Genomic DNA, 54,812 nt, shown 5'->3' with positions numbered 1-54,812 from the left:
CGCTCGATCTCGTACTCCTTGGAGTAGCCGTAGCCGCCGTGGATGCGGAAGGAGGCCTCGACGACCTCGTGGGCGTACTCGGAGGCGACCATCTTGGCCATGCCGGCCTCGACGTCCATCCGCTGGCCGCTGTCCTTCATCCGGGCGGCCTTGACCATCATCGTGTGGGCGACCTCGACCTTGGTCGCCATCTCGGCGATGCGGAACAGGATCGCCTGGTGGGCGGCGATCGGCTTGCCGAAGGTCTGGCGCTGCTGGGCGTAGGCGACACCGAGCTCGAAGCCCCGCCAGGCCAGGCCGCAGGCGCGGGCGGCGACGTTGACGCGGCCGACCTCGACGCCGTCCATCATCTGGTAGAAGCCCTTGCCGGGCTCGCCGCCGAGGACCTGGTCGGCGCGGACCACGTGGCCCTCGAGGACCATCTCGGTGGTCTCGACGCCCTTGTAGCCCATCTTGTCGATCTTGCCCGGGATGGTGAGGCCCGGAGCGGTCTCGCCGAACCCGGCCTCCTTCTCGATGAGGAAGGTCGTCATGTTCTTGTAGACCGACTCGGCGCCCTCGTCGGTCTTGCACAAGGTGGCGACCAGCCGCGACTCCGCGCCGTTGGTCAGCCACATCTTCGACCCGGTGATCGCATACGAGCCGTCCTCCTGCTTGACCGCCTTGGTCGAGACGGCCGACACGTCGGAGCCGAGGCCGGGCTCGGACATCGAGAACGCACCGCGCATCTCGCCGGTGGCCATCTGGGGCAGGTACTTCTGCTTCTGCTCCTCGGTGCCGTGCTGCATCACCATGTAGGCCACGATGAAGTGGGTGTTGATGACGCCGGAGACGCTCATCCAGCCGCGGGCGATCTCCTCCACGCACAGGGCGTAGGTGAGCAGCGACTCGCCGAGGCCGCCGTACTCCTCGGGGATCATCAGGCCGAAGACGCCGAGCTCCTTGAGGCCCTCGACGATCTCGGTCGGGTAGGTGTCGGAGTGCTCGAGCTCCTGGGCGACGGGGATGATCTGCTCGTCGACGAACACCCGGACGGCCTTGAGGATCTCGGTCTGGTCCTCGGTCAGGCCGTCGGTCTCACACAGGCGCGGCATCGGTTCCTCTTTCGCTCCGGCGGGCTGGTCAATCCATCCGACTCTACCGGCGAGTAGCCGGTGCGGTCGCCACGGGATCCGATGCGAGACGTCAGTCGCGCCGTCGCCGCGGCGCGCGAGCGGCGTAGTTGGCCAGCGCTGTGATGGACGCCTCAGCGACGGCGGCTTCGTCGTACGACGGAAGAGGGCTGGCGCTGTCGTCATCCGGGACCAGCGCGGCGAGATCGCCGTGGACCGGGTAGCCCCGCTCACGGATGGTGGCCACGGTGCGCTGCGCGAGGTCCTGCACCCAGCCGAGGTGCTCGGGCGGGAGGGTCAGCTTCGGGCTGGCGCTGCGGGCGAGGACGCCGTTCGCGAAGGGGTAGCGGACCGCCTCTGTGTAGTCGCGCTTGTAGTCGGGAAGGCGGTCGCCCAGCGCGGCGTTGACGCGGCGGAACACCTCGGACTCGACGACGCCGAACGACGCGTTGACCGATCCCCGCGGCCGGGTGACGGACGCGGCGTCGAACCCGACGACCTCGCCCATCAGGTTGAAGACCCCCTCCGGGTCCTGGGAGTACGACGGCACGACGATCACGTGCATGCGAGACGGGTCGACCGCCCGGCCCCAGCGGTCGAGGATGTCGACCGGGTCCTGCCGGCGCCAGAACTGGTCGGCCCACGCGCCGCGCCGCTCGCGCACGTCGTCGAGAAAGGTGAGGTAGCTGTCGGCCAGGCGGTGCTTGAGGAACTGCTGGTAGTCCGAGGGAAGCTGCTGGGCCCAGTCGCGGACGGTCAGCACGACGTGGAGGTCGACGCCGGCCTCGTCCGCCAGTGCCGCGACGGCGTCGACGTCCTCGGGCCGGACCTCGGCCAGGTCCTCGTTGCTGACCAGCAGCACGTCGCCGGGGGTGTCCCGGATCGTGCCGGGCACGTTCCGCAGCGCCTTGGCGCGGTGCTCCCCGGCGAAACCGGCGACCGGCCGCCAGCCCAGCGGGCGCAGCAGCCCGGCGATGTGGGCGGGACGCCCGACGTACGGCAGCCCGACGCCGTCGGCCGCCAGCGCGTCCACCGACATCCACAGCCCCGCCTGCAGCGACGAGGTGCCAGTCTTGCTGCAGCCCACGTGCAGCCAGAGTGGGCGGCGTCCGGTGGCGTCCGGTTGGTCGGTCACGGCCGCTAGCGTGCCAGACTCTCGGCGGCAGAAGAGTGGACGGAGGGGAGTCGGGATGTCCGAGCGGCCGGAGGTCGCCGTGATCACCATGGCGCGCGACGAGGGCGACCTGCTCCCGTTGTGGGTGTCGCACTACGCGCGCCACGTCGGCATGGACAACCTGGTCGTGCTCGACGACAACTCGGTCGACGGTTCGACGGACGACCTCGGCTGCACCGTGCACCGGGTGCCGCCGCTCAAGGGCGGGCTCGACTTCGAGCCGGTCCGGATGCGCCTGATGAACGGACTGGCCGGCGGGCTGCTCGCGGTCTACGACTACGTGGTGTTCGTCGACGTCGACGAGTTCCTGGTCACCGACCCGGCCGTCTACCCGACCCTGCCCGACCTGCTCGAGGACCGCGGGCGCCCCGAGGCCCTGGGGGCGATGGGGCTCAACGTGGTCCACGTCCCGAGCGCGGAGCCGGAGCCGCTGGACCTCGGCCGGCCGCTGCTGGAGCAGCGCCGGTTCGCCAAGTTCACGCCGCTCATGTGCAAGCCCTCCGTGAAGCGGATCAACGCCGGATGGGCCGTCTCGTCGCACGGCCTGAAGGCGCCGTACACCATCGATCCCGAGCTCTTCATGCTCCACCTCAAGTTCGCCGACCGGGACCGCCTCGCCGAGGTCGCCCGGCTGCGCAACGAGGTCAGCAAGACCGACGGTCGGGCAGAGGAGGCCAGCTGGGGCAAGGCGGCCGACGAGGTGCTCGCCGTCTTCGACGAGGTGGTGGCCGACGTCGACGCGGCCGCCGTCCCGGAGTTCGACCCCGCGGCCGCCGACCTCGACCAGATGGTGATCTTCCTCAACGGCCGGCACCGCACGCCGAAGCAGGGCCAGATCGCCGCACTGCGGAAGCAGCCGCTCGTGCGGATCCCGCAACGCCTGGTCGGCACCCTCTGAGCCCACCCCCTGTGGAAGGATCGATCCGTGGAGTACGTCTTCGTCGTGACCTACGGACGGTCCGGCTCGACCCTGGTGCAGGGCATGCTCAATGCGATGCCGAGGACGCTCGTCCGGGGTGAGAACGGGCTTTACGTCCAGCACCTGTTCCGGGCGTGGCAGGCCGCCGACGACATCCGGCAGAAGCGGAAGGGACCGTCCGCGGGCCGTCCGACCAACGCCTTCTTCGGCATCAACTCACTGACTCGGGGGCGGTTCGTCCGCAACGCACGCCGCCTGCTCGTCGGCGGCATCCTCGGTCGGCAGGACGAGAAGGACGTCGACCGGATCGGCTTCAAGGAGGTCGACTGGCACCAGATCACGCCCGAGGAGACCGAGCCCTTCTTCGCGTGGCTGGAGGACGTGTGTCCCGGCGCGAAGTACATCCTCAACACCCGCGACGTCGAGCAGGTCCTCGGATCCGGCTTCTGGCAGCGGCAGGACGCCGACACGGCGATGGCCGCGATCAAGCGGGTGATCGAGATCCAGGACCACCTCCGCGCGACCCGTCCCGACCGGGTGCACGAGACCCGCTACGAGGTCATCACCGGCGAGGACCGGGCGGCGTCGGACGCGGCGCTCACCGCCCTGGCGGAGTTCGTCGTCGGCCGGTGCGACCCGCCCCTGCTGGAGACCCTCCGCGGCACCCTCGCGGTCGGCCACGGGCCGAACCCGTTCGGCAAGAGCCGCCGCGACAAGAAGGGCGCTTAATCGCTGGCCGTCCCTTGGGGTGCGTGTCAGGGTTGACTGACCCCCCGATGCGACGCGAGGAGACCAGCATGGCTGAGCAGGACCCCAACGAGGACCTCAAGGCGAAGATGCGGGCCGCGCTCGACCGCAAGAACAACCGTGAGAAGGGCGTCCACGCCGACGGTCCGGTCCCGGAGAAGGCACACGGCTCGGAGGTCGTCGGCGGCGCCCCGAAGATGCACCGTCGCAAGGCCGGCGGCGGAGGTTCGTAGCTCACCCGGCAGAATGGCCGCCCGTGAGCGCGACTGTCTCCAAGACCAACCCGGGCAACTTCTTCGAGGACTTCACCGTCGGCCAGGTGATCGAGCACGCGACGCCGCGCACGGTCACCGAGGGTGATCGGGCGCTGTACGGCGCTCTCTACCCGACCAGGTTCGCGGTCCCGTCGTCCGCGGCGTTCGCGGCGTCGGTCGGGCTCGACCCGCACCCGGTCGAGGACCTGATCGCGTTCCACATCGCCTTCGGCAAGACCGTCCCCGACATCTCGCTCAACGCCGTGGCGAACCTCGGCTACGCCGAGCTGCGCTTCCACCGCCCGGTGCTCCCGGGCGACACCCTGTCGACGAGGTCCGAGGTCATCGGCCTCAAGCAGAACTCCAACGGCAGGTCCGGTGTCGTCTACGTCCGCTCGACCGCGTCCAACCAGCGCGACGAGGTCGCACTCGACTGGTGCCGGTGGGTGATGGTCCACAAGCGCGACGTGGATGCGGCGGCTCCCGAGACCGTGCTGCCCGACCTCAAGAAGGCGCTGGCGGCCGAGGACCTGGTCGTGCCGGACGGGCTCGACTTCTCGTCGTACGACTTCACTGCCGCGGGCGAGCCGCACCGCTTCGACGACTACGCGGTCGGCGAGAAGATCGACCACGTCGACGGCGTCACGTTCAGCGACGCCGAGCACATGATGGCGACCCGCCTGTGGCAGAACACCGCGAAGGTGCACTTCAACACCGAGGCGCGCCCCGACGGCAACCGGCTGATCTACGGCGGCCACGTGATCTCGATGGCGCGGGCGCTGTCGTTCAACGGCCTCGCCAACGCCCAGCTGATCGCCGCGATCAACGGCGGCTCGCACGTCGCCCCGGCGTTCGCGGGGGACACGGTCTACGCCTGGTCGGAGGTCCTCGACAAGGCCGAACTCTCGGGGCTCTCGGGGGCCGGCGACAGCATCGGCGCCCTGCGGCTGCGGCTGGTCGCGACCAAGGGCCGTGACGAGTCGATGACGCTGCGCAACGACGACCCTTCGACAAGCTCAGGGACCGGGGGCTATCAGGACGGCGTGCTGCTCGACCTCGACTACTGGGCGCTCATCCCTCGTTGATCCGGACGTTGCGGACGATGTAGGTGATCTCGTCGTCCGTGGCCATCTCGACCTTGTCGACGGCGACGCGGCTGGGCCACTCCTGGCCTTCCGGCCAGTCGACCTCGACGTCCGCTGCGTCGGTGTCGTTGGCCTGCGCGATCACGTCGTTGATGGTGATCCAGAGGTACTCCGGCGCCTCGCTGCCCTTCTTCAGGCCCTGGCCGCCCCTCGCGATGACCGCGGACGTCACCTCACCGTCCTCGACGGTGACCTCGACCGGGTTGGTGAGGGGGCAGAAGCAGATCTGCTCGAGGATGTAGGTGTAGCTCTCGGCGTCGAGCTCGGGGTAGGTGCCGACCGTCGGCTCGTCGGTCGGGTCGCTGGACTCGGTGGTGGCCGGAGGAGCGGAGGCCGGGTCCTCGGCCGTGGCGCCGTCGTCGTCGCCGCCGCTGCAGCCGGCGAGGGTGGTGAGCGAAAGGGCCGCGACGGCAGCGCTGAGCAGGATCTTCATGGTGGTACGACGGTAGCGGCGGACGTCCGGTTCCTGCGGGCAGCGCGCCTGGCAGGCTGTGCCCCATGACGGCTGAGCCCGACCCCGCGGAGCCGACCGAGCTGTGGCTGGTCCGGCACGGCGCGACGGAGTGGAGCAGTGCCGGGCGGCACACGTCCGTCACCGACCTGCCGCTGCTCCCCGACGGCGAGGAGACGGCGGTCGCCCTGGGCTCCCGTCTGGCCGGCGTGGACTTCCGGCTGGTCCTGACCAGCCCGCGCAGACGGGCCCGCCACACCGCCGAGCTGGCCGGCTTCTCCGACGCTGAGGTGACCGACGACCTCGTCGAGTGGGGGTACGGCGACTACGAGGGCCTGACCACGCTCCAGATCCGCGAGTCCGTCCCGGGGTGGACGATCTGGAGCCACCCCTCGCCGAACGGCGAGACCGGCGCGGACGTGGCGGCGCGGCTCGACCGGGTGGTGGCGCGGGTCCGCGCGACCGGCGGTCGCGCGCTCGCCTTCGCCCACGGCCACTCGCTGCGGGTGCTGGCCGCCCGGTGGCTCGGCCTCCCGCCCGAGGACGGCCGGCTGCTGCGGCTCGACACCGCGACCCTGTCGGTGCTCGGCTACGAGCGCGAGACACCGGTCGTGCTGCGCTGGAACGCTTGACGATCGCGCCGTCGCGCAGCACGGTGTGACGCATGTCCCTGCGCGTCGGCTGTCCTCACTGCCCGGCGCCGGTGGGGGAGACCGGCAAGGGGGGCTGGTCCTGCCCCGAGCACGGCGAGATCGTGCCGCTCTGGCGCCCGGACACGGCGTCGTACGAAGAGTTCGTGGGCCACCTGGGCCGCGCCGGTGCCTTCCCGACCTACCTGCCGTGGCCGCTCGGCCCGGGTTGGAGCGTGACCGACTTCGCAGTCGCCGGCGAGCAGGAGCGGGAGGCCCGGGCGACGATGACCTGCGTCTCCGGCACGAGTGCGCTCGACGGGCCGGTCGACGTACTCGTGATCAGTGAGGAGCCCGGCACCGGGCTCGGCGCGCGGATCGCGGGGCTCGGGCGGACCGGACGCGTCGACCCGGGCGAGGAGGTCGGCGAAGGACCGCCGACGATCAAGGTGCGGATCGGCAGCTTCCCCGTCGGCCTGTGGCCGGTGTCGGTGAGCGCGTCCGACGGTGAGTGGGACCGTTCCGTGGTGGTCGGGGAGGCCGAGGGCCGCTGGCTGTGGATCGTCCTGCGTCCGGCGTCGGCGATCCTGCTGCTGCGCGACGACTGGATCCTGCGTGACGTCTCCGAGACCGGCCCGCAGCTGGTCGCGCTGCCGTTCGGCGGCCCTGCGCCGCCCTGGTGACCACTAACCTGCACTGGTGCGGATCGACCTCCATACCCACTCCCGGGTCAGCGACGGCACCCAGACGCCGGCGGACCTGGTCCGCGCGGCCGCTGCGGCCGGCCTGGACGTCGTCGGGCTCACGGACCACGACATCACCGCGGGCTGGGACGAGGCGGCGGCGACGGCCGAGGAGGAAGGGATCGCGCTCGTGCGGGGGATCGAGGTGAGCACCCGGTTCCGCGGTTCGGGCGTGCACCTGCTCGCCTACCTGCCCGACCCGGCCGACCCGACGCTGGTCGACGAGCTGGCGCGGATCCTGGAGGGCAGGGACGACCGGATCCCGGCGATGCTCGCCCGGTTGCGTGCGCTCGGGTTCGCCGGTGCCACGGAGGAGGCGCTGGCGGAGGTGACGGTGAACGCCGGTGCCACCGGCCGGCCGCACGTCGCCGACCTCCTCGTGCGACTCGGTGTCGTGGCCGACCGGGACCAGGCGTTCGACCGGTACCTCGCCCAGGGCAGGCCGGCGTACGTCGATCGCTACGCCGCCGACCTCGTGCGGATGATCGACCTCGTCACCGCGGCCGGCGGGGTGCCGGTCGTCGCCCACCCGTGGGGTCGCGGGAGCGCGGACGTGCTGGACGAGGCAGCGTTCGCGCTGCTCGCCGAGGCGGGGCTGTTCGGGATCGAGGTCGACCACCTCGACCACGACGCAGAGCAGCGTGTCCGGCTGCGCGGGATCGCCGACACGCTCGGCCTGGTCGTCACCGGCTCCAGCGACCACCACGGCACCGGCAAGGTCGACCACGACCTCGGCGTCGAGACGACGGCGCCGGACCAGCTGGAGCGGATCCTCGCCCGGGCCGCCGAGCTCGGCTCCCCGACGACCCTGGTGGGTGCGGCATGAGCGTCATCGACGGGGTGCTCCTGGTCGAGGTCTTCGTGACGCTCTTCGTGATCATGGACCCGGTCGGCACGGTGCCGATCTTCCTGACGCTCACCAGCGGGCGCAGCCCGGCGACGTCGAAGCGCTACGCCTGGCAGGCGGTGGGCGTCTCGTTCCTGGTGATCACGGCCTTCGCGTTCTTCGGGCAGCAGATCCTCAACTACCTGCACATCTCGCTGCCCGCCCTGCAGTGCGCCGGCGGGCTCCTGCTGCTGCTGGTCGCCCTCGAGCTCCTCACCGGCAACGAGAGCGAGCCGAAGGCCAACCAGGACGCCAACGTCGCGCTCGTGCCCCTCGGTACACCGCTCCTGGCCGGCCCCGGTGCGATCGTCGCGACGATGCTCTTCGTCGAGGAGATCGACAGCGGGCCCGAGCTCACCGCCGTCGCGCTCGGCATCATCGGCGTCCACGTCTCCCTGTGGATCGCGATGCGCTACTCACTGCCGATCCTCAAGGTGATCCGCGAGGGCGGTGTCCTGCTCGTGACCCGGATCGCCGGCCTCCTCCTGTCGGCGATCGCGGTCCAGCTGGTCGCTGACGCCGTCCGCGCATTCATCGCCGGCGAGGGTTGATTCGGGGGTCGTGGTGCCTTGAGTCGGGAGCTGTGGTGGCCGGTCGCCCACCACAACTCCCGACTCGACCCACCACAGGTCCCGATTCGACCTACTTGCGGCCCCAGGACTGGTAGCGCTGCAGGATCGTCCGGGGGACCAGGCGGGTGGCGGTGACGATCGCCTTGTAGCGCTTGCTGGGGATGGACATCGGTCGGCGCTTGTCGAAGTCGGCGAGGGCGTCGCGGACCAGCCGGTCCGGCTCGAGCCACAGGATCCGGGGTGCGGTGGAGTCACGGTCGACGCCGAGGCGCTGGTGGAACTCGGTCTTCACGAATCCCGGGCACAGCGCCATCACGGTGACGCCGCGGTCGGCGTACTCGCTGTGCGCCCAGGCGCTGAAGCTGTTGACCCACGCCTTCGCGGCGCTGTAGGTGCCGCGGGGGAGGAAGGCGGCGACGCTCGAGACGTTGATGACGCCGCCGCCGACACCGCCGCGCTCGACCATGCCCCCCAGGGCGGCATGGCTCAGCCGCAGCACGGCCCGGACGAGCACGTCCTGCTGCCGCTGCTCGGTCTCGACGTCGTTGTCGAGGAAGCTGCCCTTCAGCCCGAACCCCGCGTTGTTGACGAGCAGGTCCACCGGCCGCTCGGCGTCGGCGAGCCGGACCTCGACCGTGCGGAGCTGGTCCGGGTCGGTGAGGTCGGCGGGGAGGACCTCGGTCGCGACGCCGTACGACGCCCGCAGGTCGGCCGCGACCTCCTCGAGCCGTGCGGTGTCCCGGGCGACAAGGACCAGGTCGTCGCCGCGAGCGGCCAGCTGGCGGGCGAACTCCAGGCCGATGCCCGCTGTTGCTCCGGTGACAAGAGAGGTCGACATGCGGAAAGTGAAACAGGTCGGTAGCACAACGGCACGGCGGTGTCCGGCATGATGTCCCTCGATGAGCACAAGGGCCCCCCACCCCACCGTCCTCGCTGTCGCCAACCAGAAGGGTGGCGTCGCGAAGACCACGAGCGTCGCCTCGATCGGCGCCGCGCTCGCCGAGCTCGGTCAGTCGGTGCTCCTCGTCGACCTCGATCCGCAGGCGTGCCTGACGTTCTCGCTCGGCATCGACCCCGAGGACCTCGAGATCTCGGTCCACCACGTGCTCACCAAGGGCATCGGCGCGGCCGAGGTGATCCTCGAGACCGACGACGGCGTCGATCTGCTGCCGGCCACGATCGAGCTGGCGCGGGCCGAGGCCGACCTGCTGACCCGCACCGGGCGCGAGCACGTCATCCGCGGCGTCATCGAGGATCTCACGGCCTCCGACGGCAAGGCCTACGACTGGATCCTGCTCGACTGCCCGCCGTCCCTCGGTGTGCTCACCGTCGCGGCGCTCACCGCGGCCGACGGGGTCCTGGTGCCGCTCCAGTGCGAGACGCTCTCGCACCGCGGCGTCGGCCAGCTGCTCGACACCGTCCACGACGTACGCCGGTTCACCAACCGCGACCTCGTCGTGTGGGGCGTGCTCCCGACGTTGTACGACGGACGCACCAACCACGCGCGGGCCGTCCTCGACACGATCTCCGATACCTACGACCTCGAGGTCGTCGAGCCGCCGATCCCGAAGACGATCAAGTTCGCCGAGGCCCCGGCCGCCGGCCGCTCCATCCTCGCGACCAGCCGCAGCAGCAAGGGCGCGCAGGCCTACCGTGAGGTCGCGGGCAACCTGATGGCACGGGCGGCCCGCTGACCGTGAAGCACGCACGTCAGCCAGGACGGCACCGGGTCCAGCACGGCCGGCGCCGAGCGGAGCCCCCGGGCAAGAGGCGTGCCGCCGTACGCCCGCGTTACGGCCGGATCGCGGTCATGACCGCGTCGGCGACCGTCACCGGCATCGCCGTGCTCGGCGGGTTCGGGCTGCTGCCGTCCGGTCCGGAGGACGCAAGTGCCGCCGCCGGCGGGATCGCGCCGGCGGCCGCCGAGGACAAGGCCGAGGACAAGAACGCCCGGCAGGGCGAGCAGCGTGCGCAGGTGCGGTCGGCGCCGGCCCCGTCGCAGGACCGGACGGTTCTCCGGTCGACGCCCGGCTCGGAGGCCGGTCGCCGTACGACACCACCGGCGACGACCGAGCCCTCGACGCCCGCCCTGCCGCCGGACTCCGGCACCGGACGCCGCGTCGTGTTCAGCGAGAGCGCCCAGCGGGTGTGGCTGGTGGCGGAGTCGGGCGAGGTCGAGCGGACCTACCTCGCGTCGGGCAGCGCCTACGACAACCTCGAGCCCGGCACCTACGCGGTCTACTCCCGGTCGCGCTACGCGGTCGGCGTCGACAACTCCGGGACGATGGAGTACTTCGCCAGGTTCACCCAGGGCGACGAGGGCGGCGCGATCGGCTTCCACACCATCCCCGTCGACGACGGTGAGCCGGTGCAGACGGTCGCCGACCTCGGCACGCCGCTCTCCCACGGCTGCATCCGGCAGCGCACCGCGGACGCCGTGGCGCTGTGGAACTTCGCGCCGATCGGCACGACGGTCGTCGTCACGCCCTGACCGGTCCGCCGGTGGCAGAAAATCGGTAGTGACGGGTCCGGTTCGGTGTCATCCTTCCGGTTTGTGATCGCACGATGAGCTGGGCGGACCGCCTGCGCGCGCTGCGGATGGACCTCACCCCGTGGCGCGCGTCGCGCGACTTCCGGCTGCTGCTCGTCGCCGGCACGGTCTTCTACTTCGGGGCGATGGTCAGCTACGTCGCGATCCCGTTCCAGATCTACACGCTGACGGGGTCCAACTTCGCCGTCGGCGCGATCGGCCTCGTCGAGCTGGTGCCGCTCGTCGTCTTCGGCCTGTACGGCGGCGCGCTGGCCGACCACGTCGACCGGCGCAGGCTCCTGGTCGGCCTCGGCATCGCACAGGCCGTCCTGACCGCGGTGCTCGCCGTCAACGCGTTCCGCGACGACCCGAGCGTGGTGCTGATCTTCGTGGTCGCCGCCTTCCTGGTGAGCACGTCGGCCATGCAGCGGCCGTCCCGGGAGGCGCTGATGCCCCGGACGGTCGCGCACGACCAGCTACCGGCGGCGAACGCGCTCTTCAGCTTCGGGATGCAGATCGGCGTGCTGGGCGGGCCGATGCTCGGTGGCCTGCTCGTCGCCTACGTCGGCATCGGCTGGTGCTTCGTCGTGGACGTGGTGGGGCTCCTGGTGGCGACGGTCCTCTACCGGCTGATGCGCCACTACCCGCACCGCGCCGAGACGACGCCGCCGAGCCTCGCGGGCATCCGCGAGGGCATGCGCTACGCGTTCGGGCGCCGGGACCTGCTCGGCACCTACCTGGTCGACATCGCCGCCATGCTGATGGCGTTGCCGGTAGTCCTCTTCCCGGCGCTGGCCCAGGAGGTGTTCGAGCGCCCCGAGCTGCTCGGGCTCCTCTACGCCGCCGAGACTGTCGGCGCCGTCGTCGCGACCCTGCTGTCGGGCTGGACCACCCGGATCCACCACCACGGCCGCGCGATCGTGATGGCCGCGGCGGCGTACGGAGGCTTCGTCGCCCTCGCCGGCCTCATGCCGTCCTTCGGGCTGGTCGTCGCCATGCTCGCGCTCTCGGGCGCCGCTGACATGATCTCGGGCATCTTCCGCAGCACGGTCTGGAGCCAGACCATCCCCGAGACGATGCGGGGCAGGCTCGCCGGCATCGAGATGCTGTCGTACTCCCTCGGGCCGCTGGGCGGCCAGGTCCGCGCCGGGATCACGGCCGACCTGTGGTCGGTGCGCGGCGCCATCACGAGCGGCGGCGCGGCGTGCGTCGGGGGCGTCGCGATCACGGCGCTGTGGCTGCGCGACTTCTGGTCGTACGACGCCCGCACCGACGAGCACGCCGTTGCCGAGCGCGCGGCCCGGGCCGCCGTCGGTGAGTCCTGACCATGGATGCCGCCCGGTGGACCGACCCGGTCTTCCTGGAGCCTGCCCGGTCCTGGATCGACGAGCAGCTGGCCGGGCTCGGGCTCGCCGTCACCGGCGAGGTCGAGCAGCCGCACGTCACGCGGTGGTCGACCGTGCTGAAGGTGCCGACCGCCACCGGTCCGGTCTGGTTCAAGGCCAACGACGGCTCGATGCGCCACGAGGCCGGCGTCACCGCCCTCCTGTCCGCCCGGCACCCAGCCAGCGTGCCGCCGCTGCTGGCGGCCGACATCGAGCGCGGCTGGATGCTCATGGCCGACGCCGGCCGCCGGCTGCGCGAGGTGCTGCCCGAGGAGGGCTCGCTCGACCGGTGGCTCGGCGTGCTCCGCACGGTCGCGGAGATCCAGCTGGCCTGTGAGGACGCGGTCGACGAGCTGCTGGAGCTCGGTGTGCCCGACCGCCGGCTCGCGACCCTGCCGGCCGCCTACGAGCGGCTCGCGCACGAGCTGGACCTCGAGCAGCGGTTCCGCGCGGCAACGCCGTACGTCCAGGACCTGTGCGAGCGGCTCGCCGGGTTCGGCATCCGCGAGACCCTCCAGCACGACGACCTCCACGACGCCCAGGTCTACGTGAAGGACGGCGTCGACCTGGTCATGGACTGGGGTGACGCCTGCATCTCCCACCCGTTCTTCACGCTGTCCGTGACGCTCGAGGGCATGATCGCCTGGGGTCTCGACGACGTCGAGGGCTCGGTCGACACCGCGCCGTTCCGCGACGCCTACCTGGCGCCGTACGCCGCGGCCTATCCGCGACTGACCCGTGCCGACCTCCTCGCCGCGGTCGACGCGGCGCTGAGGCTCGGCTGGGCCTGCCGCTTCGTCAACGGCCTGGTGCCGGGCGAGGACCCCGGTCCGCGGCTGCGGATGTTCCTGGACGGCCGCGCCTAGCCCGGGTCAGGCCTCGGTGGTCGCCGGAGCCTGCGTCGCGGAACCACCGGAACCGCCCTGGCCGCCGGAGCCGCTCGAACGGCGGCGGCGACGACGGTTGCGGTTGCCGGCCGGACGGTCGCTGCTGCCGGCAGCCTCGGACCCCGTGGCTGCGTTCTCGCCGGCGGGTCCACCCTCAGCGGGGCGGCCGCCGCGGGTGCGGGTGCGGCTGCGGTCGCGGTTCTGGGTCCGCGGGGGCCGGTCGCGCTCCTCACGCGGCTTCCGCTCGACGGGCGCGGGCGGGACGATGCGGCCCTTGGTGCCCGGCGGGATGCCCTGGTCGTGGAAGAGGTGCTCGGACGTCGAGTAGGTCTCGACCGGCTCGTCGAACGGCAGGTCCAGCGCCTTGTTGATCATCTTCCAGCGGTGGACGTCGGTCGCGTCGACCAGCGTGATCGCGATGCCCGACGCGCCGGCGCGGCCGGTGCGGCCGATCCGGTGGACGTAGGTCTTGTCGTCCTCGGGGCAGGTGTAGTTGACGACGTGGCTGACGCCCGAGACGTCGATGCCGCGGGCGGCGACGTCGGTCGCGACGAGGACCTTGATCTTGTCCTCGCGGAACTTGGTGAGCGCCTTCTCGCGCGCCACCTGCGCCATGTCGCCGTGCAGGGGGCTGGCCTTGAACCCGCGCTCGGCGAGGTCCTCGGCGATGCGCTGTGCCTGACGCTTGGTACGCGTGAAGACGATCATCTTGTCGGCGTCCACGGCCTGCAGGATGCGCCCGATGATCTCCGGCTTGTCGAGGTCGTGGGCCTGGTAGATGAACTGCGCGGTGGCCGGCACGGTCGCGTTCTCGTACGACGACTCGGCCCGGATGTTCATCGGGTGCCGCATGTGGGTGCGGGCCAGCGCCACGATCGCGGCCGGCATGGTCGCGGAGAAGAGCATCGTCTGCCGGGTCTCCGGCGTCATCTTGAGCAGCCGCTCCACGTCGGGCAGGAAGCCGAGGTCGAGCATCTCGTCGGCCTCGTCCAGCACGAGCGCGTGCACGTGGGAGAGGTCGAGCGCCTTGCGGTTGGCCAGGTCGAGCAGTCGACCCGGGGTGCCGATGACGATGTCGACACCGCGCTCCAGCGCCTCGAGCTGCGGCTCGTAGCCGACGCCGCCGTAGATGGTCAGCACACGCATGCCGCGGTCGCGGGACGCGACCTCGATGTCGCCGGACACCTGGAGCGCCAGCTCACGGGTCGGCGCGACGATCAGCGCCTGCGGCTTGCCCTGCGGGATCTCGACGTAGTCGGGGTCGGTCGGGGCGACGCTGCGCTGGATGACGGGGATGCCGAACGCCAGCGTCTTGCCGGTGCCGGTGCGGGCCTGGCCGATCAGGTCGGTGCCGAGGAGCGCGACGGAGAGGGTCATCTCCTGGATCGCGAAGGGGGTGACGATGCCGGCCCGCTCGAGCGAGTCGCAGATCTGGGGGAGGACGCCGAGGTCGCGGAACGTGGGCGTGGTCGTCTCAGGGGTGATTTCGGTGGTCAGTGGTCTGTCGCTTTCGTGAGTGAGTTCAGCCGGGGCCGATTTCATGTCGGATGCGGCTGATTCACACTCAGCCGCGCACATACGTGGGCATCACAGGTGCTGGTGCCCGGGCGGGCCGCCCGTGGTCGGGCAGCGACTCGCTGGTCACATGGTATCGGTACCCTGCCCGCATGGCTGAATCCGACGCTGGGTCCTACGCGGTGGCCCCCGACGAGCTCCCTGTTGCGCTCACCGATCCGGCGTACCGCCAGGCCGTCGTCGAGCTGCTCGCCGTCATCGCGTACGGCGAGCTCTCCGCGTTCGAGCGGCTGTCCGAGGACGCCAAGCTGGCGCCCTCGCTGGAGGACAAGCTGGCGCTCGCGCAGATGGCCGGCGCGGAGCTGGCCAAGGTCCAGCCGCTGGTCGACCGGATCACCCAGCTCGGCGGCGACCCGTTCGCGGCGATGGCAGAGCTCCACCAGGCGGTCGACGCGTTCCACGCCCACACCGCGCCGTCCGACTGGTACGAAGGCCTCGTCAAGGCCTACGTCGGCGACAGCCTGGTGCGTGACTTCTACCGCGAGATCGCGGCCTACCTCGACGCCGACACCCGCGACCTGGTCGTCTCCTCCACCGTCGAGGGACAGCACGCTGCGTTCGCGGTCGACCGGATCCGGCAGGCGATCGTCGCCGAGCCGCGGCTCGGCGGCCGGCTCGCCCTGTGGGGCCGCCGGATCATGGGCGAGGCGCTGACCCAGGCCCAGAGCGTCGCGGCGGAGCGGGACGCGCTGACCGCGCTGCTCGTCGGCGGCGTCGACCGGCCGGGCCTCGACCTGGCCGCGCTCGGCCGGATGTTCACCCGCCTGACGGAGCGCCACTCGGAGCGGATGGCAGAGCTGGGCCTGGAGGCCTAGGCAGGTCCGCCCGCTCGGGCGGCGCCCACCCCGGCGGCCCGAAGAGGTAGCCGAGCCGCTCCCGCCAGCTCCGCGCCGCGCGGACGTTGCGGACGATCTGGCCGTAGTCGCCGTACTGCAGCTTGATCACGTTGTAGGTGCCGACCGGCTTCGTGAGGCCGTACGTCGGGCGCTGCCGCTCGGGCTGGAAGCTGCCGAACAGCCGGTCCCACACGATGAGGATCCCGGCGTAGTTCTTGTCGAGGTACTCCGGGTCGGACCCGTGGTGCACCCGGTGGTGGGACGGTGTGTTGAACACCCACTCGACCGGCCGCGGCAGCCGGTCGATCAGCTCGGTGTGCACGAAGAACTGGTAGATCAGGTTGATCCCGAACGCGACGTAGAGCGACCACGGGGCGAAGCCGAGCAGGGGGAGCGGGACCCAGAAGAGCAGCTCGAACCACGGGTTCCACTTCTGGCGCAGGGCGGTGCCGAAGTTCATGTACTCGCTCGAGTGGTGCGCCTGGTGCGCCGCCCAGCCGATGTTGACCCGGTGCACGAACCGGTGCTGCCAGTAGTAGAAGAAGTCGAGCGTCAGGATCACCGCCGGCCAGTACCACCAGGCGTCGGTGTCGAGGTGCACCGGCGCGACGTGCTCGTAGAGCGCCAGGTAGCCGAAGAACCCCATGACCTTCAGCAGGGTCAGCGAGCCGATCGAGCCGAGCCCCATCAGCAGGCTCGCGCGGGCGTCCGGGGCGTGGTAGCCGGTCGGCGGCCTGTTGCCGAGCGTGGTGTTGTCGTCGTGGTCGAGCCACTTCAGGGCCGCCAGCTCGATGGCGATGCTGAGCAGGAAGAACGGGATCGCGTAGGTCACCGGGTTCTTCCACGGGTCGAGCAGGTCCTGCACCCGTGCATGGTAGGCGGCTCGCCCGGTGGGTGGTGCCCGAACCGGAGCGTGGCCACGGCTAGGCTCAGTCGACGTACGGACCGGACTATCCAGGAGCAGCTACAAGTGGCAGCCATCGAAGCCGTCGGCGCCCGCGAGATCCTCGACTCGCGCGGCAACCCCACTGTCGAGGTGGAGGTGCTCCTCGACGACGGGTCCTTCGCCCGCGCGGCCGTCCCCAGCGGTGCGTCGACCGGCGCCTTCGAGGCGGTGGAGCTCCGCGACGGTGGTGACCGCTACCTCGGCAAGGGCGTGCAGAACGCCGTCGAGGCCGTCATCCAGACCCTCGGCCCCGCGATCGAGGGCCTCGACGCGGCCGACCAGCGGCTGATCGACCAGACCATGCTCGAGGTCGACGCCACGCCCAACAAGGCGAAGGTCGGCGCCAACGCGATCCTCGGCGTCTCGCTCGCGGTCGCCCGCGCCGCGGCCGACTCCGCGGACCTCCCGCTCTACCGCTACGTCGGCGGACCCAACGCCCACCTGCTGCCGGTGCCGATGATGAACATCCTCAACGGCGGTGCCCACGCGGACACCAACGTCGACATCCAGGAGTTCATGATCGCGCCGATCGGTGCCGCGACCTTCCGCGACGCCCTCCGCACGGGCGCCGAGGTCTACCACGCGCTCAAGTCGGTGCTGAAGAGCCGCAGCCTCGCGACCGGTGTGGGCGACGAGGGCGGCTTCGCGCCCGACCTCGAGTCCAACCGTGCCGCCCTCGACCTGATCGCCGAGGCGGTCGACAAGGCCGGCTACGAGCTGGGCAAGGACATCGTGCTCGCGCTCGACGTCGCGGCCTCGGAGTTCTTCGACGACGGCACCTACACCTTCGAGGGTGCGAAGAAGTCGGCCGACGAGATGATCGCCTACTACAGCGAGCTCGTGGCGGCCTACCCGATCGTCAGCATCGAGGACCCGCTCGACGAGGACGACTGGGACGGCTGGAAGGCCATCACCGACGCCCTCGGCACCAAGACCCAGCTCGTCGGCGACGACCTGTTCGTCACCAACGTCGAGCGCCTGCAGCGCGGCATCACCGGCGGCCAGGCCAACGCGCTGCTGGTCAAGGTCAACCAGATCGGCTCGCTCACCGAGACCCTCGACTCCGTCGACCTGGCCCACCGCAGCGGCTTCCGCTGCATGATGAGCCACCGGTCCGGCGAGACCGAGGACACCACGATCGCCGACCTCGCGGTCGCGACGAACTGCGGCCAGATCAAAACCGGCGCGCCGGCGCGGTCCGAGCGGGTGGCGAAGTACAACCAGCTGCTCCGGATCGAGGACGAGCTCGGCGACGCGGCGCGCTACGCCGGCGCGGCCGCCTTCCCGCGGTTCCAGGGCTGACCAGCACCCGACACGACGCACCGAAGGGGGTACGGATGGCTGCCACACCCGGCGACCGTCGTACCCCTGCCAGGCGACCGGGCCGCCCGAGTCGCTCCGGCCCGGCCGCGGCCCGGCGCCCGGAGCGCAAGCGTGCCGAGCGGGAGCGGGTCGCGACCGTCGCCCGGGTGCGCGCGGAGGAGCGGCACCGCTCGCGGCTGACCGGCCGGGCGGCCATCCTCGTGCTCGTGCTCGCGGTGCTGGCGGTGTCCTACGCCTCGTCGCTGCGGGCCTACCTGCAGCAGCGCGACAAGCTCGACTCCCTCGAAGCCGTGATCGCCGAGAAGGAGGCGTCGATCCGCGAGCTCGAGCGGGAGGCGGAGCGCGGCAAGGACCCCGCGTTCCTCACCCAGGAGGCGCGCAAGTTCGGTTACGTCTGGCCCGGCGAGACGCCGTTCTCCGTTATCGACGAGAACGGCGAGCCGCTGACCGAGGCCGAGCTCGACGACCCCTCCTCGGTGGGGGAGGAGCAGGAGGCGGCGGCGTGGTACGACGGCGTCTGGCAGTCCGTGAAGCTGGCGGGCCACCCGCCGACGAAGATCCCGCCGCAGCCCGAGAAGCGGATCGTGGGGACCGAGGACGAGTGAGCGGCACGTGAGTGACGAGGCCGTGATCGCTGCACAGCTCGGCCGGCCGCCGCGGGGCATCCACGCGGTCGGGCACCGCTGTCCCTGCGGCAACCCCGACGTCGTGACGACGGAGCCGCGGCTGCCGAACGGGACGCCGTTCCCCACCACCTACTACCTGACCTGCCCCCGGGTGAATTCCCGGATCGGCACGCTCGAGGCGTCCGGCCTGATGCGCACGATGCAGGACCGGCTCGGCACCGACCCGGAGCTCGCGGAGGCCTACCGGCGGGCGCACGAGAGCTATCTCGCCGACCGTGCCGCCGTCGGCGAGGCGGCGGGCCTCGACGTGCCGGAGATCGAGGGCATCTCCGCCGGCGGCATGCCCGACCGCGTCAAGTGCCTCCACGTCCTGGCCGCGCACGCCCTCGCCGCCGGGCCCGGGGTCAACCCGCTCGGCGACGAGGTGCTGGAGGCCCTGGGCGACTGGTGGGCGTCCGGCCCGTGCGTCACGGAGGCCGCCCCCGGTGGTTGAGGCCTCGAGACCCGTCGCCGCGATCGACTGCGGGACGAACACGATCAAGCTGCTCATCGGCGACCTGCCCGACGTGGCGGTGCGGGAGAGCCGGATGGTGCGGCTCGGCCAGGCCGTCGACGCCACCGGCCGGCTCGCCCCGGAGGCGTTGGAGCGAGCGTTCGCCGCCATCGACGAGTACGCCGCCCTGATCGCCGAGCACGGTGCGGAGCGGATCCGGTTCTGCGCGACGTCGGCGACCCGGGACGCCGAGAACTCCGCCGAGTTCACCGCCGGCGTCCGGTCCCGGCTCGGGATCGAGCCGGAGGTGCTCTCGGGCGACGAGGAGGCGCGGCTCGCCTTCGACGGTGCCCTCCGCGGGACCGACCCGCTGCCCGAGCCGGTGCTGGTCATCGACATCGGCGGCGGGTCGACGGAGCTGATCCTGGGCGACCGGGCGACCGGCCCGCAGGCGTCGTACTCCATGGACATCGGGTCGGTGCGGCTGCACGAGCGCTGCCTCGGCGCAGACCCCGCGACCTCGGAGCAGGTCGCCACCTGCGTGGCCGCGATCGACGCGGCCCTCGACGCCTGCCCGGTCGACCCGGCGGACGCCGCGGCGGTCATCGGCATCGCCGGGACGATCACCACCGTCGCTGCCGGCGTGCTCGGTCTGACGGCCTACGACCGGACGCTGATCCACGGCCGGACGCTCGACGTCGACGCCGTGCACCGCAAGGTCGACGACCTGGTGCGTGCGACCCGGGCCGAGCGACTGGCGCTGGGCTACGTGCACCCCGGTCGCGCCGACGTCATCGACGCCGGGGCACTCATCCTGTCGCGGGTCCTCCGCCGGACCGCTCTGCCCACGATGACGGTCGCCGAGACCGACATCCTCGACGGCATCGCCTGGTCGCTCGCCTGATCGTGGAAATGTCTGCGGTGCGCTTCGTGCGCGCGTAGGTTCCGAGGATGACCGCCGTCGGAGGCATGTCGGAGCAGCAGGTGCTGGCCGTCGGGCGGTCCCTGCTCACCGAGCTCGCGCGGCTCCACGAGAGCGGGCGGGTCAGCGGAGCCGTCGGGCCGGGGACCGTCCTGGTCGACGACCAGGGCGTGGTGCACCTGGTCGAGGGACCGCCGGACCAGGCCTACGCGAGCCCGGAGGTGCTGACCGGACAGCCGGCGACCGAGCGGAGCGACCTCTACTCGGCGGGGGCGCTGCTCGCGCACCTGTTCCGGGGTCGCCCCACCCTGCCGCCGACGGCCGCCGATCTCGACCGCGGGATCGCCTGGCTTCTCGGTCCGGTGCTGGAGGTCGACCCCGCGGTGCGGCCCGGGTCGGCCGCTGCGATGGTCGGTGCGATCGACCAGCTCGCCGAGCAGCGGCACGGGCCCGACTGGCGTCGTGCTGCCGCGCTCGCCGGCCTCACGGGCGCGGCCGGCTCGGTGCCGGTGGTGGTGCTCGCGAGCGGTGGCAGTGCGGCGGCGACGGGCGTAGCGGGCGCTGCCGGTGCGGCAGGTGTGGCCAGCGCTGCCGGTGGTGTCGGCGGCGCGGGGTCCGCTGGCTCCGCCGTCGCGACCGGCGCTGCCGGCGGGGTCGGCGGCCAGGTCGCCGCAGGCGGAGGTGCCGCGGCGTCGCAGGCCGGGGCGGCAGGGGCCGGCCAGGGCGTGGTCTCGGCCGGCGGCGCCCAGGCGGCCGGCCACGGCGGCGCGCACGCGGTCGGCGGTGGGATCACGAAGAGCCTCGTCCTCAAGGTCGGCGCAGCCGTGACAGCCGGCAGCGTGGGCGTCGCCGGCGCTGCGGTCGCCTTCGTCGTGCTGACCGGAGGCGAGACGAGGAACGTCGACGTCCCGGCGACGGCGAACATCTACCTGATCGGCGCGGACGACGAGACCACCGCGCAGCTCACCGACCCGGGCACGGACCCGGAGGCGGTCGACGTCGAGGGCGCCGGGACGGTGTCGTTCCCCTCGGTCGAGGGGGAGGTCGGCGCGTGCGACGGCTGCGAGCTCGAGCCGCCGGACGGCGGCAACATCTCCTTCGCCTCGACGGGGATCACGGCCTTCAACGGCATCGCCGGGGTCGTCCACGCCGACCGGACGCTGTTCGTGGTCGGGGTCTTCGTGGGCGACGACCAGCCGACGCAGCCCGACACGGCAGTGGTGGACCTCACCGACGCCGACGAGGACCTCGAGCAGGAGCCCGACCTCGGAGAGCCGTTCTTCATCGGTGACGGCGAGACCGGGGAGGGCGAGCCGCAGGAGGTCGTCGTACCCGACGGTGCGACGACGCTCTACCTCGGCTTCGCCGACGCGTACGGGTTCGCCGGCTCGCCGGGGGCGTACGGCGACAACGACGGATCCGTGGACGTCGAGGTCGCCGTCGACTGAGGACTCGGGCTGGGATGATGGTCCGATGACCACCGCGCGCCTCTACGCCGTCACCGTCCTCGGGCACGACCGTCCCGGGATCATCGCCGGGACGACCGCCGGTCTCGCTGGCCTCGGGCTCAACATCGAGGACTCGACGATGACCCTGCTCCGCGGTCACTTCGCCATGATGCTGCTCTGCTCGACCGTCGGCTCCGGTGAGCCGGTGGAGGCCTCCGACATCGAGCGGGCGCTCGCGCCGCTGACGGCGGACGGCGACCTCGACGTGTCCGTGCGACCGGTGACCGACGAGCCGACACCGTCGTCGGCCGCGAGCTCGTGGGTGCTGACGGTGCACGGGGGAGACCGTCCCGGGATCGTGTCCGCCGTCGCGCAGGAGGTGGCGTCGTTCGGCGGCAACATCACCGACCTGACGACCCGGCTGTCGGGCGACCTCTACCTCCTGGTCGCGGAGCTGGACCTGCCCGCCGGTGCCGACGCGTCGGCCGTGGAGGCCGCCATCAAGGCCGCGGCGCAGCAGGTCGGGGTCACCGCCACGCTGCGCGCGGCGGAGTCCGACGACCTGTGAGCGAGAAGAGCGGCAGCGACCGACTGCGGAGCTGGACCGAGGCGGAGCTCGGCCTGCCGGGCCGGGTCCTCGAGGTCGTCCGGGCGCCGGACCCGGTGCTCGCGACGGCGGGGGAGCCGGTCGACCCGACATCGCCGGAGACGGTGCAGCTGGCGGCCGACCTGGTGGCGACGATGCGGGTGAGCCCGGGGTGTGTCGGGCTGGCCGCCCAGCAGGTGGGTGTCGCCGCGCAGGTCTTCTGCGTCGACGTCTCCGCCCACCCGAAGGCGCGCACCTGCCACGACACCTTCGTCCTCTGCAACGCCGAGGTGCTCGAGTCGAGCCGCAACGAGCGCGCCCGGGAGGGCTGCATGAGCGTTCCCGACTTCACCGGTGACGTGAAGCGGGCGTCCCGGCTGGTCGTTCGCGGCCGGCTGCCCGGCAGCGGCGAGGAGGTCACGGTCGCCACCGACGCGTTCGAGGCCCGCGCGCTGCAGCACGAGATCGACCACTGCCAGGGGCTCCTGTTCCTCGACCGGGTCGCCGGCGCGCACGCCGTGCACCCCCGGCAGACCTACCTGTAGCCCGGATCGACCCGTCAGCCCGCGGCGAACTCTCGCACCAGCCGCGCCGACTCCTCCGGACGCTCCCAGAAGAACAGGTGTCCCGCGCCGTCGAGCAGCTCCAGCCGGGCGCCCGGGATGAGCTCGGCGAGCCGCACCCCGCCGTCCGGTCGGATCACCCGGTCGAGGGTGCCGTGCAGCACCAGCGTTGGGATATCCAGGTCTCCGAGCCGGTCGACGGCGTCGTGCGCCGTCGCCGCGCTCATCTGCATCAGGATCACCGGCCCGGGGACCTTGACCGCGCCGGCCACGGTGGTGAAAGCCTCGAAGGCGCCGGGCTGCTCGGCGAACTCCGGTGAGACGTTGGCCGCGAACATCAGCCGCGCCGCGGTCATCAGGTCCCCGCTGGTCGCGGCGCTCGCGATGTCCCTTACGGCCTCGCCCCACACGGGTGCGCCATCGGGCAGCGCTCCGGGCCAGGTGCAGCCGAGGGTGAGCGTCCGGACCCGCTCCGGCGCGGTGAGCGCGACCTGCTGGGCGACCGTGCCGCCCATCGAGATGCCCATCACGTGGGCCGACTCCCAGCCGACGTGGTCCATCACGGCGAGCGCGTCGGTCGCCAGGTCGCCGATCGTGAAGTCCGCCTCCGCCCGCGCGCTGGAGCCGATCCCGCGGTGGTCGAACGCGACGACGTCGAACTGCTCGGCCAGTTCGGCGAGGAACGCCTCGGACCACATGCCGTGGTGACCGCCCACCCCCATCACCAGCAGCAGCGGCTCACCGGCGCCGCGTCGTACGTAGGCGAGGGCACCGCCTGGGGTGTCTGCGTGGTCGATGGTGTCCGTCGTCGTCACGGCGCTGACGCTACCGTCTGAGGACCCGGCCGCCCCCGTATCCCAACCGGCAGAGGAAAGCGCCTTAAAAGCGCTCAAGTCTGGGTTCGAATCCCAGCGGGGGCACATGAGCCATGACCACCACCACGACGCGACGCTCGACGACCTGCGAAAGGCGCTCACCCGGGAGTTCTGGGACGGGAAGTACGCCGCCAGCGATCGGGTCTGGAGCGGGAAGCCCAACCAGCGGCTGGTCGAGCAGACGTCCGACCTGACGCCCGGCCTCGCGCTCGACGTCGGGTGCGGCGAGGGTGCCGACGCGATCTGGCTCGCCGAGCAGGGCTGGGAGGTCACCGCGGTCGACGTCTCGCGGGTCGCGCTGGACCGCACCGCCCAGCACGCGATCGAGCGCGGGGTGGACAGCCGCGTCAGGGTGGGGGAGTACGACGTCCTGGCCGGTCACCCGCCCCGCCACCCGCGTCGTACCAAGGGCTTCGACCTGGTCTCGGTGCACTTCCTCCACGTGCCGCGCGAGGACTTCGACAGCGTCTACCGGCAGATCGCCGCAGCCGTCGCCCCGGGCGGCCGGCTGCTCGTGGTCGCGCACCACCCTGACGACGTCAGCAGCGGCGCCCGCCGCCCGCACGGCCCCGGCCTGCTGTTCCCGCCCGAGCAGCTGCTCTCCGCGCTCGGGGTGGAGGGCGGCTCGTCCGACGGCTGGGAGACCGAGGTCGCGGACGCCCCGGTCCGCGAGCAGCGGACGCCCGAGGGCACCGAGGTCCGCGTGCGCGACACCGTGGTCAGGCTCCTCCGCCGACCGTAGTCACCTTCCCGGCGTCCCCTCGTTGTCCTGGCATGGGTCGCCGTAGAACGTGTTCTATTGCGCTGCTCGTCGCTGCCCTCCTCGGAGCCGGCTTCGCGCAGGGCGCTGACGCCCGCGGACCGGGTCGGGTCCGCGCCGAGGTCGGGGTCCTCGCCCCGGTCTCGACGGAGGCCTCCTCCGATGTTCCGCAGCTGCGGCGGAAGGGGCGGTGGCTGGTCGACCGGCACGGCCGGGTCGTGATCGTGCACGGCTTCAACCTGGTCTGGAAGAAGGCGCCGTACGTCCCGCCGGCCACGGCGGCCGGGTTCACCGCGGCGGACGCGCGCTGGCTGAAGCGGTACGGCTTCAACGGCGTCCGGCTCGGCACGCTGTGGGCGGGGATCACGCCCGAGCGGGCCGGCGTCGGCGACCCGGCGTACCGCGCCCGCTGGCAGCGGGTGATGGACCTGCTGTCGCAGCGAGGGATCTGGATGCAGCTCGACGCGCACCAGGACATGTGGCACGAGACGTACGGCGGCGAGGGGGTGCCGGACTGGGCGGTGATTCGCCCCGCTCCCTACAACCTGGCCCCACCGGTGACCGCCCCGTTCCCGATGGGCTACTGGACGCCCGAGACGTCGACCGTCTTCGACGAGTTCTGGGCCGACAAGCACGGGCTGCTCGACGGCTGGGTGGCCGCGTGGGAGGTCGCCGCCCGCTGGTGGCGGGACCAGCCGCACCTGATGGGCTACGACCTCATCAACGAGCCGTGGATGGGCCTGGAGTGGCCGACCTGCCTGACGACCGGCTGCCCGGCGTCGTACCGCAACGAGCTGCAGCCCGCCTACGAGCAGGCGACCGCGGCCATCCGCGCGATCGACCGCAGGAACATCGTGTGGTGGGAGCCGCAGCAGTTCTCCGGCGGCCAGAAGCTCCCGACCTTCCTGGAGCCGATGGAGGGTGAGCGACGGCTCGGGCTGTCGTGGCACAACTACTGCCCCGAGGTGTTCCTGCAGTCGCAGGGGCTGCCCATCGGTGACGTGGAGAAGTGCTGGGAGTTCAGCCGCGACCGCAACCGGCACGCGCGCGAGCAGGCGGCGGAGATCAACGCGGTGCCGATGATGAGCGAGTGGGGTGCGACCGACAACGTGCGCGCGATCGAGATCGACGCCGCCGTCGCCGACGAGCACCTGATGGGGTGGCTGCACTGGGCCTACAAGCGCTGGGACGACCCCACGACGGCCGACGACGCGCAGGGCATGTTCGCCGACGACGCCGACCTCTCGACGGTGAAGCGGGCGAAGCTGCGGCGGCTGGTGCGGACCTACGCGCAGGCGGTCGCCGGCGTGCCGAGGCGAATGTCGTTCGACGTCGACACCGGGGCGTTCCGGCTCCGCTACCGGCCCGACACCCGGATCGCCGCGCCCACGAAGATCTTCGTCAGCCCGCTGCACTACCCGGGCGGCTACCGGGTACGGGTGACCGGTGGCACGGCGGTCCGGGTCCCTGGCCGGATGGTGCACGTGCGGCCCGCCGGTGCGGGGCCGGTGAAGGTCACCGTCACCCGGCGCTGACGGCGTCGTCGGCGAGTCGTAGGAGGGCCCTCGACGGGAACGTCCAGGGGCTGTGACGCGTTGTTCTGGTGTCTGACTGCCTAGACTGGGAGTCACCTACTCAGGAATCCCTTCGGAGGAGACCATGCAGAGCAACAACCCCGTGTTCCGTCGGTCGGAGGAGTACAACCGACCTGCGCCGTACGGCCAGGCGTCGTACCAGGGCTACGTCCCGGCGCCGGCGGGCTACGGCGAGCAGGGCTACGCCCCGCCCACCGCCCCGCCGACCGCGGGTCGGATGACGATCGACACCGTCGTCCAGTCCAGCGCGATGACCCTCGGCCTGGTCCTGGTGACCGCTGCGGTGACCTGGCTGATCACGCCCGACATCGAGAGCGAGGAGGCCGTCGGCGTCCTCAGCATGGCGCTGCTCATCGGTGCCGGTGGCGCGTTCGTGCTGTCCCTCGTGAACTCGTTCAAGCGCGTCATCAGCCCGGCCCTGGTGCTGGTGTTCGCCGCGTTCGAGGGTGTCGCGCTCGGTGCGCTGAGCAAGTTCTACGACGCGATGTTCCCGAGCGACCAGTACGGCGGCATCGTCGTCCAGGCGGTCGTCGGCACCTTCGCCGCGTTCGCCGGCACGCTGGCGGCCTACAAGTTCTTCAACATCCAGGTCGGACAGAAGTTCCGCACGTTCGTCATCGCCGCGATGTTCGGCATGGTCGCGCTGAGCCTGATGGAGGTCGTGCTGAGCCTGTTCAGCAGCGAGCTCGGCCTGTTCGGGTTCGGCCCGATGGGCCTGATCTTCGCGGTCGCCGGGCTGGTGCTCGGTGTGTTCATGCTGATCCTGGACTTCGACTTCATCGAGCAGGGCATCGCCAACGGGCTCCCTGCCCGGGAGTCGTGGCGGGCGGCGTTCGCGCTGACCGTCAGCCTGGTCTGGATCTACACCAACCTGCTGCGGATCCTGGCGATCCTCCAGCAGGACTGAGGTCTCGAGACGCTCGCCAGTGCGAGCGCCTCGACCACCGAAGGAACGAAGGCCCCGGAGCGATCCGGGGCCTTCGTCATCTCCGCCATGCTTCGAGCTTCCCGGGCCGTCGTCGCCGCGCGTTCGTAGGATCACCGCGTGACGTATCGCGGGTGGACGGCACCTTCCCCCACCAAGAAGCCCGCGATCGTCCTGATCGTGGTGCTCGCCCTGGTCGCGGTCGCAGCCGTCGTCGGCGTGCTGCTGACCCGGGGAGGAGACGACGGTGCCGACTGGAACGCCTTCGCGGGGATCGACGCCGAGACCGGCGAGCTGGTCGTCTACGACGACGGGGGCGAGGAGGTCGACCGGATCAACCCGGGGGTCGAGGGCCCGCTCCGGGCGGAGGGACGTGGCTCGTTCGTGGCCGTCTCGGCCGAGGACGCCGTCTCCGTGGTCGACGTCGGTGAGGGTGAGGTCGTCTGGTCCGACCAGGTCGACGGGAGCGCGCGCTGGATCCCCGGCACCAGCGCGCCCCTGCTGCTCATCGGGTCTCCGGAGGGCGGCGAGCTGCGGCTCGTCGATGCCCGGTCCGGCACCGACCTCTACCTCGGCGACGACGCCGGCCTGGAGGGGCCACTCCTCGTCGCGGAGCGGGCGGCCGCGTCGAGCGACGGGTCGACCGTCGTGGTCGCCGACGAGCACGAGTCCGTGACCGTCGTGGTCGACGTCGGGGAGGGCGAGGCGCGGTCGGTCGCCGGCCGCGTCGTGGCGGTCACCGACAAGGGCCTGGTGACGACCGGTACCGAGGACGACGCCGCGGTTGCCCGGTTCTTCAACCGCGACGGCGAGGAGCGGGGGATCGCCCCGCTGCCCGACGACGTCGCAGGTGCGCTGCTGATGGTCGACGAGACCTCGGTCGTCGGCGTGGTCGTCGGAGAGGACGAGTCGGAGGCGTTCCGGGTGAGCGCCGACGACGACGAGCCCGAGATCCTCGACGACCTCGGCCTGACCGGGGTCGCCCGGACCGTGCCGTTCCCCTCGTCCGGACGGATCGTGGTCAGCACCGACGAGGGCGGGGCGGTGCTGCTCGACGCCGACGGGGAGACGGTCGCCGAGCTGGACGGGCGCTACCTGCCGGCGTCCGGCGCCACGGGCGACCCCGAGTGCGTCACCCTCGCGGACGGCGACGAGGTCGTCGTGCACGACCTCGGGTCGGGCGACGAGATCGCGCGCGGGTCGCTGCCGGGTCCCGGTCAGCTGCTGACCTCGGTCGACGGCTGCGCGGCCGGCGCTCCCGGCCTGGCGCTCGGTCGGGACGGGGCGGTCGACGTCCCCGAGGACGCCATCGTGCACGTCTCCCCGGACGGCAAGGCCGCCCTGGTGTACGGCGGTGGCGTCGAGCTCGTCGACCTGACCGACCCGGACGCCGAGCCGGTCGACCTGCCCGACGAGGTCCGCACGTTCGTGGAGCGCTGAGCGCTCAGCCGACGGGCTCGGCCTCGGCGTTGGCGTCGGGGTCGGGTGCCTCGGACGGGGCCGGTGCCTCGGCCGCCGTCTGGGCACGGCGGCGGCGGTGCCGCAGCTCGACCCACAGCCCCCGGACACCGGCGCGCCTGCCGGCGACCTCGGTGCCGTCGAGCTCGGTGCCGGGCTCGTTGACGGCCTTGATGGCGGCCCGGGAGATCGGGAGCACGCCCTCGCCGCGGTAGGACTCGAGGGTCACCTCCTCGGCCGGGACCTCGTCGAGCGCCGCGAGCACGGACGGGAGCAGCACGTTGGCGAGGGCGCGGTAGCCCTCTGCGGACGGGTGGAACTTGTCGGGCCCGAACAGGATGGCCGGCGCGGCCGCGAACTCCGGCCCGAGGACGTCGCCGAGCGACACCGAGCGCCCGCCCTCCTCGATCGTCGCGATGGTCTGGGCGGCGGCGAGCCGGCGGGACCAGGTGCGGGCGACCTGCCGCAGCGGCGGCGCGATCGGCTGCACCGTCCCGAGGTCGGGGCAGGTGCCGACCACGACCTTCGCGCCGGCCGCGACGAGCCGGCGTACGCCCTCGGAGAGGTAGCGCACCGAATGCGAGGGCAGCACGGTGTGGGTCACGTCGTTGCCGCCGATGAGGACCACGGCGACCTCGGGCTCGATCGTCAGTGCCCGGTCGACCTGCGCGGCGAGGTCGGAGGAGCGGGCGCCGACCACGCAGACCTCCTTGAGGTAGACCCGGCGGTCGGCGTGCCGCGCCACACCGCTGGCGATCAGTGCACCTGGTGTCTGCTCGACCCGGCCGACGCCGTAGCCGGCGGCACTCGAGTCGCCGAGCAGCGCGATCCGGATCGCCGGACCGGGACGGTTGCGGCCGTACCACCCGCTCGCGTCCGGCGGCGGCTCCTCGCTGACCTCGCCGATGATCTTCCGGGCGAGCTTCGCCTCGGCGACCATCACGCCGTAGAGGCCGGCGCCGAGCGCAGACACACCGCCGCCGCCGTACAACGCGGCGGCGGCCAGCTTGCGTGCTGCTCCGGCCTTGCTCACGGGCCCACTCTACGGATGGGTCCTTCGTCTAGGTTGGGCGCATGGAGTACGTCGAGTCCCTGCTGGACCTCATCGGCAACACCCCTCTCGTCCGGCTGGCGCGGTCGATCGACGGCGTCGACGGGGGCGAGGGCGGCGACACCCCGGGCCCGCTGCTGCTGGCCAAGGTGGAATACCTCAACCCGGGCGGCTCGGTGAAGGACCGGATCGCGAGCCGGATGATCGAGGCCGCGGAGGCCTCGGGTGAGCTCCAGCCGGGCGGCACGATCGTCGAGCCCACCTCGGGCAACACCGGCGTGGGGCTGGCGATGGTGGCGCAGCAGAAGGGCTACCACTGTGTCTTCGTCTGCCCCGACAAGGTGAGCGAGGACAAGCGCAACGTGCTCAAGGCGTACGGCGCCGAGGTGGTCGTGTGCCCGACCGCCGTGCCGCCCGAGCACCCGGACTCCTACTACAACGTGTCCGACCGGCTCGCCTCGCAGCCGGGCGCGTGGAAGCCCGACCAGTACTCCAACCCGCACAACCCGCGCTCCCACTACGAGGAGACCGGACCGGAGATCTGGCGCCAGACCGACGGCCGCATCACGCACTTCGTGTGCGGGATGGGCACCGGCGGCACCATCAGCGGCGTGGGCCGCTACCTCAAGGAGCAGAACCCCGACATCTTGGTGATCGGCGCCGACCCGGCCGGCTCCGTCTACTCCGGCGGCACCGGCCGGCCCTACCTGGTCGAGGGCGTCGGCGAGGACTTCTGGCCCGAGACCTACGACCGGACCGTCGCGGACCGGGTGATCGAGGTCTCCGATGCCGACTCCTTCGCGTTCACGCGTCGGCTGGCGCGCGAGGAGGCGATGCTCGTCGGCGGGTCCTCGGGGATGGCGGCGTTCGCCGCCGCGCAGGTCACCCGGGAGCTGGCAGGCACTCCCGAGGGCGAGAACGCCGTCATCGTGGTCCTCCTCCCGGACTCGGGCCGCGGCTACCTGACGAAGGTCTTCAACGACGACTGGCTCGCGCAGTACGGCTTCACCACCGGGCAGCCCCAGGCGTCCCGGACCGTGGGGGAGGTGCTCCGGGGGAAGACGGGGACGCTGCCCGACCTCGTGCACACCCACCCGCACGAGACCATCGCCGACGCGATCGCGATCCTGCAGGAGTACGCCGTCTCGCAGATGCCGGTCGTGCGCGCGGAGCCGCCGATCGTGGCGGCCGAGGTCGCCGGCTCGGTGTCGGACCGGGCGCTGATGGACGCGCTCTACGCCGGCCGGGCGCGGCTCACCGACTCCGTCGAGCAGCACATGTCGCCGCCGCTGCCGACCGTCGGGTCGACCGAGGACGCGACCGACGCCGCGACCCTGCTCGAGTCGGCCGACGCGGTGCTCGTGCAGGAGGACGGCAAGCCGGTCGGCGTGCTCACCCGCCAGGACCTGCTCGCCTTCGTCGCCCGCGGATGAGCCGGGAGACGGGAACCGTGGTGCTGCCGGCGGGGATCCGGGAGGCGACGGTCGAGGACTCGGGCGACATCCTGCGGCTGATCCGGGAGCTCGCGACCTACGAGCGCGAGCCGGACGCCGTGGCGAACACCGCCGACCTGGTCGAGCGCTGGCTGTTCGGGCCCGAGGCGGTCGCCTCGGCGTTGGTCGCGGAGATCGAAGGCCGGGTCGTCGGCATCGCCGTGTGGTATCCCTCCTACTCGACCTGGACCGGTGCGCCCGGGGTCTACCTCGAGGACCTCTTCGTCGAGCCTGAGCACCGCGGCCACGGGTTCGGCAAGGCTTTCCTGGTCGCGCTGGCGCGGATCGCGGTGGACCGGGGCTACCAGCGGTTCGAGTGGGTCGTGCTCGACTGGAACACCCCGTCGATCGAGTTCTACGAGGCGCTCGGCGCCCGCCCGATGCGGGACTGGACGACGTACCGCGTCGAGGGGGAGCAGCTCACCGCTCTCAGCCGGCTCTGAGGCCGGCCGCGACTCAGCAGCCCCCGCCGCCCCAGGTGGCGTGCAGCACCTCACGGTGGGTGGGCAGCGCGGCGTCGTAGAGCTTGCGGCCGGCGTCGGTGAGCCGGACGAACACGCCGCGCCGGTCGGTGTCGCAGACGCTGCGGTCGACCAGCCCGTCCTTCTCGAGCCGGGCGACGGCCCGCGAGAGGGCGCTCTGGCTGAGGTAGATGTCCTGGGCGAGGTCGGCCATGCGGTACTTCCCGCAGTTGGCGTCGACCAGCCGGTCGAGCGTCTCGAACTCGCTGAGCCCGATGCCGTGCTCGTCCTGCAGCGCCTTCTCCAGCGCGCAGCTGACGGCGGCGTGCCGGTCGAGGAGCTCCCGCCACTCGCCGACGAGGCCGGTCGAAGCCGGCTGTCGGTGGTCGGTGGTAGACGTCCTCGTCATGCCCGCATCCTAGTGGGCGCGACCTTTTCATGCAAAGGCATTATTTGCACTTGCATTGAATGCACGTGCATGGAATGGTTCTCTCCATGACTTCCACACCCACCACTCTCGGCCCGGCCGCCAGCGCGACCCGCTGGACGCCGCGGGTCTGGGCGATGCTGATCACGCTCTGCATCGTGCTCTTCCTCGACGGCCTCGACGTGTCGATGATCGGCGTGGCGCTGCCGTCGATCGGCGCCGAGCTCGACCTCTCGACCTCGTCGCTGCAGTGGCTCATCAGCGGCTACGTCCTCGGGTACGGCGGCCTCCTGCTCCTCGGCGGCCGCACGGCAGACCTGCTCGGGCGCCGGCGCGTGTTCCTGATCGCGCTCGCGGTCTTCGCCCTCGCGTCGCTGCTCGGCGGCCTGGTGACCTCGGGTCCGCTCCTCATCGCGACCCGCTTCATCAAGGGCCTGGCCGCCGCGTTCACGGCGCCGACCGGCCTCTCGATCATCACGACCAACTTCCCCGAGGGCCCTGCCCGCAACAAGGCGCTGTCGATCTACACCGTGTTCGGCGCGGGCGGCTACTCCTTCGGGCTGGTCTTCGGCGGCCTGATGACCGGCGTCGGCTGGCGCTGGACCTTCCTGCTGCCGGTGCCGATCGCGCTGGCCGCGCTCGCGGCGGCGTACGTGCTGATCCCGAAGGACAAGCCCGCAGAGGAGGGCGGCCACGACATCCTCGGTGCCGTCTTCTCGACCGGCGCGATGCTGCTGCTCGTCTACACGGTCGTCAGTGCGCCCGAGGCCGGCTGGTCGTCGGCCCGGACCGTCGCCTCGTTCGTCGGCGCGGCCGTCCTGTTCGCCGCGTTCGTCGCGGTCGAGCTGCGGGTGCCGCACCCACTGATCAGGCTCGGCATCCTGCGCAAGGTCTCGCTGGTCCGCGCGAGCCTGGCGATCGTCGCGATGGGCGGCTCGTACTTCTCCTGGCAGTTCATCGTGACGCTGTACCTCCAGGACACGCTGCAGTGGAGCGCCCTCGAGCTCGCGCTGGCGCTCCTCCCGGTGGGCCTGATGGTCACCGCCTCGGCGTTCTACTCCGACCGACTGGTCGGGCGGTTCGGCACCGGCCCGATCATCGCGACGACGCTGACCGTGATGGCGATCGGCTACTTCGCCTTCCTGCGGATCGACACGTCGCCGTCGTACCTCGCGGTGATCCTCCCGGCCGTGCTGATGATCGGCATCGGCTGGATCGGGTTCCCCGCCGTCAACATCCAGGCGACGAGCGGCATCGAGGACCACGAGCAGGGACTGGCGGCCGGCGTTCTCCAGACGTCGATGCAGGTCGGACCGGCCCTGGTGCTCGCGGTCACCACCGCGATCATCACGTCCGGCGCCCCGGTGTCGACGCCGGCCGAGGCGCTCGACGCGTTCCGGCCGGGGCTGGTGTTCGCGGGCGCCGTCGCCGCGGCGGGTGCGCTGGTCGCGATCGTCGGCCTGGTCCTGGCCCGGCAGGACGACGCCGAGCCGGACATCGAGCCCGAGCCCGAGCTGGAGCTGGAGGCCGCCTGACGCCGCGGATCGATGACGCGTCGATGACGCGTCAGTGAAGGTGGTCGGCGAGCTTGCCCTCCGGCCCGAAGAGCTCCTCCGTCCATGTTCGGAGGAGCTCTTCGTTGTCGTGGTCGGAGGGGTGGAAGCCGCGCCTCATGTAGTCGGCGAGGTTGCGCGCGACGTCGGCCTGCAGGAACGGCGACCTCCGCAGACGCAGGATGCTGCGGACCAGGCGCACCGGGTTGTACGCCGCCCGGTCGCCCAGCATCGACAGCACGGTCGCGATCACGACCAGCCCGATCAGCCCGGCGCTCTGGATGACGAAGCCGAGGCGGCGCATCCACTCCCGCCCGCCGACTGCGCGGTAGACGTCGAACGCGACCGCTTTGTGCTCGGTCTCCTCCAGCGCGTGCCAGAGCAGGATGTTGCGCACCTCGGTGTCCCCGAGCAGCTCCTGTGCCTCCGGCTTGGCGAGGAGGCACTCGGCGATCGTCGCGGTGTAGTGCTCGAGCGCGGCCGTGTAGGACAGGCAGAGCCTGGCAGGGGCGCGCTTGGTCGCGTCGGCCAGCACCACCTTCACGAACCGGCTGACCCGGTGGGTCGGGTAGCCCATCTCCTGCAACCGCCGGTTGAGCTCACGGTGCTCGCGACCGTGGGTGACCTCCTGCCCGATGAACCCGCGGACCTGCTCCTTCAGCACCGGGTCGGTGACCTGGTCGGAGAAGTGCCGCACCGAGCGGATGAAGAAGTCCTCGCCGGGCGGGAACGTCGCGGACAGCACGGCCACGACGTGGCTCATGATCAGGTCGTCGTCGACGTAGTGATGGCGCAACGACCCGGGCGGGTAGCGGAACCGGATCCGGCGGACGGGGAGCACGCGGTCGTCCATTCCCGGAGGCTACGCCCGCGGCATGAGGTAGCGACAGGTGTGGTGCGGCAGCAGCTCGAGGGCGTCGTACCACGCCAGGGCGGGCGCGTTGTCGGTCTCGACGTGCAGCCAGACGGTGGTGGCGCCCTGCTCCGCGCCCCAGTCGAGCAGCTCGGCCAGGACGGCGGTCGCCAGCCCCTGCCGACGATGAGCGGGGTCGACCTCGATGGCGTGGAGCCCGAGCCAGTCGCCGTCGACCGCGGCCTCGCCGCGCGCCCAGGTCGCACTCCCGTCGGTGATGCTCGCGACGGCGCGCGGTCCCTCCGCCGACAGGTCCGCGAGGTCGGGCACCCGGCCGATGCGGCGGCGTACCCGCGCCAGCGAGGCGAGGCGGTGCTCCGCGTCGCCGGTCGGGTCGTGCACCCAACCGGCGGCGACGAACGCGTCGTCCTCAGGCGAGCCCGCCTCGACCTGGGCGTACGACGGCCGCCCGCGCTCGTCGTAGAACCGGCGCACCGCCTCGACCGCCTCGGCGAAGGGCAGGCCCGGGTCGCCCATGGCCAGGCAGGAGTTGGCCCGCCGCCGCGGCCGGCCGATCGGAGCCGGGTCGGTGCGCAGCACCCAGTCGCCCAGCGGGACGGTCTCGACCGCCGCCCAGAGAGAGGCCGTGTGCAGCTCCGCGTCGCGCGCGGAGACCCGCATCCGCACCGACGGGCGGGGCGGCACCGGCTTGCCGGAGACGATGTCGGAGATCGCGATCTCGACAGGTGGACCGTCCTCGGGCTGCACCACGCACACGCCGTCACCCCACGCGACGCAGACCCCGAGGAGGTCGGTCATCGCCGGTCCGCCGCTCGGTCCGGTCTCCCCGCGGAGCAGCCGGCGGATGACCACACGTCGGCCGACGACGTGCGGACCGAGAAGATGCCGTCCCGCATCCCGAGGGTCCTGCTCCACCGTCACCCCCGGGATACTAGGCTGACCGCTGAGACGAATATGTTTCGTGTCGCATCCGTTCCGCAGTCATCAGGAGGAACCCGGTGACCTACGTCATCTCTCAGCCGTGCGTCGACCTCAAGGACCGTGCTTGTGTCGACGAGTGCCCCGTCGACTGCATCTACGAGGGCAAGCGGATGCTCTACATCCACCCCGACGAGTGTGTCGACTGCGGTGCGTGCGAGCCGGTCTGCCCGGTCGAGGCGATCTTCTACGAGGACGACACCCCGGAGGAGTGGAAGGACTACTACGACGCCAACGTCCAGTTCTTCGACGACCTGGGCTCGCCGGGCGGCGCCGCCAAGATGGGTGTGATCGACAAGGACCACCCGTTCATCGCCGCGCTGCCGCCCCAGAACACCGACCACTGAGCCCACCGTTGGTTGAGGTGCGAGCGCAACGAGCCCCGAAACCATCGGTCTCAGCCCAGCTTCCCGACTTCCCGTGGGACAAGCTGACGTCGTACGCCGCCACGGCGCGTGCGCATCCCGACGGCCTCGTCGACCTGTCCGTCGGCACGCCGGTCGACCCGACGCCTGAGGTCGCGCAGGCCGCCCTCCGCGCCGCTGCCGACTCGCCGGGCTACCCGATGACCGTCGGCCTGCCCGAGGCCCGGCAGGCGGTGGTCGACTGGTTCGCGCGCGACCACGGCGTCACCGGGCTCGAGATCGACCAGGTGCTGCCCGTGATCGGCTCGAAGGAGCTGATCGCGTCGTTGCCCCTCCACCTCGGGGTCGGCCCCGGCGACCTCGTCGTCTACCCCGAGCTGGCCTACCCGACCTACGAGGTCGGTGCCGCGGTGGTCGGGGCCCGCACCCTGGCGTCCGACTCGCTGACGGCGCTCGGGCCGGAGACGCCGCGGCTGCTGTGGATCAACTCGCCGTCCAACCCCACCGGGCGCGTGCTCCCCAAGGACCACCTCCGGAAGGTCGTGGACTGGTGCCGCGAGCGGGGCGTCCTGCTGGTGTCCGACGAGTGCTACATCGAGTGCAGCTGGGAGGGGCCGTCGTACTCCGTGCTGCACCCCGACATCTGCGGCGGCAGCCACGACGGCATCCTGGCGGTGCACTCGCTCTCGAAGCGCTCGAACCTGGCGGGCTACCGCTGCGCGTTCGTCGCCGGTGACCGGTCCGTGATCGCCGAGCTGCTCGCCGTCCGCAAGAACCTCGGGCTGCAGATGCCCGGGCCCCAGCAGCGGGTGCTCGCGGCGGTGCTCGGCGACGACAAGCACAGCCTGGAGCAGCACGAGCGCTACGCCGCGCGCCGGGCGACGCTCCGCAGCGCGCTCGAGGCGACCGGGTTCACGATCGACCACTCCGAGGCGTCGCTCTACCTCTGGGCGACCCGCGGAGCGGACGGTCCTGACTGCTGGTCGACCGTCGCCGAGCTGGCCGACCTCGGGATCCTGGTGGCGCCGGGCTCGTTCTACGGGTCGGCCGGCTCCCAGCACGTGCGGGTGGCCTTCACCGCCACCGACGAGCGAGTCGCGGCCGCGGCCGAGCGACTCGCTCGCCTCTGACCCTCCCTGTATCACGGGTTACGGTCGGGCCGTGCGCCGCTTTCCGCTGCTCGGGATCCTGTTGCTGCTCGCCGCCTGCTCGTCCGGCGGCGACCCGGAGCCGGACGACGGGCCGACGTCATCGACACCGGCGATCCTGCTCGAGACCGACACTCCGTCGCCCGACCCGGCCGAGCCGCTCGCGGGGGACCACCGGCTCGGTGCCACCCTGCCCGACGGCGCCGAGGTCGAGTACCTCCTCCACGCCCCGCCCGCGGTCGAGCGCGGCCGGCCCCTGCCCCTCGTGCTCGTCTTCCACGGCAGTCCGGGCAGCCCGGAGGACATGGCGCGGCTGACGCGCTTCGACGCACTCGCCGACGACGAGGGGTTCCTCGTCGTCTACCCGAGCTCCGTCGGTGACCCCGAAGAGGTAGGTGCGCTGCTCGACCGCCTCACCGACGTCTGGCCGGTCGATACCCGCCGCGTCTACGCCGCCGGCTTCTCGCGCGGAGCGTCGACGACGTACGTCCTGGCCGAGGACCTGTCCCGCAGGATCGCGGCGTTCGCCCCGGTCAGCGGCATCCAGTACGGCGACTTCGCGCCCCGGTCGCCCGTCTCGCTGATCACGTTCCAGGGCGGCCGCGACGAGTTCGCGTCGGCGTTCCCCGCCGTGAACCGGCAGTGGGCACGGGGTGCCCGGTGCGACCAGCCGTCGACGACGGAGGTGACGGTCGCCGGCGGCCCCGCGCGCCGATCGGTCGCGCAGTGCGCCGCCGGGACCGAGCACGTCGTCTACCACGTCGAGCGGATGGGCCACGTCTGGCCGCGCGAGGCGACCAGGATCATCTGGGAGTTCTTCGCGGCCCACCCGCACTCGCGCGCGCTTCCGCCCGTCAGTCGGTCCGGTCGGCCCGCACGGTAGGGCTGGCAACGGCGCGTCGACCTGTGGCGGATCAGCGGGTCGCCCGGATCGTCGGGCTGAAGTCCGCCTTGCACAGCTCGGTCCGCTTCACCTTGGCGTAGAACTTGCCCTCGGTGCCGGTGTTGCCGGTGTTCCAGTCGCCGTCGGCGTCGGTGGTGTCGGACGCGAACCGGATGTCGTCGCCGCCGCCACGGGTCCCGACCTGCTTGAAGACCACGACCGTGCGGTTGGCCTCACAGGTCGCGTTGGTGCTGCTGACCTGACCGAACAGGTCGGTGCCCTGGGCCTGGATCGTCACGGTGGACGAGACGGTGGGAGCGGCCGACGCCGTGCCGGCGGTCCCGAGGGCCACGGCGGCAGCGGACGCGAGGCCGAGGAACGAGACGGCTGCGGTGCGGGTGAGAACGGACATGGGACTTCTCCTTCGGGTTGGGGGCGACCTCTCGGCCGCGGCTTCTGTGGTGTGGATGCACCCGGAGCCGGTCCCAGTTCCCGGAGGAGCGGAAGTATTTTCCCGGGCTACCCGAAGACGTCGACGTGCACGTGGTCGCGGTGCTCGAGGATCTCGGCCGAGCCGTCCCGCTCGGGCGGGTCGTAGTCGCGCCAGCCGTCACGGCCGGCGGTCCAGATCCGGTCGTCGAAGATCACGGTCCGGATCTCGAGCCGGGCGGCGTTGCCGACCAGGTAGTGGGCAACGGCCCAGCCACGCGTCTGGTTGGCGTCGTTGACGGGGCGGAAGAACACGTCGACCGCCCGGCCCTCGTAGTGCGCGGAGCCCTCCATGTGGCCGTTCGAGACACCCCCGGGCGCGAACCCACCGAGGTCGAGCTCTCCGAACCGCGTCAGGAGGTCGGTGCGCACCTCGTCCGCACGTGCGGTGAGCCCGGTGTCGACGAGGTCCTCGTCGGCGGACGGCGCCCCACCGTCGAGGTCGCAGGAGAAGGCGGCCGGGGAGAACCCCGTCAGCGCCGACGCGAGGGCGCGGGCGTCCGCCTCGTGGTCGGCGTAGGCGTCGGGGAACGCCGAGCGCTGCACCCGCTGCGCTGCCTCCGTGATCGCCATGTTCTCGTAGCCGTCGACCTGGACCAGCGCGTCGTAGAAGGCGTTGGTCGCGTACTCGCGGTCGAGGATCTGCTCCTCGGTGCCCCAGCCCTGGGAGGGCCGCTGCTGGAACAGCCCGATCGAGTCGCGGTCGCCGTAGTCGATGTTGACCAGCTTCGACTCCTGGAACGCCGTGGCGAGCGCGATCGAAACCGCCCTGGCGGGCAGGCCACGCTCGATCGCGATGGCGGCGATCAGGGTGGCGTTCTCCGCCTGCTCGCCCGAGATCTCGACCTCGTGGTCGTCGACGGTGGCCGAGCAGTCGCCGTCCGGGCCGGAGACGATGTCCTCGACGGCGTTGAAGACCACGACCCCGATCACGACGACGAGCATCAGCGCGGCCAGGCAGACCGCGACGACCAGAACACGCCCCTTCATGGTTCCGAGTCTCCGCGAGGGGTGGTTGCGCGCCGCGCGCTCAGTTGGTGTGGAGCGCGGCGTTGAGGGCGATGCCCTCGCCCTGCCACGGCACGGCCTCGACCGCACCGGTCTGGCTGTTGCGGCGGAAGAGGACGTTGCTCGTGCCCGACAGGTCGCGCGCCTTGATGACCCGCGGGTCGGCGCCGGGAAGGTGGACGAGCACCTTGGTGCCGGCGGTGACGTAGCACCCTGCCTCGACCACGCAGTCGTCGCCGAGCGAGATCCCGACGCCGGCGTTGGCGCCGATCAGGCAGCGCCGGCCGATGGAGATGACCTCCTTGCCGCCGCCCGAGAGGGTGCCCATGATCGACGCGCCGCCACCGACGTCCGACCCGTCGCCGACGACGACACCGGCCGAGATCCGGCCCTCGACCATGGACGCGCCGAGCGTGCCGGCGTTGAAGTTCACGAACCCCTCGTGCATGACCGTCGTGCCCTCGGCGAGGTGGGCACCGAGCCGGACCCGGTCCGCGTCGGCGATCCGGACGCCGGACGGCATCACGTAGTCGACCATCCGGGGGAACTTGTCCACGCCGTACACCACGACCGTCCCGACCGCGGCCTTCAGTCGGGCGCGGGTCAGCTCGAAGCCCTCGACGGCGCAGGGCCCCTCACTCGTCCACACCACGTTGGTGAGCAGGCCGAACAGGCCGTCGAGGTTGACCTCGTGGGGCGCGACCAGCCGGTGCGACAGCAGGTGCAGACGGAGCCACGCGTCGGTCGTCGACGCCGGAGCCGCCGCCAGGTCGGCGATCTCGACCAGGGAGACCCGCTTCTCGACGGCACGGACCTTGTCGCTGCCCTGCAGCGTGACCAGGTCGTCGGGCGCAGCGGCGTCGGCCGGCTTGGCTCCGAGCGCCGGGCTCGGGAACCAGGTGTCGAGCACCGAGTCGTCAGAGGCGAACGTGGTCAGGCCGAAGCCCCAGGCAGCAGTCACGTGGGGTGATTCTACGGCCCGCCGCTCGCGTCGGCCGATGCGGCGTCGGAGGCAGTCTGATTGGCCGCAGCGGCCGGCGGCGCCGTACGCTGTGACCACAGGCGCTTGAGCCGTCATCAGCGGCGAGCCCCGGGAAGAACGGCTCTGTCGGCAGGCAGAGCTCAGTAGAACCCGGCGGGTAGGCCCGTCACAGCCGTGAACGAGTGGCTCCTCGGTGAGGAGCAAGCGAGGTGGTACCGCGGCGTGAGTCGTCCTCGTGGCAGGACACCGACCACCACCGCAGGAGACCACCGATGGCCTACCCGAAGGTCACCACCGACCTCGTCAGCTCGGCCGACCCCGGCCGGGGCGTCCCGTCCTCGCCGCGCTTCCCCGAGATCGAGGAGCGGGTGCTGGCCTACTGGGCCGAGGACGACACGTTCCGCGCCAGCGTCGACCAGCGGGACGCGGGTGAGGACGGCTCCAACGAGTTCGTGTTCTACGACGGCCCGCCGTTCGCCAACGGGCTGCCGCACTACGGCCACCTGCTGACCGGCTACGTGAAGGACATCGTGCCGCGCTACGAGACGATGCGCGGCAAGCGCGTCGAGCGGCGCTTCGGCTGGGACACCCACGGGCTCCCGGCCGAGCTCGAGGCGATGCGCCTCAACGGGATCAAGACCACCGACGAGATCGTCGAGATGGGCATCGACAGGTTCAACGACGCCTGTCGCGCGTCGGTGCTGAAGTACACGGGGGAGTGGCGCGACTACGTCACCCGGCAGGCCCGCTGGGTCGACTTCGACAACGACTACAAGACCATGAACCCCGAGTTCATGGAGTCGGTGCTCTGGGCGTTCAAGAGCCTCTACGACAAGGGCCTCGTCTACGAGGGCTTCCGCGTCCTGCCGTACTGCTGGAACGACGAGACCCCGCTCTCCAACCACGAGCTGCGGATGGACGACGACGTCTACCAGGACCGGCAGGACCCGTCGGTCACCGTCGGCTTCGAGGTCGTGACCGACGGGCAGTTCGCCGGCGCGAAGCTGCTCGTCTGGACCACGACGCCGTGGACGCTGCCGAGCAACCTGGCCGTGATGGTCGGGTCGGACATCGACTACGTCATGGTGGAGGACTACGGGGTGGACCGGTACGTCCTCGCCGAGGCGCGGCTGGCGGCGTACTCCCGCGAGCTCGGCGAGGAGCCGAACGTCGTGTGGCGGGGCAAGGGCGCCGAGCTGGTCGGACTGACCTACACGCCGCCGTTCCGCTACTTCGAGGGCCACGAGAACGCCTTCCGCGTCGTGCCCGCCGACGAGGCCGTGACGACCACGGACGGCACCGGCCTCGTGCACAGCGCCGGCGCGTTCGGTGAGGTCGACAAGGAGGTCACCGACCGCGAGAACATCGAGCCGGTCATGCCGGTCGGCAAGGACGGGCGGTTCACAGCGCCGGTCGACGAGTACGCCGGGATGCTGGTCTTCGACGCCAACCTGCACATCATCGACCACCTCAAGGCCCGCACCGGTGCGGTCACGCCCGGCACCGTGCTGCTGCGCCGCGAGACCTACAACCACTCGTACCCGCACTGCTGGCGGTGCCGCGAGCCCCTGATCTACAAGGGCGTCGAGTCGTGGTTCGTCGAGGTCACCAAGTTCAAGGACCGGATGCTCGAGCTGAACGAGCAGATCCGCTGGGTGCCCGACCACATCAAGCAGGGCCAGTTCGGCAGGTGGCTCGAGAACGCCCGCGACTGGTCGATCACCCGCAACCGGTTCTGGGGCAGCCCGGTGCCGGTGTGGAAGAGCGACGACCCGGCGTACCCCCGGATCGACGTCTACGGCTCGTTCGAGGAGATCGAGCGCGACTTCGGCCGGCTGCCGCGCAACCGCGACGGCGAGCCGGACCTGCACCGTCCGTGGGTCGACGACCTGACCCGCCCCAACCCCGACGACCCGACCGGACGCTCGACGATGCGCCGCGTCGCCGACGTGCTCGACGTGTGGTTCGACTCCGGCTCCATGTCGTTCGGGCAGGTGCACTACCCGTTCGAGAACAAGGAGTGGTTCGAGCACCACTTCCCGGCCGACTTCATCGTCGAGTACATCGGCCAGACCCGCGGCTGGTTCTACACCCTGCACATCCTCGCCAGCGCGCTCTTCGACCGTCCGGCGTTCTCCTCCTGCATCAGCCACGGCATCGTGCTCGGCTCCGACGGCAACAAGATGTCGAAGTCGCTGCGCAACTACCCCGACGTGCGCGAGGTCTTCGACCGCGACGGGGCCGACGCGATGCGCTGGTTCCTGATGGCGAGCCCGATCCTGCGCGGCGGCAACCTGGTCGTCACCGAGCAGGGCATCCGCGACGCCGTGCGCCAGGTGATGATCCCGCTCTGGAACACCTGGTACTTCTTCTCGCTCTACGCCAACGCCGAGGGCTACGAGGCCCAGGGGCGCACGGACTCCACGGACCCGCTCGATCGCTACCTGCTCGCCAAGACCCGGCAGTACGTCGAGCAGCTCACCGCCGAGATGGACGACTACGCCATCGCCGACGCGTGCGAGACCACCCGCAGCTTCCTCGACGTGCTGACGAACTGGTACGTCCGGCGCTCGCGCGAGCGGTTCTGGGAGGGCCGGGCCGAGGCGTTCGAGACGCTGGCCGCGGTCCTCGACGTCGTGTGCCGCGCCGTCGCGCCGCTGCTGCCGCTGACGACCGAGGAGGTCTGGCGCGGGCTGACCGGCGGCCGCTCGGTGCACCTCGCCGACTGGCCGGACGTCGCCGACCTGCCGGCCGACGACACCCTCGTCGCGGCGATGGACCAGGTGCGCGAGGTGTGCTCGGCGACGTCGGCGCTGCGCAAGGCCGGCGGCCTCCGCAACCGGTTGCCGCTGGGCTCGCTCACCGTCGTCGTGGACGACCCTGCGTCGCTAGAGGCGTTCAGCGCGATCGTCGCCGACGAGGTCAACGTGAAGGACGTCCGGCTGCTCGCGGCCGACTCGCCCGAGGCGTCGTCGTACGGCGTCTCGCAGCGGCTCACCGTCAACGCCCGCGCCGCGGGTCCCCGTCTCGGCAAGGACGTCCAGACCGCGATCAAGGCGTCGAAGTCCGGCGACTGGAGCGTTGCCGAGGACGGGACCGTCACCGCCGGCGGGCTCGCGCTGGTCGAGGGGGAGTACTCCCTCGAGACCGTGGTCGGGTCGGCAGCGGAGGGCGCCGCCACCGGCATGCTGCCGGGTGGCGGCTTCGTCGTCCTCGACACCGTCGTGACGCCGGACCTCGCCGAGGAGGGCCTCGCGCGCGACCTCGTGCGCGCCGTCCAGCAGGCGCGCCGCGACGCCGGCCTCGACGTCACCGACCGGATCGAGCTGGTCATCTCCGGGTCGTCCGCGGTCCTCGCAGCCGCTCGCGCCCACGAGGACCTGATCGCGAAGGAGACGCTGGCGACGTCGTACACCGTCGCCGAGGGTGCCGACGGCTCGACGGTGACGGTCGGCGACCGTGAGCCGGCGGTCGTGGCCGTGGCGCGGGTCTGACGTGGCTCCGCGCCGCTGGCCCCGGCTGGTTGGATGAGGGCATGACAGTGCCGCCCGGGCTGGACCTGACCGCCGATGCCGTCACCCTGACCCGTCAGCTCGTCGACATCGAGTCGGTCTCCCGCAACGAGCAGGAGATCGCGGACGCCGTCGAGGTGGCGCTCCGGGCGCTGCCGCACCTCACCGTCACCCGGCGCGGCAACACCGTCGTCGCGCGCACCTCGCTGGGGAGGGGCAGCCGGGTCGTCCTGGCCGGCCACCTCGACACGGTGCCGATCAACGCCAACCTGCCCAGCCGGCTGGAGGACGGGATCCTCCACGGCCTCGGCACCTGCGACATGAAGGGCGGCGACGCGGTCATCCTGCGGATCGCGGCGACCGTGACGGAGCCGGTGCACGACCTCACCTTCGTGCTCTACGAGTGCGAGGAGATCGACTCCCGGTTCAACGGGCTGCGACTCCTCAGCGAGTCCGACCCGGAGCTCCTCGTCGCCGACTTCGCCGTGCTCATGGAGCCGTCGAACGCCGTCGTCGAGGCCGGCTGCCAGGGCACCCTGCGCGTCGACGTGCGCACCCGTGGCGAGCGCGCCCACTCCGCCCGCAGCTGGCGCGGCGTGAACGCCATCCACGGCGCGGCCGGCGTGCTCCAGCGCCTGCAGGCGTACGACGCACGCATGCCCGTCATCGACGGGCTGGAGTACCACGAGGGGCTCAACGCCGTCGGCATCAGCGGCGGCGTCGCGGGCAACGTGATCCCCGACGAGTGCGTCGTCAGCGTCAACTACCGCTTCGCCCCCGACCGCTCGGAGGAGGAGGCGCTGGCGTTCGTGACCGAGTTCTTCGCGCCGTACGACGTCACCCTGACCGACTCCGCGCCCGGCGCGCTCCCGGGGCTCGACCGCCCGGCGGCGAAGGCGTTCATCGACGCGGTGGGCGGGCCCGACGGCAGGGTGAACCCGAAGTTCGGCTGGACCGACGTCGCCCGGTTCACCACGCTCGGCGTGCCGGCCGTCAACTTCGGTCCCGGTGACCCGACGCTGGCGCACAAGCAGGAGGAGCACGTGCCGGTGGAGCAGATCGAGCGTTGTGAGCAGGAGCTCCGCACCTGGTTGACCACGGGCGTCGCAGAGGAGGAGGAGAGCGGGTGAAGGCCAAGTTCAAGGGCCCGGTGATCCAGCGCCGCGGACAGATCGACGGGTCCACCACCGACCAGCGGCTGCTCGACTCCCGGGGCCAGTCCGACTGGGTGCACACCGACCCCTGGCGGGTGCTCCGGATCCAGGCGGAGTTCATCGAGGGCTTCGGTGCGCTGGCCGAGCTCGGAGCGGCGATCGCGGTGTTCGGGTCGGCGCGCACGCCAACCGACGACCCGGCCTACGCCCAGGCGATGGACGTGGGGCACAAGCTGGTCGGCGCCGGCTTCGCCGTCATCACCGGCGGTGGTCCGGGCGCCATGGAAGCGGCGAACCGTGGGGCGAGCGAGGCCGGCGGGGTCAGCGTCGGGCTCGGCGTGGAGCTGCCGTTCGAGGCCGGTCTCAACGAGTGGGTCGACATCGGCATCAACTTCCGCTACTTCTTCGTCCGCAAGACGATGTTCGTGAAGTACTCGCAGGGCTTCATCGTGCTCCCCGGCGGCATCGGGACCCTCGACGAGATGTTCGAGGCGGTGACGCTCGCCCAGACCCAGAAGGTCACCGAGTTCCCGGTCGTCCTGGTCGGGACCGAGTACTGGTCCGGTCTCATGGACTGGCTCCGCGACACCGTCCTGGCCACGGGCAAGATCGGCCAGTCCGACCTCGATCGGCTTGTCCTGACCGACGACGTCGACGAGGCGGTCGCCCTGATGGTCGCCGCGCGCGACCGCCACGCCTGAGGAGCATGCCGTGCCAGAAGCGATGATGTGGGTCTTCGCCGTCCTCATCGTGCTCGCCATGGGCGGCATCGCGTTGCTGGCCGCCGGTCGTGGCGAGCCGATGAAGCCGGCGTACGACGACCGCCCCGATGCGCGGGTCCCACTCGACCGGCCGATCACCGCCGACGACCTCCGCCGCGTGCGCTTCTCGCTGGCGTTCCGCGGCTACCGGATGTCCGAGGTCGATGCCCTCCTCGCCCGGCTCGCCGCCGAGCAGGAGCAGCGCGGAGGGCCTGCGCCGCCGGCGGCCGCGAAGCCGGCACCGGCGGCCCCCGCACCGGCCGACCGCCCCGGCAAGCACCGTTCGTTCCCGGACGTCCCGCCGCCCACCACGCACGCGGACTGACGGCCTGTGCTGCACGGCGGACGGGGCATAGGAGATAATGGCCGGGCGAACCCGCGCAGAGCAGGTATGCCAGTGATGATTGGGAAGAGGGGTGCCGCATGGCGGCGATGAAGCCTCGGACCGGTGACGGTCCGCTCGAGGTCACCAAGGAGGGTCGGGGCATCGTCATGCGGGTCCCGCTCGAGGGCGGCGGCCGGTTGGTCGTCGAGCTCAACGCCGAAGAGGCGGGTGCTCTCGGTGACGCTCTCAAGAACGTTGTCGGGTGACGGACGCCGTTCTTCCCAGCCAGGTTTCTCCCCCTGAGTTCGCGCTCAGCGAGCTCCTCCCGGCCGCCATCGTCGGCGTCGACACGGTGGCACTGCCGGTGCTGCCCGGGCCGCCCGAAGAGCCGGGCGTCCTGCTCGGTCCCGGTGCAGCCGACCTGACCGATGCGATCGACGTCGACCTCCTGGCGGTCGCCGAGCTCCGGAAGATGACTGGTGCGGTCGGCGAGGTCGTCGAGCTGCCGGTCCCGCTGGGCACCTCTGCCAACCCGGCGCTCCGCCTCGTGCTGCTGGTCGGCGTGGGTGCCGCCCGGCCGGTCGACGTACGACGCGCCGGCGCGGCCCTCGCGCGCGCCACCCGCGACCGCGACGCCGTCGCCACCTCGATCCCGGCCGTCGCCCCCGACGACGGTCCGGACGACTTCGTCGCCGCGCTGGAGGCCTTCGTCGCCGGCACGATGCTCGGGTCGTTCGACTTCCACTGGCGCTCCTCCGGGCCGGAGCACCAGCCGGTCCGCCGGGTCGTGGTCGCGGTGCCGGCCGAGACCGTCGGCGACGCGGACCAGGCGACGCTGGCCCGCGCGGTGGCCATCGGTGGCGCAGGCTGGCGCTCCCGGACCCTCGCCACCGTGCCGAGCAACCTCAAGAACCCCGCGTGGCTCGCGGCCCAGGCCGAGCAGATCGCAGCGGCTGCCGGGCTCGACGTCCGGGTCTGGGACGAGGCCGACCTGGAGCGCGAGGGGTTCGGCGGGATCGTCGGCGTCGGCCGCGCCTCCGCGACGCCGCCCCGCCTGATCAGGCTCGACTACACCCCGCCGGACGTCGGCTCGCGTGCCGCCAAGAAGCTCCCGCACGTCGTGCTGGTCGGCAAAGGGATCACGTTCGACAGCGGCGGGCTCTCGATCAAGCCGGGGCCGAGCATGGTGTCGATGAAGCGCGACATGACCGGCGGCGCGGTCGTGCTTGCGGCCATGGCCGCTCTCGCCGACGTGGGCTGCCAGGTCCGGGTGACCGGCCTGGTGCCGGCGGCCGAGAACGCCATCTCCGGCTCGGCGCTGCGTCCCGGTGACGTGGTGCGTCACTGGGGCGGTCGCACGACCGAGGTCACCAACACCGACGCCGAGGGCCGGCTCGTCCTCGCCGACGCCCTCGCCTACGCCGCCGCCGAGCTCGACCCGACGGTGCTCGTCGACGTCGCGACCCTGACGGGCGGGATCAAGATCGCGCTGGGGCAGCAGATGGGCGGCCTCTTCGCCAGCGACGACGCCCTCGCCGCGTCGCTCCGCGAGGCGGGGGAGCAGTCCGGGGAGCCGCTCTGGAGGTTCCCTCTCTACGCCGGCTACGAGGAGCGGCTGGCCTCCAAAGTCGCCGACGCCGACAACAGCGCCGGCACGCCGCAGGCCATCACCGCCGCGCTGTTCCTCCAGCACTTCACCGGTGGGCTCCCGTGGGCCCACCTCGACATCGCCTCCGTCGGCGACGTCGAGAAGGAGCTCCACGAGTGGACCGTCGGCCCGTCCGGGTTCGGCGCCCGCCTCCTGCTCACCTGGCTCGGCCGCCCCGAGCCGCTGGCCGGCATCACGACCGAGGAGAAGAGATGAAGGGTCTGACCGTGCGCTGGTCGCTCGCCGACGCGCCCGAGGGGGTGGAGGAGCAGCTGACGTCGTACGTCGCCGAGACCTCGCACGCCCGGTTCACCGGCATGGACGGCCTCGCCTACAAGACCTGGCGCATGGTGCCGGGTGCGTGGTTCGAGGGCTGCTACGTCTTCGCCGACGACGCGGCGCGGGCAGCGTTCCAGGAGACGTTCACGGCGAGTGCCGCGGAGTCGCCGGGCTCCCAGATCATCGGCAGCGCGCCGGTCCTGATCGAGCCCTGCGAGATCGTCGCGATCGCCGAGGGTGCTGCCGGATTCGAGGCCGCGCCCCGCGCTTGACTTGGAGTGCACTCCAAGTCCGACACTGGTCGGATGAGCTACTCGATCGCGGAGGCCGCCGACCGGTCGGGTCTCACCCCCCACACCCTGCGGTACTACGAGCGCGACGGACTGTTGCTGGCCGCTGTCGATCGCTCCACCTCCGGTCATCGCCGTTACACCGACCGTGACCTGGCGTGGATCGAGCTGGTCACGCGGCTCCGCGCCACCGGCATGCCCATCCGTGAGGTGCGGAAGTACGCCGACCTCGTGCGGTCCGGCGACGGCAACGAGGCCGAGCGGCTCGCCCTGCTGGTGGCGCACCGCGAGCGCGTCGAGGCGCAGCTCGCCGAGGTGACCGGTCACCTGCGGGCGATCGACCACAAGATCGGGATCTACGAGGGAAAGGTCGAGCAGGCGCTTGACCTGGAGCGCGCTCGAAGTCGTTGAGTGGAGGGCATGACCCTCACCACCCGCACTCTTGGCACCGACTCCTCCCTGACCGTCTCCGTCCTCGGCCTGGGCTGCATGGGCATGTCGGAGTTCTACGGGACCGCCGACGAGGGAGAGGCGGTGGCCACCATCCACCGCGCTCTCGACCTCGGGGTGACCTTCCTCGACACCGCCGACATGTACGGCCCCTTCACGAACGAGCAGCTGGTCGGTCGCGCGATCGCCTCCAGCCAGCACGGCCGGGACGGCGTCCAGCTCGCCACCAAGTTCGGCAACGAGCGGCTCCCGGACGGGACCCCGGTCGGCATCAACGGCCGGCCGGAGTACGTCCGTGCCGCCTGCGACGCCTCGCTCGCCCGGCTCGGCGTCGACGTCATCGACCTCTACTACCAGCACCGGGTCGACAAGTCCGTGCCGATCGAGGAGACCGTCGGCGCGATGGCCGAGCTGGTCGCCGCCGGGAAGGTGCGCCACCTCGGGCTCTCCGAGGCGGCGCCGGCGACCATCCGGCGCGCGCACGCGGTCCACCCGATCACCGCGCTGCAGACCGAGTACTCCCTCTTCACGCGCGACGTCGAGGACCAGATCCTCCCGACGATCCGCGAGCTCGGGATCGGCCTGGTCCCGTACTCCCCGCTGGGCCGGGGCATGCTCACCGGCACGATCACCGAGTCAGGCGGCGCCGCCGGCGACGGCGACCTCCGGCGGTCGGCGTACTTCCCGCGGTTCCAGGGCGACGCGCTGGCCACGAACCTCGCGCTCGTCGAGAACGTCCGGGCCCTCGCCGACCAGAAGGGCGTCACGCCCGGGCAGGTCGCGCTGGCGTGGGTGCTGGCCCAGGGGCCGGACGTGGTGCCGATCCCCGGCACGAAGCGGACGCGCTACCTCGAGGAGAACGTCGCGGCCGCCGCGGTCGAGCTGACCGACCACGACCTGGTCGCGCTCGAGAAGGCGGTGCCGCGCGACGCGGTCGTGGGCGAGAGGTACGGCGACATGTCGCCCATCGACGCGTAGGGGCGTCAGTCCCCGCCTTCGGGGACCCACTCCTTCTTGGCGACCAGCAGGCCGTCACCGACGGGGAGCAGCAGCGGCACCAGGCCGTCGGTCACGCTGACCTCCTGGACGAGCGCCCGGATCGCGATCGTCTCGTCGTCGCGCTGGGCCGGGTCGGCGACCCGGTCGTGCCACAGCGCGTTGTCGAACGCGACGACGCCGCCGGGGCGCAGCAGCCGGAGGGCCTCGGCCAGGTAGGCGCCGTACTCGCGCTTGTCAGCGTCGGCGAACACGATGTCGTAGTGGCCGTCGGTCAGGCGGGGGAGCACGTCGAGCGCGCGGCCCGCGATGGTGCGCACCCGCTGGGGCGGGACGCCCTCGTCCTTGAAGCTCTCGCGGGCCAGGCGCTGGTGCTCGGCCTCGACGTCGACGGTGGTCAGCACGCCGTCGGGGCGCATGCCGCGCAGCAGCCAGAGGCCGGAGACGCCGGCTCCCGTGCCGATCTCGACCACCGCCCGGGCGTCGAGCACCGCCGCCAGGAACCGCAGCGCGGCACCTGCCCCCGAGCCGATCGCGACCGCACCGACCTCCTCGGCGCGGGCACGCGCTGCCAGGAGCACGTCGTCCTCCGCGACGTAGGTCTCGGCGAAGGTCCAGCTGGCGGGGCTGATCGGGTCGAGCGGAGAGGCGGCCACGAGGCCACCGTAACGGTCTCCGGGCCTCGTTCCGGGTATCCACCGCCGGGAGTCCGACGGCCGCTGGCCGGAACAACACGCCCGAGCCGGTCGTTGGGAGGGTTGTCGCGGTCTCACGGGAGCCGTGGAGCCTTTTCACAGGGTTTCCTCAGGCCGCAGGCATACCGTCATCGCTCACGAGGGAGGCAGCACCCAGGTGCGGAGAAGGGCAGGAACCATGAGCGCGGAGCGACCGGTCGCCGAGCAGGCCGGGCAGACGGGGCAGGCTGGGCAGACGGGGGACTGGCAGTCGATCGTCGAGCAGCACTCCGACCGCGTGTTCCGCCTCGCGCTCCGCCTGACCGGCAACCGCCACGACGCCGAGGACCTCACCCAGGAGGTCTTCGTCCGGGTGTTCCGCTCGCTCCACACCTACCAGCCCGGCACGTTCGAGGGCTGGCTCCACCGGATCACGACCAACCTCTTCCTCGACCAGGCCCGCCGCCGCCAGCGGATCCGCTTCGACGCCCTCTCCGACGAGCGGGCCGCCCGGATCGCGAGCGCCGTCGCCGGGCCCGACACGGCGTACGCCGACCGCACCTTCGACGACGACGTCGAGGCCGCGCTCTCGGCGCTTCCGCCGGACTTCCGCGCCGCCGTGGTGCTCTGCGACATCGAGGGCCTGACCTACGAGGAGATCGCCGAGATCCTCGACGCCAAGCTCGGCACCGTGCGGTCCCGCATCCACCGCGGCCGGGCGATGCTCCGCGCCGCGCTGGCGCACCGCGCACCGACCGGCGACCGCACCCGGTTCGCCGGCCCGGCGCCGCTCGTGCCCGGGCTGGGACGGTCGTGATGGGCCACCTCGGCGCGCGGGTCAGCGCCCTCCTCGACGGCCAGCTCTCAGCAGCCGAGGCGGAGGAGGCCTGGGCCCACGTCTATGCGTGCCACGCCTGCCGCGACCTCGTCGAGCGGGAGGGATGGGTCAAGACCAGGCTCGCGGGGCTCTCCGGCGGTGTCGGCGCCGCCTCGCCCGACCTCAAGGGCTCGCTGCTCAGCCTGACGCCGGGGGAGCGGTTCCTCGTCGACTCCCGCCACAGAGCCGGCGGCATCCGCCGCGGTGTCGGCGTCGCCGTGCTCGGCGGCGGCGCGCTCGGCGCCGCGATGGTGGGCGTCCTGGCGCTCGGGTTCGGTCCCGGGAGCGAGCCCGCGGACCGTCGTCCGCCCGTCTCTCGGCTGGAGACGCCCGCGGCGAGCGAGCCGGCCGACGACGCGCAGCGCGGGCGGGACGGGCGGACCCCGGTCGGCGCCGTCGTGCCCGCGGCCACGGTCGACCCGCTCGGCGGGCCTGCCTGGACGACCCCGGCTCCCGTGCCGGCCTGGGTCCAGCAACTGCTCCCGTAGACCGACCGATCCCAGGCAGGAGAGCGGCGGCTGTGGCCATCGGCGATGATGGAACCGTGAACGAGCGATCCGACGACCCCGACGGCCGGACGCCGGAGCCGTCGGCCGAGCCCGAGCACACCCAGCCGATCGGGCACCGTCCGCCGGCCGAGGAGCGGTGGGCGCCGCCGGGCGGCGGCTCGTCACTTGTTCCTCCGATGTCACCCCCGCCGTCGTCACCACCGCCGGCCGCCCCGCCGGCAGCGCCGGCCGTGTCGCCGGCTCCCGCTCAGGAGCAGTACCCGCCCCCGCCGCCGACCCGGACGTTGCCGCCGCAGGCACCGGGCGGGCCCGCCCACCTCCGGGTCACGCGGCCGTCCACCCGGCCCTCCGGCTGGATGTGGCCGCTGGTCGCGGTGCTCGCCCTCGTGGTCGGCGTGGTCGGTGGTGTGCTCGGCGGGATCGGCTACTCCGAGTGGTCCGACGACGCCGACACCATCAGCTCGACCGTGGGCGGCGGGCTCGACGACGCGGACCTCAACACGCAGGCGCCGCTGGAGAAGCCCGGCTCCGTCGCCCGGGTTGCCCAGGAGGTGCTCCCGAGCACCGTCCAGATCATCGCCGAGCTCGACGGCGTCGAGGCCGGGGCCACCGGGTCGGGCTTCGTGCTCGACGGCAAGGGCCACATCATCACCAACAACCACGTCGTCGCCGACGCCGCCGAGAACGACGGTCCGATCGAGATCGTCGACCAGGACGGCAACCGGCTCCCCGCGACCGTCGTCGGGCGGAGTCCCGTCTACGACCTCGCCGTGCTCCACGTCTCCGGCGCCGAGGACCTCAAGCCCGCCGCGCTGGGCCGCTCGCGAGGGCTCCGCGTCGGCGAGCCCGTCGTGGCGATCGGGGCGCCCCTCGGTCTCAGCTCGACGGTGACGTCGGGCATCGTCAGCGCCCTCAACCGGCCGGTCACGACGGGCAACACCGCCGACGACTCGTCCTACATCAACGCGGTCCAGACCGACGCCGCGATCAACCCCGGCAACTCCGGCGGCCCGCTGGTGAACCTCCGCGGCCAGGTCGTCGGCGTGAACTCCGCGATCGCGACCAACGGCGGGGGCAGCATCGACGACCAAGCCGGCAACATCGGCGTCGGCTTCGCGATCCCGGTCGAGCAGGTCGTCGTCACCGCCGACCAGATCCTCGCCTCCGGCGAGGCGCAGTACCCCGTGATCGGCGCCCGCGTGGAGACCGGCGGCCCTGCCGAGTTCGACGGCGCGACGATCGACGAGGTCCTCGACGACTCACCGGCCCAGGAGGCCGGCCTCGAGGACGGCGACCTGATCACCCACGTCAACGGCGACCGGGTCACCGACGGGATCGCGCTCATCGTGGCGATCCGCACGCACCAGCCGGGCGAGACCATCGAGTTCACCATCGAGCGGGACGGCACCGAGCGGACGATCTCGGTCACGCTCGACGGCGAGGTGGGGTAGCTCCGCTAGTCCGGCGCGTCCGAGTCGACGAAGGGGTGCGTCTCGACGTACTTCTCGGCGGCCTTGTACTGCTCCTGGATGTACTCCTCCAGCTTGGTGGCCTCGACCCGCCACTGGCCCCGGCCGCCGATCTTGATCGCCGGCAGCTCGCCGCGGCGGACCAGTGCGTAGACCTGGGCGCTCGAGGTGTTGAGCACCTCGGCGACGTCGGCGAGCGTGTAGAAGCGCGGGGTCCCGGCCATGGGCCCATCGTCCCATCCGCACCTGCGCGATCGCAGCAACGCCCCGCTGACCTGTGGACGGCCAGGTGACGGGACGGCGGGGGGACTGCATCATGTCCTCGTGTCCAGTCTCGGGAAGCCGGGCACGCCAGCGCCTCCGGTCGCCACGAGGGTGACCAGGGCGGGGTGGCGTGACCCGCGGTTGTGGATCGGCCTGCTGATCGTCGCCGGGTCCGTCGTGCTCGGCGCTCGGCTGCTCGCCGCTGCGGACGACACGGTCGCCGTGTGGGCAGCGGTCGGCGACCACGGCGCAGGCGCGCCGATCGGCGCGGAGGACGTCGTCGCCGTACGCGTGCGGTTCACCGACGACGGCGACCTCGACCGCTACCTGTCCGCCGACGAGCCGCTGCCGGCCGACCTCGTGCTGGCCCGCGGGATCGGCGCCGGGGAGCTCCTCCCACGGTCCGCCGTCGGCGCGGCCCAGGACGCCGGCACCGTCCAGGTGCCCCTCGACCTCGACCCGAACCGGGTCCCGCCGACCGTCGTCACGGGGTCGGTGGTCGACGTCTACGTCAGCCTGTCCGGCGGTCGTGGCCAGAGCGCCGCTGACGCCCCGGCGCTGTCCGACACGACCGTGGTCGCCGCTCCGGCGGTCGAGGAGGCCTTCGCCGTCACCGGGACGCGCCAGCTGGTCCTGGCGGTCGACGAGGCGGAGGTCGCGGAGTTCCTCGCCGTGCTCGACGGCGCCGAGGACCCGGTCGTCCGCGTCGTCCAGAGGTCCTGAGCCGTGATCGTCACCCTGCTGGTGTCGACCGGCGCCGCCTGGGAGAGCAGCGCGCTCGCCAGTCTCAACGAGCACCCAGGCGTCGTCGTGCTCAAGCGGTGCGTCGACGTCGACGACCTGCTCGCGACGGCGAGCGCCGGCCAGGGCGAGGTCGCCGTGCTGGGGGCGGAGCTGGCGGGGCTCGACGCGGCGGTGGTCGACCAGCTGCGGCAGTACGGCGTTCGCGCCGTCGCCGTCGCGCAGGACGACGACGTGGCCCGCGCCCGCGCCCACCGGATCGGGATCGACGCGGTCGTCGCGGCGGACCGGGTCGAGGACCTCGTCGACGCCGTGGTGCGCGGCCCCGGTCCGGCCCTGCTGGAGGCACCGACCGTCGAGGCGGTCGCGGGGCTGCCGCCGTCGGCACCGCCCTCCGGTCGCGTGATCGCAGTCTGGGGGCCGGCCGGCGCTCCCGGGCGCACGACCCTGGCCACCGCGCTCGCGGCCGAGCTCGCCCGGCGCCGCATGACGACGGTGCTCGTCGACGCAGACCCCTACGGCGGCGCGGTCGCCCAGCAGCTCGGCGTCCTGGACGAGGTCTCCGGGCTGCTCTCCGCTGCCCGACTGGTGACCGGCGGCTCGATCGACGAGCGGTTCCCCACCGTCCAGCGCCGGCTCAGCGACCACCTGCGCGTCGTCACCGGGCTGCCGCGCGCGGACCGCTGGGTCGAGGTGCGGCCGGGGGCGCTGACCGCGATCGTCGAGCGGGCGCGGAGCGAGGCACAGGTGGTGATCGACACCGGGTTCAGCCTCGAGCAGGACCCG

Annotated in this window: 60 protein-coding genes and 1 tRNA gene (2 of these 61 cut by a window edge); 45 read left to right on the top strand and 16 right to left on the bottom strand. The window is 72.0% G+C overall.

Going from position 1 to position 54,812, the window contains the following annotated elements:
* A protein-coding gene (locus F0U47_RS18375) for an acyl-CoA dehydrogenase family protein (RefSeq protein ID WP_149751933.1) crosses the window boundary here: on the bottom strand, positions 1-1,094 show its 5' portion. 106 nt of this gene lie to the left of the window's left edge; only the first 1,094 of its 1,200 coding nucleotides appear in the window; it begins with the start codon at positions 1,092-1,094; its stop codon lies off the left edge, out of view.
* 91 nt (positions 1,095-1,185) lie between these two features.
* Entirely contained in the window at positions 1,186-2,247 is a 1,062-nt protein-coding gene (locus tag F0U47_RS18370) for a hypothetical protein (RefSeq protein ID WP_188111419.1), read from the bottom strand.
* 55 nt (positions 2,248-2,302) lie between these two features.
* Between F0U47_RS18370 and F0U47_RS18365 the strand changes: the two genes are divergently transcribed.
* The 4 genes from F0U47_RS18365 (at position 2,303) to F0U47_RS18350 (ending at position 5,291) form a co-directional block, all read left to right on the top strand.
* Complete coding sequence (locus F0U47_RS18365) at positions 2,303-3,184, top strand: glycosyltransferase family protein (protein ID WP_188111418.1); 882 nt, start codon at positions 2,303-2,305, stop codon at positions 3,182-3,184.
* A 27-nt stretch (positions 3,185-3,211) separates the two neighbouring features.
* Positions 3,212-3,934 carry a sulfotransferase gene (locus F0U47_RS18360; protein WP_188111417.1) on the top strand — a complete coding sequence of 241 codons (723 nt, stop codon included), beginning with the start codon at positions 3,212-3,214 and terminating at the stop codon, positions 3,932-3,934.
* Positions 3,935-4,002: 68 nt separating this feature from the next.
* The gene (locus tag F0U47_RS18355) at positions 4,003-4,185 is read left to right on the top strand and encodes a DUF5302 domain-containing protein (RefSeq protein WP_149751929.1); all 183 of its coding nucleotides are present in this window, start codon (positions 4,003-4,005) and stop codon (positions 4,183-4,185) included.
* Positions 4,186-4,208: 23 nt separating this feature from the next.
* On the top strand, positions 4,209-5,291 hold the full coding sequence (locus F0U47_RS18350) for a MaoC family dehydratase (protein ID WP_149751928.1): 1,083 nt from the start codon (positions 4,209-4,211) through the stop codon (positions 5,289-5,291).
* Here F0U47_RS18350 and F0U47_RS18345 read toward each other — a convergent pair.
* Positions 5,278-5,784, bottom strand: coding sequence for a DUF6174 domain-containing protein (locus tag F0U47_RS18345; RefSeq protein WP_149751927.1), 507 nt, complete (start codon positions 5,782-5,784; stop codon positions 5,278-5,280). The genes F0U47_RS18350 and F0U47_RS18345 overlap by 14 nt on opposite strands.
* 65 nt (positions 5,785-5,849) lie before the next feature.
* Between F0U47_RS18345 and F0U47_RS18340 the strand changes: the two genes are divergently transcribed.
* From F0U47_RS18340 to F0U47_RS18325, 4 genes are read left to right on the top strand one after another with little or no spacing between them, the layout of a single operon-like run.
* Positions 5,850-6,434 carry a histidine phosphatase family protein gene (locus tag F0U47_RS18340; RefSeq protein ID WP_149751926.1) on the top strand — a complete coding sequence of 195 codons (585 nt, stop codon included), beginning with the start codon at positions 5,850-5,852 and terminating at the stop codon, positions 6,432-6,434.
* Positions 6,435-6,466: 32 nt separating this feature from the next.
* Complete coding sequence (locus tag F0U47_RS18335; protein WP_149751925.1) at positions 6,467-7,114, top strand: DUF6758 family protein; 648 nt, start codon at positions 6,467-6,469, stop codon at positions 7,112-7,114.
* A gap of 16 nt (positions 7,115-7,130) precedes the next feature.
* Positions 7,131-8,000 (top strand): PHP domain-containing protein, encoded by an 870-nt coding sequence (locus tag F0U47_RS18330; protein ID WP_149751924.1) that lies wholly within the window; start codon positions 7,131-7,133, stop codon positions 7,998-8,000.
* Positions 7,997-8,611 carry a MarC family protein gene (locus F0U47_RS18325; protein WP_149751923.1) on the top strand — a complete coding sequence of 205 codons (615 nt, stop codon included), beginning with the start codon at positions 7,997-7,999 and terminating at the stop codon, positions 8,609-8,611. The genes F0U47_RS18330 and F0U47_RS18325 overlap by 4 nt, the downstream gene beginning before the upstream one ends.
* 91 nt (positions 8,612-8,702) lie before the next feature.
* Here F0U47_RS18325 and F0U47_RS18320 read toward each other — a convergent pair whose 3' ends face one another.
* On the bottom strand, positions 8,703-9,470 hold the full coding sequence (locus F0U47_RS18320) for an SDR family NAD(P)-dependent oxidoreductase (protein WP_149751922.1): 768 nt from the start codon (positions 9,468-9,470) through the stop codon (positions 8,703-8,705).
* A gap of 61 nt (positions 9,471-9,531) precedes the next feature.
* Between F0U47_RS18320 and F0U47_RS18315 the strand changes: the two genes are divergently transcribed.
* The 4 genes from F0U47_RS18315 to F0U47_RS18300 all read left to right on the top strand — a co-directional run bounded on the left by F0U47_RS18315 (position 9,532) and on the right by F0U47_RS18300 (position 13,413).
* Entirely contained in the window at positions 9,532-10,326 is a 795-nt protein-coding gene (locus F0U47_RS18315; protein ID WP_149751921.1) for a ParA family protein, read from the top strand.
* Positions 10,327-10,328: 2 nt separating this feature from the next.
* On the top strand, positions 10,329-11,123 hold the full coding sequence (locus F0U47_RS18310; protein ID WP_149751920.1) for a L,D-transpeptidase: 795 nt from the start codon (positions 10,329-10,331) through the stop codon (positions 11,121-11,123).
* Positions 11,124-11,197: 74 nt separating this feature from the next.
* Positions 11,198-12,487 carry an MFS transporter gene (locus tag F0U47_RS18305; protein WP_149751919.1) on the top strand — a complete coding sequence of 430 codons (1,290 nt, stop codon included), beginning with the start codon at positions 11,198-11,200 and terminating at the stop codon, positions 12,485-12,487.
* A 2-nt stretch (positions 12,488-12,489) separates the two neighbouring features.
* Positions 12,490-13,413, top strand: coding sequence for a phosphotransferase family protein (locus F0U47_RS18300; protein WP_149751918.1), 924 nt, complete (start codon positions 12,490-12,492; stop codon positions 13,411-13,413).
* Positions 13,414-13,419: 6 nt separating this feature from the next.
* On the opposite strand, the gene F0U47_RS18295 is transcribed toward F0U47_RS18300, so the two are convergent.
* Positions 13,420-14,976, bottom strand: a complete 1,557-nt coding sequence (locus tag F0U47_RS18295) for a DEAD/DEAH box helicase (RefSeq protein ID WP_149751917.1) — start codon at positions 14,974-14,976, stop codon at positions 13,420-13,422.
* 125 nt (positions 14,977-15,101) lie between these two features.
* On the opposite strand from F0U47_RS18295, the gene F0U47_RS18290 reads away from it, so the two are divergent.
* The gene (locus F0U47_RS18290) at positions 15,102-15,824 is read left to right on the top strand and encodes a ferritin-like fold-containing protein (protein WP_149751916.1); all 723 of its coding nucleotides are present in this window, start codon (positions 15,102-15,104) and stop codon (positions 15,822-15,824) included.
* On the opposite strand, the gene F0U47_RS18285 is transcribed toward F0U47_RS18290, so the two are convergent.
* Positions 15,766-16,710: a sterol desaturase family protein gene (locus F0U47_RS18285; RefSeq protein ID WP_149751915.1), complete on the bottom strand. Its 945-nt coding sequence runs from the start codon at positions 16,708-16,710 to the stop codon at positions 15,766-15,768. The two genes, F0U47_RS18290 and F0U47_RS18285, sit on opposite strands and share 59 nt — an antisense overlap.
* A 105-nt stretch (positions 16,711-16,815) precedes the next feature.
* On the opposite strand from F0U47_RS18285, the gene eno reads away from it, so the two are divergent.
* The 7 genes from eno to def are packed head-to-tail and all read left to right on the top strand — an operon-like array spanning position 16,816 to position 22,734.
* Positions 16,816-18,093: a phosphopyruvate hydratase gene (gene eno / locus F0U47_RS18280; RefSeq protein ID WP_149751914.1), complete on the top strand. Its 1,278-nt coding sequence runs from the start codon at positions 16,816-16,818 to the stop codon at positions 18,091-18,093.
* 35 nt (positions 18,094-18,128) lie between these two features.
* Positions 18,129-18,719, top strand: a complete 591-nt coding sequence (locus F0U47_RS18275; RefSeq protein ID WP_149751913.1) for an FtsB family cell division protein — start codon at positions 18,129-18,131, stop codon at positions 18,717-18,719.
* Between the two features lie 7 nt (positions 18,720-18,726).
* Entirely contained in the window at positions 18,727-19,233 is a 507-nt protein-coding gene (locus F0U47_RS18270; RefSeq protein ID WP_149751912.1) for a DUF501 domain-containing protein, read from the top strand.
* On the top strand, positions 19,226-20,137 hold the full coding sequence (locus tag F0U47_RS18265) for a Ppx/GppA phosphatase family protein (RefSeq protein ID WP_149751911.1): 912 nt from the start codon (positions 19,226-19,228) through the stop codon (positions 20,135-20,137). Before F0U47_RS18270 ends, F0U47_RS18265 begins: the two co-directional genes overlap by 8 nt.
* A 47-nt stretch (positions 20,138-20,184) precedes the next feature.
* A complete protein-coding gene (locus tag F0U47_RS18260; protein ID WP_149751910.1) occupies positions 20,185-21,603 on the top strand; it encodes a serine/threonine-protein kinase in 1,419 nt (472 codons plus the stop codon).
* A 25-nt stretch (positions 21,604-21,628) separates the two neighbouring features.
* Positions 21,629-22,171 (top strand): glycine cleavage system transcriptional repressor, encoded by a 543-nt coding sequence (locus F0U47_RS18255; protein WP_149751909.1) that lies wholly within the window; start codon positions 21,629-21,631, stop codon positions 22,169-22,171.
* Entirely contained in the window at positions 22,168-22,734 is a 567-nt protein-coding gene (gene def / locus F0U47_RS18250) for a peptide deformylase (protein ID WP_246159691.1), read from the top strand. Before F0U47_RS18255 ends, def begins: the two co-directional genes overlap by 4 nt.
* Before the next feature lie 14 nt (positions 22,735-22,748).
* On the opposite strand, the gene F0U47_RS18245 is transcribed toward def, so the two are convergent.
* Positions 22,749-23,567, bottom strand: coding sequence for an alpha/beta fold hydrolase (locus F0U47_RS18245; protein WP_149751908.1), 819 nt, complete (start codon positions 23,565-23,567; stop codon positions 22,749-22,751).
* 31 nt (positions 23,568-23,598) lie between these two features.
* Here F0U47_RS18245 and F0U47_RS18240 point away from each other — a divergent pair.
* The 5 genes from F0U47_RS18240 (at position 23,599) to F0U47_RS18220 (ending at position 28,347) form a co-directional block, all read left to right on the top strand.
* Positions 23,599-23,672 (top strand) — tRNA-Leu (locus F0U47_RS18240).
* A gap of 1 nt (position 23,673) precedes the next feature.
* Entirely contained in the window at positions 23,674-24,369 is a 696-nt protein-coding gene (locus tag F0U47_RS18235; protein WP_149751907.1) for an SAM-dependent methyltransferase, read from the top strand.
* 32 nt (positions 24,370-24,401) lie between these two features.
* The gene (locus F0U47_RS18230) at positions 24,402-25,922 is read left to right on the top strand and encodes a cellulase family glycosylhydrolase (RefSeq protein WP_149751906.1); all 1,521 of its coding nucleotides are present in this window, start codon (positions 24,402-24,404) and stop codon (positions 25,920-25,922) included.
* Positions 25,923-26,046: 124 nt separating this feature from the next.
* The gene (locus F0U47_RS18225; RefSeq protein WP_149751905.1) at positions 26,047-26,889 is read left to right on the top strand and encodes a Bax inhibitor-1/YccA family protein; all 843 of its coding nucleotides are present in this window, start codon (positions 26,047-26,049) and stop codon (positions 26,887-26,889) included.
* Positions 26,890-27,027: 138 nt separating this feature from the next.
* Entirely contained in the window at positions 27,028-28,347 is a 1,320-nt protein-coding gene (locus F0U47_RS18220; protein ID WP_149751904.1) for a hypothetical protein, read from the top strand.
* A 4-nt stretch (positions 28,348-28,351) separates the two neighbouring features.
* On the opposite strand, the gene F0U47_RS18215 is transcribed toward F0U47_RS18220, so the two are convergent.
* On the bottom strand, positions 28,352-29,398 hold the full coding sequence (locus F0U47_RS18215) for an SGNH/GDSL hydrolase family protein (protein WP_149751903.1): 1,047 nt from the start codon (positions 29,396-29,398) through the stop codon (positions 28,352-28,354).
* Between the two features lie 41 nt (positions 29,399-29,439).
* Between F0U47_RS18215 and F0U47_RS18210 the strand changes: the two genes are divergently transcribed.
* Positions 29,440-30,849 (top strand): cystathionine beta-synthase, encoded by a 1,410-nt coding sequence (locus tag F0U47_RS18210; RefSeq protein WP_149751902.1) that lies wholly within the window; start codon positions 29,440-29,442, stop codon positions 30,847-30,849.
* On the top strand, positions 30,846-31,352 hold the full coding sequence (locus F0U47_RS18205; RefSeq protein ID WP_149751901.1) for a GNAT family N-acetyltransferase: 507 nt from the start codon (positions 30,846-30,848) through the stop codon (positions 31,350-31,352). Before F0U47_RS18210 ends, F0U47_RS18205 begins: the two co-directional genes overlap by 4 nt.
* Before the next feature lie 13 nt (positions 31,353-31,365).
* Here F0U47_RS18205 and F0U47_RS18200 read toward each other — a convergent pair whose 3' ends face one another.
* Entirely contained in the window at positions 31,366-31,779 is a 414-nt protein-coding gene (locus tag F0U47_RS18200; protein WP_149751900.1) for a MarR family winged helix-turn-helix transcriptional regulator, read from the bottom strand.
* Positions 31,780-31,865: 86 nt separating this feature from the next.
* Here F0U47_RS18200 and F0U47_RS18195 point away from each other — a divergent pair, with 86 nt between their 5' ends.
* Positions 31,866-33,332: an MFS transporter gene (locus F0U47_RS18195; protein ID WP_149751899.1), complete on the top strand. Its 1,467-nt coding sequence runs from the start codon at positions 31,866-31,868 to the stop codon at positions 33,330-33,332.
* A 31-nt stretch (positions 33,333-33,363) separates the two neighbouring features.
* On the opposite strand, the gene F0U47_RS18190 is transcribed toward F0U47_RS18195, so the two are convergent.
* Together F0U47_RS18190 and F0U47_RS18185 are read right to left on the bottom strand one after the other, a co-directional pair.
* Entirely contained in the window at positions 33,364-34,203 is an 840-nt protein-coding gene (locus F0U47_RS18190; RefSeq protein WP_149751898.1) for a metal-dependent hydrolase, read from the bottom strand.
* 9 nt (positions 34,204-34,212) lie between these two features.
* Positions 34,213-35,145: a GNAT family N-acetyltransferase gene (locus F0U47_RS18185; protein WP_149751897.1), complete on the bottom strand. Its 933-nt coding sequence runs from the start codon at positions 35,143-35,145 to the stop codon at positions 34,213-34,215.
* 77 nt (positions 35,146-35,222) lie between these two features.
* On the opposite strand from F0U47_RS18185, the gene fdxA reads away from it, so the two are divergent.
* From fdxA to F0U47_RS18170, 3 genes are read left to right on the top strand one after another with little or no spacing between them, the layout of a single operon-like run.
* Positions 35,223-35,549 carry a ferredoxin gene (fdxA, locus tag F0U47_RS18180; protein ID WP_149751896.1) on the top strand — a complete coding sequence of 109 codons (327 nt, stop codon included), beginning with the start codon at positions 35,223-35,225 and terminating at the stop codon, positions 35,547-35,549.
* A gap of 17 nt (positions 35,550-35,566) precedes the next feature.
* Complete coding sequence (gene dapC, locus F0U47_RS18175; protein WP_149751895.1) at positions 35,567-36,697, top strand: succinyldiaminopimelate transaminase; 1,131 nt, start codon at positions 35,567-35,569, stop codon at positions 36,695-36,697.
* Positions 36,698-36,728: 31 nt separating this feature from the next.
* Positions 36,729-37,598 carry a CE1 family esterase gene (locus tag F0U47_RS18170; RefSeq protein WP_149751894.1) on the top strand — a complete coding sequence of 290 codons (870 nt, stop codon included), beginning with the start codon at positions 36,729-36,731 and terminating at the stop codon, positions 37,596-37,598.
* A 31-nt stretch (positions 37,599-37,629) separates the two neighbouring features.
* Here F0U47_RS18170 and F0U47_RS18165 read toward each other — a convergent pair whose 3' ends face one another.
* The 3 genes from F0U47_RS18165 to dapD all read right to left on the bottom strand — a co-directional run bounded on the left by F0U47_RS18165 (position 37,630) and on the right by dapD (position 40,056).
* Entirely contained in the window at positions 37,630-38,010 is a 381-nt protein-coding gene (locus F0U47_RS18165; protein ID WP_149751893.1) for a hypothetical protein, read from the bottom strand.
* A 107-nt stretch (positions 38,011-38,117) separates the two neighbouring features.
* Entirely contained in the window at positions 38,118-39,077 is a 960-nt protein-coding gene (locus tag F0U47_RS18160; RefSeq protein ID WP_149751892.1) for a VldE C-terminal domain-containing protein, read from the bottom strand.
* A 40-nt stretch (positions 39,078-39,117) separates the two neighbouring features.
* On the bottom strand, positions 39,118-40,056 hold the full coding sequence (dapD, locus tag F0U47_RS18155) for a 2,3,4,5-tetrahydropyridine-2,6-dicarboxylate N-succinyltransferase (RefSeq protein WP_246159690.1): 939 nt from the start codon (positions 40,054-40,056) through the stop codon (positions 39,118-39,120).
* Positions 40,057-40,349: 293 nt separating this feature from the next.
* Here dapD and ileS point away from each other — a divergent pair, with 293 nt between their 5' ends.
* The 9 genes from ileS to F0U47_RS18110 all read left to right on the top strand — a co-directional run bounded on the left by ileS (position 40,350) and on the right by F0U47_RS18110 (position 49,474).
* Positions 40,350-43,571 (top strand): isoleucine--tRNA ligase, encoded by a 3,222-nt coding sequence (gene ileS, locus F0U47_RS18150; RefSeq protein WP_149751890.1) that lies wholly within the window; start codon positions 40,350-40,352, stop codon positions 43,569-43,571.
* Between the two features lie 41 nt (positions 43,572-43,612).
* Positions 43,613-44,719 (top strand): succinyl-diaminopimelate desuccinylase, encoded by a 1,107-nt coding sequence (dapE, locus tag F0U47_RS18145; protein ID WP_149751889.1) that lies wholly within the window; start codon positions 43,613-43,615, stop codon positions 44,717-44,719.
* A complete protein-coding gene (locus tag F0U47_RS18140; RefSeq protein ID WP_149751888.1) occupies positions 44,716-45,444 on the top strand; it encodes an LOG family protein in 729 nt (242 codons plus the stop codon). The genes dapE and F0U47_RS18140 overlap by 4 nt, the downstream gene beginning before the upstream one ends.
* Before the next feature lie 10 nt (positions 45,445-45,454).
* Positions 45,455-45,829, top strand: a complete 375-nt coding sequence (locus tag F0U47_RS18135) for a DivIVA domain-containing protein (protein WP_246159689.1) — start codon at positions 45,455-45,457, stop codon at positions 45,827-45,829.
* A gap of 98 nt (positions 45,830-45,927) precedes the next feature.
* A complete protein-coding gene (locus tag F0U47_RS18130; protein WP_091024313.1) occupies positions 45,928-46,095 on the top strand; it encodes a DUF3117 domain-containing protein in 168 nt (55 codons plus the stop codon).
* Entirely contained in the window at positions 46,092-47,693 is a 1,602-nt protein-coding gene (locus F0U47_RS18125; RefSeq protein WP_149751887.1) for a leucyl aminopeptidase family protein, read from the top strand. The genes F0U47_RS18130 and F0U47_RS18125 overlap by 4 nt, the downstream gene beginning before the upstream one ends.
* Positions 47,690-48,028: a hypothetical protein gene (locus tag F0U47_RS18120; protein WP_149751886.1), complete on the top strand. Its 339-nt coding sequence runs from the start codon at positions 47,690-47,692 to the stop codon at positions 48,026-48,028. The genes F0U47_RS18125 and F0U47_RS18120 overlap by 4 nt, the downstream gene beginning before the upstream one ends.
* 33 nt (positions 48,029-48,061) lie before the next feature.
* Complete coding sequence (locus F0U47_RS18115) at positions 48,062-48,457, top strand: MerR family transcriptional regulator (RefSeq protein ID WP_149751885.1); 396 nt, start codon at positions 48,062-48,064, stop codon at positions 48,455-48,457.
* A gap of 9 nt (positions 48,458-48,466) precedes the next feature.
* Entirely contained in the window at positions 48,467-49,474 is a 1,008-nt protein-coding gene (locus F0U47_RS18110; protein ID WP_149751884.1) for an aldo/keto reductase, read from the top strand.
* A 5-nt stretch (positions 49,475-49,479) separates the two neighbouring features.
* Here the strand turns inward: F0U47_RS18110 and F0U47_RS18105 are convergent, their stop codons facing one another.
* On the bottom strand, positions 49,480-50,148 hold the full coding sequence (locus F0U47_RS18105; protein ID WP_246159688.1) for an O-methyltransferase: 669 nt from the start codon (positions 50,146-50,148) through the stop codon (positions 49,480-49,482).
* A gap of 217 nt (positions 50,149-50,365) precedes the next feature.
* Between F0U47_RS18105 and sigE the strand changes: the two genes are divergently transcribed.
* Genes sigE through F0U47_RS18095 form a run of 3 tightly spaced genes read left to right on the top strand, consistent with a single transcriptional unit; the run spans position 50,366 to position 53,003 of the window.
* Positions 50,366-50,983, top strand: a complete 618-nt coding sequence (sigE, locus tag F0U47_RS18100) for an RNA polymerase sigma factor SigE (RefSeq protein WP_149751883.1) — start codon at positions 50,366-50,368, stop codon at positions 50,981-50,983.
* Positions 50,983-51,531, top strand: a complete 549-nt coding sequence (locus tag F0U47_RS21355; protein ID WP_188111416.1) for a hypothetical protein — start codon at positions 50,983-50,985, stop codon at positions 51,529-51,531. The genes sigE and F0U47_RS21355 overlap by 1 nt, the downstream gene beginning before the upstream one ends.
* A 56-nt stretch (positions 51,532-51,587) precedes the next feature.
* The gene (locus F0U47_RS18095; RefSeq protein WP_188111415.1) at positions 51,588-53,003 is read left to right on the top strand and encodes a S1C family serine protease; all 1,416 of its coding nucleotides are present in this window, start codon (positions 51,588-51,590) and stop codon (positions 53,001-53,003) included.
* A gap of 5 nt (positions 53,004-53,008) precedes the next feature.
* Here the strand turns inward: F0U47_RS18095 and F0U47_RS18090 are convergent, their stop codons facing one another.
* Positions 53,009-53,245: a helix-turn-helix domain-containing protein gene (locus F0U47_RS18090; RefSeq protein ID WP_149751881.1), complete on the bottom strand. Its 237-nt coding sequence runs from the start codon at positions 53,243-53,245 to the stop codon at positions 53,009-53,011.
* 100 nt (positions 53,246-53,345) lie between these two features.
* Between F0U47_RS18090 and F0U47_RS18085 the strand changes: the two genes are divergently transcribed.
* Both F0U47_RS18085 and F0U47_RS18080 read left to right on the top strand, forming a co-directional pair.
* On the top strand, positions 53,346-54,008 hold the full coding sequence (locus tag F0U47_RS18085; protein WP_149751880.1) for a hypothetical protein: 663 nt from the start codon (positions 53,346-53,348) through the stop codon (positions 54,006-54,008).
* A 3-nt stretch (positions 54,009-54,011) separates the two neighbouring features.
* Positions 54,012-54,812 carry the 5' portion of a CpaE/TadZ family protein gene (locus F0U47_RS18080; protein WP_149751879.1) on the top strand. The gene runs 399 nt beyond the window's last position, so only the first 801 of its 1,200 coding nucleotides appear in the window; its start codon is at positions 54,012-54,014; its stop codon lies off the right edge, out of view.

Source organism: Nocardioides antri (genome assembly GCF_008373765.1).
GTDB lineage: Bacteria > Actinomycetota > Actinomycetes > Propionibacteriales > Nocardioidaceae > Nocardioides > Nocardioides antri.
The sequence above is the reverse complement of the archived record's forward strand: the minus strand, read 5'-3'. Positions and strand labels throughout refer to the sequence as shown.

Bases quoted from the DNA above. Each gene is read 5' to 3' on its own strand.
- F0U47_RS18205 (WP_149751901.1), top strand. From the start codon at position 30,846: ATGAGCCGGGAGACGGGAACCGTGGTGCTGCCGGCGGGGATCCGGGAG.
- sigE (WP_149751883.1), top strand. From the start codon at position 50,366: ATGAGCGCGGAGCGACCGGTCGCCGAGCAGGCCGGGCAGACGGGGCAG.
- F0U47_RS18130 (WP_091024313.1), top strand. From the start codon at position 45,928: ATGGCGGCGATGAAGCCTCGGACCGGTGACGGTCCGCTCGAGGTCACC.
- F0U47_RS18190 (WP_149751898.1), bottom strand. From the start codon at position 34,203: ATGGACGACCGCGTGCTCCCCGTCCGCCGGATCCGGTTCCGCTACCCG.
- F0U47_RS18275 (WP_149751913.1), top strand. From the start codon at position 18,129: ATGGCTGCCACACCCGGCGACCGTCGTACCCCTGCCAGGCGACCGGGC.
- F0U47_RS18290 (WP_149751916.1), top strand. From the start codon at position 15,102: ATGGCTGAATCCGACGCTGGGTCCTACGCGGTGGCCCCCGACGAGCTC.
- F0U47_RS21355 (WP_188111416.1), top strand. From the start codon at position 50,983: ATGGGCCACCTCGGCGCGCGGGTCAGCGCCCTCCTCGACGGCCAGCTC.
- dapE (WP_149751889.1), top strand. From the start codon at position 43,613: ATGACAGTGCCGCCCGGGCTGGACCTGACCGCCGATGCCGTCACCCTG.
- F0U47_RS18365 (WP_188111418.1), top strand. From the start codon at position 2,303: ATGTCCGAGCGGCCGGAGGTCGCCGTGATCACCATGGCGCGCGACGAG.
- F0U47_RS18200 (WP_149751900.1), bottom strand. From the start codon at position 31,779: ATGACGAGGACGTCTACCACCGACCACCGACAGCCGGCTTCGACCGGC.
- F0U47_RS18340 (WP_149751926.1), top strand. From the start codon at position 5,850: ATGACGGCTGAGCCCGACCCCGCGGAGCCGACCGAGCTGTGGCTGGTC.
- F0U47_RS18110 (WP_149751884.1), top strand. From the start codon at position 48,467: ATGACCCTCACCACCCGCACTCTTGGCACCGACTCCTCCCTGACCGTC.
- F0U47_RS18305 (WP_149751919.1), top strand. From the start codon at position 11,198: ATGAGCTGGGCGGACCGCCTGCGCGCGCTGCGGATGGACCTCACCCCG.
- F0U47_RS18320 (WP_149751922.1), bottom strand. From the start codon at position 9,470: ATGTCGACCTCTCTTGTCACCGGAGCAACAGCGGGCATCGGCCTGGAG.
- F0U47_RS18345 (WP_149751927.1), bottom strand. From the start codon at position 5,784: ATGAAGATCCTGCTCAGCGCTGCCGTCGCGGCCCTTTCGCTCACCACC.
- F0U47_RS18255 (WP_149751909.1), top strand. From the start codon at position 21,629: ATGACCACCGCGCGCCTCTACGCCGTCACCGTCCTCGGGCACGACCGT.
- F0U47_RS18295 (WP_149751917.1), bottom strand. From the start codon at position 14,976: ATGAAATCGGCCCCGGCTGAACTCACTCACGAAAGCGACAGACCACTG.
- F0U47_RS18335 (WP_149751925.1), top strand. From the start codon at position 6,467: ATGTCCCTGCGCGTCGGCTGTCCTCACTGCCCGGCGCCGGTGGGGGAG.
- F0U47_RS18210 (WP_149751902.1), top strand. From the start codon at position 29,440: ATGGAGTACGTCGAGTCCCTGCTGGACCTCATCGGCAACACCCCTCTC.
- F0U47_RS18325 (WP_149751923.1), top strand. From the start codon at position 7,997: ATGAGCGTCATCGACGGGGTGCTCCTGGTCGAGGTCTTCGTGACGCTC.
- F0U47_RS18235 (WP_149751907.1), top strand. From the start codon at position 23,674: ATGAGCCATGACCACCACCACGACGCGACGCTCGACGACCTGCGAAAG.
- ileS (WP_149751890.1), top strand. From the start codon at position 40,350: ATGGCCTACCCGAAGGTCACCACCGACCTCGTCAGCTCGGCCGACCCC.
- F0U47_RS18300 (WP_149751918.1), top strand. From the start codon at position 12,490: ATGGATGCCGCCCGGTGGACCGACCCGGTCTTCCTGGAGCCTGCCCGG.
- F0U47_RS18225 (WP_149751905.1), top strand. From the start codon at position 26,047: ATGCAGAGCAACAACCCCGTGTTCCGTCGGTCGGAGGAGTACAACCGA.
- F0U47_RS18090 (WP_149751881.1), bottom strand. From the start codon at position 53,245: ATGGCCGGGACCCCGCGCTTCTACACGCTCGCCGACGTCGCCGAGGTG.
- F0U47_RS18165 (WP_149751893.1), bottom strand. From the start codon at position 38,010: ATGTCCGTTCTCACCCGCACCGCAGCCGTCTCGTTCCTCGGCCTCGCG.
- F0U47_RS18230 (WP_149751906.1), top strand. From the start codon at position 24,402: ATGGGTCGCCGTAGAACGTGTTCTATTGCGCTGCTCGTCGCTGCCCTC.
- F0U47_RS18160 (WP_149751892.1), bottom strand. From the start codon at position 39,077: ATGAAGGGGCGTGTTCTGGTCGTCGCGGTCTGCCTGGCCGCGCTGATG.
- F0U47_RS18115 (WP_149751885.1), top strand. From the start codon at position 48,062: ATGAGCTACTCGATCGCGGAGGCCGCCGACCGGTCGGGTCTCACCCCC.
- F0U47_RS18315 (WP_149751921.1), top strand. From the start codon at position 9,532: ATGAGCACAAGGGCCCCCCACCCCACCGTCCTCGCTGTCGCCAACCAG.
- F0U47_RS18260 (WP_149751910.1), top strand. From the start codon at position 20,185: ATGACCGCCGTCGGAGGCATGTCGGAGCAGCAGGTGCTGGCCGTCGGG.
- F0U47_RS18120 (WP_149751886.1), top strand. From the start codon at position 47,690: ATGAAGGGTCTGACCGTGCGCTGGTCGCTCGCCGACGCGCCCGAGGGG.
- F0U47_RS18355 (WP_149751929.1), top strand. From the start codon at position 4,003: ATGGCTGAGCAGGACCCCAACGAGGACCTCAAGGCGAAGATGCGGGCC.
- F0U47_RS18195 (WP_149751899.1), top strand. From the start codon at position 31,866: ATGACTTCCACACCCACCACTCTCGGCCCGGCCGCCAGCGCGACCCGC.